The organism is Proteus faecis (assembly GCF_030286765.1).
Taxonomy (GTDB): Bacteria; Pseudomonadota; Gammaproteobacteria; order Enterobacterales; family Enterobacteriaceae; genus Proteus; species Proteus faecis.
Genome location: NZ_JASVWV010000002.1, coordinates 1 through 57,671, shown reverse-complemented (window position 1 = coordinate 57,671; position 57,671 = coordinate 1). Strand labels below are relative to the sequence as shown.

The window sequence follows — 57,671 nt, the reverse complement described above, 5'->3', positions numbered from 1 at the left end:
TGAAGGGCTTGAGCTTTTTGTTGATAATCAATCACATCGTTTAGTTCTTAACCGTCATTATCCTCAGCATAATATAAGTGGGGCTAGAAGTATTCCATTACCTGAAGGTTGTGAATTGAACTTACGTATTTTTATTGATCGTTCATCAATTGAAGTCTTTGTAAACAAAGGGGAATTCACCCTAAGCAGTCGATATTATGCTCAACAAGATACCCAAGCTTTACATCTTTTTGCCATGAATGGTGATGCAACATTGATTAATGGTGAATATTGGCAACTAAACAGTATTTACTGATATTGAGAAGATAAGTAAGACGTGAGTCTTTAAATAGACTCACGTTCAACTAATTGACAAGGTACGTGTACGGTATCCCTATGGTTTCTTTCTTGAATGATATGCAACGTCGCTTCTTTACCTAACTCATAATGAGGCAGTTGTACCGTTGTTAATGGAGGATAGAACAACTCTCCTGTACCAATCATATTGTCGTATCCCAAAACAGCCACTTGCTCCGGAATACGTAACCCCATAGAAAGTAAAACTTGGTAAGCTAAAAATGCGATACGGTCATTACCACAAATGAGAATATCAAAGTCAGCTTTTTGATGAACACAATGGTTTTTCAATATTTCAATCACATCACGGTAGTGTTCATCTCCAAATATCATCGTATATTGTTGTAGATGTGACAATGGCAACCCTGCCTCTTGCCAAGCATCTTCAACAGCTTTACGACGAATAGGACCTGCAACTGACTCTTCAGGTATATAAAAACACAAAGGACGACGATACCCTTTTTCGATGACTTTTTTCATCGCAAAATATTGCCCATGATAATCATCGGGAATATAAGTTGGAAAAGCATGTGTTTTATCTAAGCAGTTTGCTAGCACTAAATTCTTATCAAACAACTTTTCATGTACAGTGATCTCACGCAGCCCCATAGTGGTATAGATGATACCATCTGGACGTTGAGCCAAAAGTTGCCAAATTGCATTTTCATAACAATCTTGTGCAGTCAAATTGACAACAAATGAACTCCAACCAAATTCTCTTGCGGTTTGTTCTATCGATAGAATCATTTCCACCGAAAATGGTGTCGTTGCGGTATCAATGGCCAGAACACCAATTGATGATACTTTTGTTCCTTGACCACGAATTTTTCGTGCAGAATAATCTGGAACATAGTTAAGTTGATCAATCGCATTTTGAACTTGTTTCAGTGTTTCTGGTTTTAATAACTCAGGGTTATTAATCGCTCTTGAGACTGTCATCAAAGAAACGGATGCAAGTCGAGCTACATCTTTCAGTGACGCCATAGTATTGGCTCGATTGGTTTATTAAAAAGGTCAATAGAAATAAAGTGCTATTTTACAAGAAGTAAAGTCAAAAAGCCACAAAGGGAATTGTGTTGTAACTAAATGCGACTATTAATTAATTCATAAAAAGACACCTAAATATATTATTTTTTTACTTATTAAGTGAGTTTAATATAGTTAAAATCACTTACGAGAAAAAACTTAGTTACAATTAATAATAGTTATTCCTCTCGTCATTATAGAAATTAATTATTCTTATCTATAAAATACAAATATTGAAACAAAACAAAGTTCTGATATTTTATCTATAATATAATACAGAAGTATTAATCATTTTTAATTTGATATATTCTGAATATAGCTCCGTTACGTGAATGTTACCCTACACAAAAAACTTATAAATTAGTCAAATTTCGTTACTCATTCACTTTTAGTGTAAGAGCAAAGTAAAACCAGGAGCAACATATGGAATCAATAATCCACTTAATCACTTTTGAAGATGACAGTACAAAAGTTCAACTTAAAGCTGTTCTTTCTTCTTTAGCGGCTAATGTGAAAACCTATTCAAATGAACAGGCTTTCTTAAAATACTATTTTTCATCGACAAAAGGAGCTCATAAAGAGTGCATCATAATTAATACAAAAAGCAGTGCTGCCCCCTCAATTGCACTGATTAAAGAACTTAACAAATTGAAAAACATTATCCCTATTATTATTATTTCTGGGGATAGTTCCATTGAAAGTTGTCGTAACGCATTTAAATCAGGGGCTTTTGAATATTTAACTCGCCCTCTAAATGTGAATGAACTTCTTAATATTGTCTCGGAATCTTTCCTACATTATGAAAGTGAAGTTGAGCAATTCCGAACATATATATCTCTAAAAGATAAATTTGGTAAGTTATCTAATAGAGAAAAAGAGGTTATGGAGATGATCCTTGAAGGAAATACGAGTAAAGAAGCAGCAGAAAAACTTTCGCTATCGCCTCGAACAGTTGAAGTGCATCGTTCAAATATGTATACAAAATTGAAAATAAGATCACTACCACAATTAGTTCAAGAATATGATTTCTTTAAGAAATATGACTTAAGAGCAAACTAATCTACAATGTGATTTCTATTTATCAATAGGTTGTATTATCTAGCGATATAACGATATGACCTGTTTAACTTTCATTATCTTTTATTAATGAGAGAATGCTGTACTTCTAAAAATATTCTATTTTGGATGAATTACACCTAATATGGGAATAATTAATACGTTAGACACCATTCTACGATAGAAAGGGTGGCAACTTATTTCGATGCCCCCTTTCATTAGTGTTCGTTTAATTTCAATTTAAAAAAACACGTATATATTGTTTTCATAATCGCCATTATCAATAACTATTATGATTCTTTTTTATTAATAATAGAAATATAAGAAAAGATAAAGCTATTAATTTGATGTAAATCATTTTTCACTTATTATAAAGATGATTATTCTTATTTTTAATTTCTCATTTTCTTTATTCTTATTTCACGAAGAAAATTATTAATGATTAAAAAATAATACAAAAGAAATCCCCGTCTCTCTTTTTATGCCCATTTAAAGACTATTTATGCGGTTTGATTTTAGATCTAAACAAGAATTTCTTTATAAGAAAATTCTAACCAACGCATTTTAATTGCGATTATTTAAACTGTAAAATAAGAAATAATAATAAGTATTTCCTTTTATCCCCCCTTTTACTTAAGAAATTTATTCTCTTTATAGTTTAATTAATGTAATACATCATTTACTATTTCTACTTAGTAACAATCAAATAAAGAATATCATTAAACGATCAACTCATGTAAGTATAATGCACTAGCCATGAATAAGTATTAACACCTATAAAAACAAATGATTATTGATGATTGATTTATAGTCTTAATAAGAACATAACAATAAGATATTAATCCACACAAAAAAACATAAGACAAACTTATACGTTTATTCTTATTCTCACTTTGTGCAAATGCCTTTATGCTATACCCTCCTAACTCGCTTTTTAAAAAGAAAAATGAACGCTCAAGATAAAAACCGCCGCCCTATAAAAGCAAGACAAACAAGCTGGGCTACAAAGTGTAGTCGCTACTTACAACAAAAAGGGGCAACCCCAAACGGTATTTCCGTGTTTAGCATCATATTTGCATTACTTGCCGCCTTATCACTTTTTTGTGCTCTCTTTTACACATCTGGATTATTACGATCAATTTTACTGCTCCTTGGCGCTATCATGATCCAAGGTCGCCTCATTTGTAATTTATTAGATGGTATGGTTGCCGTCGAAGGTGGCATGAAAAGCCCTGTAGGTGCTGTTTATAATGAATTACCAGACAGAATTGCCGATACTTTAATTATTTTAGGTGTTGGTTATGGATTATCTCCTGACTTTTCTATGGCCATTACGTTGAGTTGGGTGGGTGCTTTTTTTGCAGTAATGACCGCTTATGTTCGCGTATTAGGTGGTGCTTGTGGATTAGAGCAACAATTTACAGGCCCAATGGCAAAACAGCACCGAATGGCATTATTAACCTCTGTTGCTGTTATTGCTGCATTTATTCCCAGTTTTTGGGGAATATGGCTCTTTTTTATTTCCTTATGGATTATTATATTAGGTTCAACGCTGACCACAATTTTCAGAACCCGTCGAATTTTACGGGATTTAGCACAAGGTGTCTGATTAATGAAAAATGGAAAACTTGCTTTCGATGCAAAAGTGGTATCATCCGTCTTAGTCTCTATTTGTCGATTTTTAACCGGTATTCGCGCCAAACAAACCTCACCTATTGCAAAAGATACACCTTGCATTTATTACGCTAACCACTCTAGTCATCTTGATGGTTTAGTTATTTGGTCTTGCCTTTCACCCAATATTCGCCCTTATGTTCATCCAGTTGCGGCTGAAGATTATTGGAATAAAAACCGCTTACGCCGTTATTTATCTCGTCGTATCTTTAGAGCTATTCTTATTCCTCGACATGCGACCAAAATGAATTCTCTACAAGAGGAAAATTCTTGCGAAGAAGTTGTAAAACACCCCACTAATGATTCGGCATCATCTACACAAAATAAAACCAATGCACTTGTTTTGATGCAAGAAATTTTAGACCAAGGGGATTCTTTAATTATTTTTCCAGAAGGTACTCGAGGTAATGGCGAATCTATTCAAGATTTTAAAGCGGGTCTTTGGCATCTCTCTCGTAAAAATCCGAATGTACAATTAGTCCCTATTTATCTCGAAAACTTGAACAGAGTTCTTCCTAAAGGCTCTCGCTTAGTTGTTCCGGTTATTTGTAGTGCAATTTTTGGAGCCCCTATTAGAGCCACTCATGAAAATGAAAGTAAACAAGAGTTTCTGGTAAGAGCAAAAAGCGCGTTAGAGGAGCTACACAATGGAACGTATTAATAACGAGGTCTTCTGGATCTTTATTGGACTCTTCTCTTTCTTAATTATCGCCAGCATTATTGGCGCTATTTTAGCAGCAGTAAAAGGCCCAACTTCCACTATCACAAATCTTAATTCAAGGATAAACGCGTGGTGGGTAATGTGTATTATTGCAGGCGTTGCAATAGGAATTGGGGCAATCGGATCTGTCATCCTATTTACTATTATCTCATGGCTTGCATTACGCGAACTTATTACCTTAACCCCCACACATCGTGGCGATCATGAAGCGCTCTTCTGGTGTTTCTTCGTTATACTGCCTCTCCAATACATTCTTGTTGGTGTGCAATGGTACAACTTAATGGCGGTATTTATTCCTGTTTACGCCTTCTTATTAATACCAACACGTATGGCACTTTCAGGCGACACTCGCCACTTCTTAGAACGTATGGCAAAAGTACAATGGAGTGTGATGATAGCCATTTATTGCCTAAGTTATGCTCCAGCACTTTTAATGTTACCAATTGAAGGTTTCGAAGGCCGTAATATCAATTTATTGCTCTTTTTAATGATAGTGGTGCAGGTTTCTGATGTGCTTCAATATGTGTTTGGTAAATTATTTGGTAAACATCCTATCGTGCCTAAATTAAGTCCAAATAAAACAGTGGAAGGTTTTTTTGGTGGCATTATCTCAGCTAGCTTGATTGGTATGATGTTGTGGTGGGCAACACCTTTCTCATGGTGGGCAGCATTTTTACTCTCTTTAGTGATTACATTGGCCGGTTTTGCCGGTGGTTTATGTATGTCTGCAATCAAAAGAGACAGTGGTGTAAAAGATTTTGGTACGATGATCGAAGGTCATGGTGGCATGATGGATAGAATGGATTCCCTCTGTTTTGCAGCACCTATTTTCTTCCATGTTATTCGCTATTTTTACGTTTAGTTTTACTTGGTTTAATCAAAAGTAAACTAACCTATATGGGCTAAAATGCCGGTATTAAAACTGAACTGCCCCCCCAAAGTTGGACACCAACTTTGGGGTGTTTTACTCATGCTAATTTAATATCACAAATTGACAATCATCATATAAATTAAACATTTATTTTAATTTTAGACTAAAAATCAATTTTGGGTATTTTATATATAATTCAAATAATTAAATAAAAACATTGTCAGTAAAGAGGTCTGCTTTCTCTACTTTTTTATTTATAATGATAGCCTAGAAGGCCGCTATCTTTTACCCTAGCGCTCCTTTTCATTTTATAACCTTTACAATTATGATCACTTGGCTACTTCTTGCTTTTTCTTTGTTATTTTTGGGTTTTAATCGCACTCTTGCATTTATTTCACTGATATTTACAGCAGTTAGCGCATTTATAACCGGTGTTATTACATGGCATACCTTGCCAGTTATTGTTAGTATTCTCTTACTCGCGTTCGCCTATTCTCGCTATAAAAAACAGCCTCTACTTAGAGCAATCATCATTCTCATGCTTGTCATTATTGCCAGTGGATTAACTTTTCACCTTATTCCTGGTTTTAACAATTTACGTTACCTTTCACACGCCATTATAGGAATGAAAAGCGCCCCTTTCTCTTTTTATTTCAACGCTGATAAAGCATTATTACCTTTTATTTTTCTAATCTTTATTCCAACGCTTTTTGTCTGCGAACCATTAAAAAAAGCAAATAAATTACAGTGGACAATGCTAATTATTGCCATTCCTGCATTGTTATTAATCGCTGTAAAACTGGGAGGATTAGCAATTGAATTACACTTACCATCGTGGTTACCTGCATTTATTCTCGCAAACCTCTTTTTTGTATCACTTGCTGAAGAAGCATTATTTAGAGGTGTTATTCAGCAAACATTATCTCACTATCTTCCCCCTTATATTGCACTATTAATAGCAGCCATTATCTTTGGTCTAGCACATTTTGCAGGCGGATTACTGCTGATTATATTTGCTTCACTGGCAGGTATTATTTATGGATTAGCCTGGATGTGGAGTGGGCGGCTTTGGGTTTCAACGCTATTTCACTTTGCACTTAATCTGACTCACCTGCTCTTTTTTACCTATCCTTTTAAAATAGCCTGATCTCTATTTTTCATATTATAACGATGACCTATTTTTTATCCTGATCTTCACTGCCTTTTACTGATATTTTAACTTTGTCAGTAAAAGGATGAGTGAAACGTGAAAGCAATCACACAAATAGAATACAGATACTGTTCTTAGCGCCCATCATCCGATGAAATTTTTGTTAGTATGCTTTATTGCTTATCTATAAATAATCAAAACTTCATACGGCAAATAACAATAAGCTAAAAATAATAACATCCATTAACACGATAAGAAGTTGTCTTACTTTGCGGTATAGACCTCAGAAAAAATAGGTAAGCTTTACTTTGTTCACTTTTTTAATTCAGCATTATCTGCTGATATTTTGCCTCTCTTATTACCAGGACAAAAGATATGTTAGACCAAGAAATGATCCGTACCTTTATACAGGTAGCCGATTGCCAAAGTTTTACCAAAGCTGCAGATGTACTTCATAAAACATCAGCGGCGATTAGTTATCGTATAAAAACATTAGAAGAAAATATTGGCACCCAACTTTTTAATCGCACTACAAGAACCGTTACACTTACGCCGGCAGGTGAATATCTATTAGAGAAATGTCGTCAATGGATTGTATGGTTAGAGTCAATGCCAGTGGAACTCCAGCAAATGAATGCCGGTGTCGAACATCAGGTCAATATTGTCATTAATAATCTTCTCTATGATCGTACTGCGGTTGCCAGTATGTTGGCTTGTCTTCATCAACGTTTTCCTTCTACCCAATTTCATATTACTCGCCAAGTCTATATGGGAGTTTGGGATGCGCTTATTAACGAAGATTATCATTTTGCTATTGGTGTTACAGGCAATGAATCCCTTAAGAATAATATTAACATTTGTGCGATGGGCGAAATTCAATGGCAATTTGTTGTCGCCCCTAATCATCCTTTAGCCAATATCAGTGGTGTACTAAGCGATGATCAAATGCGTATGTATTCTGCAGTAAACGTTGAAGATACTTCTCGCCATCTTTCTAAACGCACAGCATGGCGTTTATCGGGTCAACATGAAATACGCGTACCTGACTTACATACAAAATTAGCCTGTCATTTAAAAGGTGTGGGAATAGGATTTTTGCCATTAAGTTTATGTAAACCACTTATTGATAGCGGACAGTTAATTGCGAAAGAAGTGAAAAATCGTCGTCATAATTCCCCCCTTTCATTAGCATGGTGTGAAGATAAAAAAGGCGCAGTAGTCAGTTATTTAGTGGAGTTATTTAAGCAAAATCATCCAAGCGTGCAATCGTTTTACGATCCTTTAAATTAAAAAGGCAAACCGAAGTTTGCCCTTTTAGTGTGTATTCAATAACTATCAGAATCACGTACTAGGCTTTTGCTTCTTCATTATTGTTACTTTCTTTAATAAAGAGGCTTGCCACAATACCGATACAAATCAGAATAGCGGCAAAGTAGAAACCCGAGTCCATACTACCGGTTTGGTCTGATAGGAAACCAGTTAATGTTGGTGCAAAAACAGAGCCCAGCATACCGATACAGTTATAAACACCAAACGATGTACCTAGAGCATGTCGCGGTGAGTTATCAGCAACCACAGCAACAAGTACTGGGTTTGTACTGATTTTACCTACAATACCGTAAAGGATCAGTGCGCCAATTAGTACTGGCATTGATTCTGACATTGGTACAGCAAGGATCGCGATTAATGACAGTGGTAACATGATCAGTAATACAGGTTTACGACGACCAATTTTATCTGAAACCCAGCTAAAAATAAGTGAACCTGGAATAGCAAACCACGGCATTAATGATGCGATAGTTGAAATTTGTGTTCCTGTAATTCCACGCTCTGTTTCTAAGTAGTAAGGTAGCCAAGTGACTAATACAAAGAAACCATAGATCGAACAGAAGATAGTGACATATGCAAGGTTGATATTGCGATTACCAAATAAATCTTTAAATGTCAGCTTAACTTTCTGTTTTGGTGCGCCATTTTCTGTCGCTGGTTGTGCTTTTGGCTTATCTTTGATGATCCATAACATCACCAAACCAATAATAATAATTGGCACACCAATAATATAGAACGGAGCTCGCCAGCTCATTCCCATCTCACCAACAGAAATACTTGAGATGTAGTAACCAATAGACAAACCAAATGCCATACCACTATTGATAATCGCACTACCTAATGTAATACGATGTTTTGGTATCGCTTCTGAAGATAGACCATACTGAGGACCATAATAGAAACCTTGGAATATCCCCACCATGACCCATGCGAACATAAAGGTTACGTAAGTTGGCATCATACCCGCAATAATGGTAAATCCACCAAAAAGAACCACACCGGTTACTAATACTTTTTTCTTACCTAAATAGTCACCAATCATGCCTGATGGAATATTTAATGCAGTATATCCGATAAAGAAAATACTCATGATGGAGCCAAGTTGAGCTTTAGTCAGATCAAACTCAGCACCAATATTTACCATTAAAGGACCAACAATAGCACGGCTACCATACAGCGCAATCCAACCAAAGAAGAAGATAATGGTCAGTTTGACCCAATAAGGGACTTTGCCTTTCTCATTCACTTGTGCATCGTTCATAATGACGCTCCTGAAAGAATTTTTATTAAGACTTATAAATTAAAGTGCCAGACTGACCTTCAATAACTTGTTGAATATTTTGTAATGCACCAATATGAGCTTGTTGCCCTGTTGCATTAACAAAATCACTCACTGCCATAATTTTTGGTCCCATTGCACCATCAGCGACAGCCATTGGTGCAAGTTCTTCTGGTGTTGCTTCACGAATTGCAGCTTGTTCTGGTGTACCCCAATTTTTATAAATAGCATCTGCCTCTGTTAAAATAACAAAGTGCTCTGCATTTAATTCACGAGAAATTAAAGCCGCAGTTAAATCTTTATCAATAACAGCTTCACTACCAATAAATTCATTATTTAAATTGTTGACTGGAATACCGCCGCCACCACCACAAATAACAATATGACCTTTGTCTAATAAAAGCCTTACTGCTTCAATATCAATGATCTTTTTCGGTATTGGTGATGGCACAACACGACGATAATGTTTACCGTCTTGTTTAAATGTCCATTGATACTTCGTAATTAATTCTTCTTTATCAGCTTCATCATAAATAGGGCCGATAAATTTACTTGGATCACTAAATGCTTCATCATTAATATCGACTGAAACTCGAGTCATTACCGTTGTAATAGCTTGTTCAGGATGATTTTGATTAATTTTCTGCATCATCATATAACCAATCATACCTTGGCTTTCTGCTACTAAAATATCCAGCGGATAGGCTGGAACAGCTTGATATGCAAGGTTTTGTAGTGCAAGCAATCCAACTTGAGGCCCATTACCGTGTACTAATACAACACGATACTCTTTAGCTAATTTATTAATTGTCTCTGACATCAGTTCAATATTTTTATATTGATTTTCAGCAGACAAAATTTCTCCGCGTTGCAATAATGCATTTCCGCCTAAAGCAATAACAATTGTTTTCATAATTATCCGTATCCGAATGTTTATATAAATTCTTTTATTAAAAAAAATTAATAAATATGCTGCTGTTGTTTTTTAGCTTGGTAACCAATCCATAATCCCAGTAATGTATCCGCACCGGAATGATGACCAATAGAGAGTATTTCCAACATATCCTTAAAAATAATCTCTTTATTCTTTATTTTTTTACCTAGTTGAATGAGATAGGTAGAAAATATTCCCTGTGTGGCATATTCCAAATAATGCTTACTGACAATGGTGGTCAATTCAGATAAAGGCGGTGTGTTATAAAAAAAATTATTAAGTTTATTTTCTGGCTCTGCTAAGTAATGTGCAAATAACATTCCCACCAGCATATCATCGGAACTTGGTGTTAATCCGGGGCCTTTGCCTGTAAAAATAGCCCAGTTAACAGCATTGCCTAATAACTGATTATGAAATAGCTTAGTTAATAATTTAATTTCACTAAGTTGCGCGATTTGACGGTAATTTTTTAATGATCCGTATAACCCCGTTGCAATTGAGGGGGATAACAGAGAAAAAAAACTTTCTAACCAACGCAAATCTAAATCCGCTTTATCTTGTAAGCGCAAATTCTCACGTTGACCTGCGATCAAGGTAAGCTTATTTGTGAGTGTTGCTTGATGATTTTTAAGCTTCATCACTATCGAGGGATGGCACTGTTTTACAAAATAATCAAAATCTTCTGGTTTCAGTAACCATCCCATCGGGCTTAATCCTCTACCTTCACGATGAAAAGTGATTAAGCGTTGTTGAGGACAAATGAAATTCAAAGCATGGTCATAAATGCCCACACATTTAATTTCACCTTCAAAGTCAGTGATATGCTGGCTGGTTTGAAGTGCTTGAATTTGCATAATGCCCCCTTTATTGCTGTACTTTGTCGTTAAAAAACGAAATTAAGCGTCGATACCCAGCTCTTCAGCAAGTGCAACAATCGCTTTCTCAAAGCAACCTAAAGGTGCGCGTACAGTACCAGCGCCAATCTGACCAACCCCCGGCTCTTTATGTGCAATACCCGTGTTGATCAGTGGAGTGATCCCTGTTTCAACAACGCGACGAGCATCTAAACCTAAACATGCGCCTTGGAAATCCCAAGTTGGAATTTGCAACATCATGTTACGAGCAAGGTAGATTTCAGCCATTTCTTCCGTTACTTCACGCGCTGCATCCATACCACCAGAAGCACCGACAAAACGAGTTACACCAGGAGCTGCAACCATGGCTGCGCCACCAATACCAAAGGTTTCAGTGATTGCACTATCGCCAATGTCTGGGTTTGCATCTGCTTGACTAAAGCCAGAGAAGAACAGACCTTGTGGTGTATTGACTGGCGCGGTAAACCATTGATCGCCCATTCCACTGATTTTGATCCCAAAGTTACTACCATTGCGTGTCATCACCGTGACGATAGTACCTTGCTTGATTTGAGCCCCTGCATCCATCGCGGCTTTACAGTAAGCCATGGCTAAGTTCAGGAAGAACTGGTCTGTAATGCTCAGGAATTTAGTTACTTTGGTAATTTCAGCTTCTTCAAAATCTAAAGTCCCTAGTACTGGTGCAAGCTGGCGCAGTAACAATGCAGATGCGGCAATGTTACGTTGGTGGAATTCATCACCCATCGTAATTGCTTGACCCATAATTGCCGTCAGATCGATACCGTTTTCAAATGTTGCAATCGCTGCTTTTAATACTGGCGCTAAGCTATTTTTCATCCAATGTAAACGCTCTTGCACATCTGGACCGTAAGCGCCAAAGCGCATCACTTTACCGATACCTTCGTTCATGTTGCAGTAAGCGTAGTTACCATGAATGTGGTTTTTGATAACCAGCATTGGCATATGAGCAGAAGTAATCCCCCCCATTGGGCCTACTGCATTCACGTTATGGCAAGGAATAAACTCGATTTCCCCTGCTTCTAACATGGCTAATGCTTGTTCTTCAGTTTCTGCCCAGCCTTCAAATAAAGAAGCACCAATACATGCACCGCGAACAGGACCACTCATTTCACCCCAAGTCACTGGTGGACCTGCATGAAGTAGTTTTTTACCCGTTTCTAAAGTAGGAACAACTTCTTTTGCTAAGCTAACATCACACCAGTGAGGACGGGCTTCACGGATACGTTCGATAACTGCTTCATTCGCTTGTTCGATAGTTGAATACATATCTGCAATTCCTTATTTCAATTTCTTTAATATTTCAGCCAGTTTTTTATTACCACCTGCGACAGGTGCCCACTGATAATGAACAACAGGGGTGCCACTTGATTGCAGATCGTCAGCAAAGCTACGTAATCCTGCGTTGATCACAGAGATCCCGTTAAGCAGTGGTGACACGTCAGCATCTGCTTCAGCTGGATGTGGCTGGATTAATTCTTTTGCTAATAAAACCGCTTCCGGCAACGTATCCATCACAATAATGCCCGCTTCTTTTAGCTGTTTTTGCTGTTCGCTACGGTTTTGTGGATCGTCTTCAGTACCAGTAATGGTTGCGATGGTGATTAATGGATTGGCTTCGCCACGTTTTTCATTCAGTTTTTTGATTTCTTGAATTAACGCACCAGCAGGATCTTGAGTTGCACCATAACCAATAACAAAATCAACCAGTAATACGCCAACTTCTGTTTTATTACTTAGCTCACTGATAAATTTGTTACGTGTAGATGGGTCAATCATTGGGTGTGGTTTACCCTGTGTATAAAAATCATCACCCATATCGATGATTTTGTGACCATCAGCATCTAGCATTGTGCCTTGCTTATGCTCGTTATCGACGTCAACATTAAGTTTTTCAGATAACAACATGGCGCATTCAGCCGCTAGCGTACCACCGGCATAAAGACCAATGATTTTCTTACCTGTAACTTTTGGCAATTCCGCTGCGATATCTTCAACACGCGCTAATTCAGCCGCAATGCGTGCCGTTTCATCTAACGTGCGAGTGAAATAGATATTGTCGTCTTGGAATTTCTCAGGTGTTGTTCCTAAGAATTGCGCCACAATCGGTTTATTATGGCGTTTCATTTCAGCAATAATTTTTTGACGAACAGCCGGTGCTGGTGGCTTAGATACAAAGGCAATAACACGCGTATTAGGATCAGCCGCCAGCATATTGATAGCAGTAATTGCACTGATACCACCAATTTGCTCAGTTAAGTCACGACCACCTAAACCAATTGAGTGAGAAATACCTTGGCGCTGTAAAACAATTTGAGAGGTAATTTCTTGAATACCTGTACCTGATGCACCAACAATACCAATTGAGCCCTTCGGTGCAATGTTAGCGAAAGCTAGAGGTGCCCCTGCAATATTTGCCGTACCACAATCAGGTCCCATCACAATTAGACCTTTTGCGGCTGCTTTTTCTTTTAATGCTTTTTCATCTGCAATAGAAACGTTGTCAGAGAACAGCATAACGTTACAGCCATCTTCTAAACCGGTATCGGCTAACTCGGCAGCATATTCACCGGCGATAGAGATAAGTAACATATTGGCATTAGTATTTTTTTGTTTAGCAGTACGCCAGCTACGTACCGTCGTTAGTTTGTTACCACCTTTTTGGCCACTTGCAATTTCTGCAAGTGCTTCTTCTAAAGCCGTAGAAATCATGTCGATAATGGCAGGATCGTCTGATTCCGCTTTAATCGAAACACAAATGTCATTCGGTGTTGCTTCGTTAAACATGTCATGCCAAAAACCGGTGACATCAAGAAGAGATTTATTCGCTGGTGTTCCCATCATGACGGAAATTTCTTCCACCTCTGGGGCTTCACTTAATTTTCGGGAAATAATCATCAGGCTTACTGAATCCTGAAAGCTCCCTTTTTTAATAAAAGCATGGATCATTATGATATCCTTAACGCATTTAATATATGTAACAGCACATATCTATTTGCATTTCGTTTTTTTGATAATAAGAAGCCTATTTGCTTAGATTATTAAGCAATATAAATAAATGTCTGATTTATTAATTTCTAATCTCTGCATATAAACATACTGAAGAAATATTGAAATGTAGAGTGATAGAAGTCACACTTATTTATTGTAAAAAATTTTTATTTAATCGAAGGGTATTTATTAAATAAATTATGATGAGAAAAGTTTATTAATCCAGGAATAGAACCTAAAAACACGGAGGGAATTTTAACAAGAAACAAACAATTATTATGGCGTAAAACTCAAATAAAACAAATAGAAATGATATTTGGTTTACAATTTAATAACATACAACAGTAAGTAATTATTATCAATAAATAAAAAACTATTTTTCTATTTTAAATTACCCTTTGTTTTAATTACATTTAAAACCATAAGAAAAAACCTTTCATTTAATAAGAGCTTTAAAATATAAAAAATATTAAATCTATAAATTATAGTTACCGCTTAATAGTTTTAAATTACATTCTTAACCTCATATTATTAGTAATAATATTCGCAGAAAAACCGTATAAATCATTCTTTTAAAAACGTTAACCTAATTACATCTTAATTATTTTGACAACATAGTTTTGATAAATATTATATAGAACAATAAATCATAGAAATATTGATTTTTTTGTTATGGTAGCTCCCTCTTGTAAACTAAATATCCCACTCAAAATGGGACAAAGGTTTATAGCGTTTTTTGCCAAATCAGCCCCCCATCACTTTCAAAAAATAGTAGAGATCATTCATCGTTTATCACCTATAAGGTTATTTTTAATATTTAGCTGAATTGTTTCAGGTACCGATATTATGTCAAAAAAACAGTGATAAATATTACTGCCCATTATTCAGCTATTGCTAATAACATTATAATCACCCTATATTTCAATAACATTAAGTTACATAAAACCTTTTATTTTAAAATAAAGTTAATAAATAATTTTATTTTTATGACATCAGTCAATGAATATTTAATAATATGTTAATAAGATTATCTTTAATAAAAATACTTATTAACTTTACTTTTTACTTCCGATTATTTATTTAACCTGCAACTTAATGGAATAACCTGATGAATAAATTAACTCCATTACGCCCCATACCCACATTAATCGCCGTTTCTATTACCCTTATTATCTGGTTTCTTATCCCCGTACCACAAGGTGTTGACCCCAATGCTTGGCATTTATTAGCACTCTTTGTTGGCACTATCGCAGCAATTATTGGCAAAGCACTTCCTATCGGTGCAGTTTCTATTATTGCTATCGCATTAGTCGCTGTTACAGGTGTTACTAATCCTAATTCAACCAAAGCCGCTATCGGTGATGCATTAAGTGGATTTTCCAATGATCTTATCTGGTTAATTGGGATTTCCATAATGGTATCAATGAGCCTAAATAAAACCGGACTCGGCGCTAGAATTGGGTATTATTTTATTTCACTATTTGGTAAAAGAACGATTGGTATAGCTTATTCATTAGCGATCGCCGAAACGATACTCGCTCCTGTAACCCCCAGTAATACGGCTAGGGGAGGTGGGATTATTCACCCTATTATGCGATCAATTGCAGATAGCTTTAATTCAAAAGCAGAAGATGGCACCAGTAATAGAATTGGACGTTATCTCTCTTTAGTGAACTACAATATAAACCCGATTACTTCTGCCATGTTTATTACGGCAACTGCTCCTAACCCACTAATAGTCAGTTTAATTATTAGTGAAACAGATCCTACACATGAGCTTAGCTGGTCTATGTGGGCAATTGCGGCTTTTGTACCGGCTATCGTTTCATTAATTTTAATGCCTATTGTTATTTATCTACTTTATAAGCCTGAAATAACCAGCACGCCAAATGCACCTCATTTCGCTAAAGAGCGTTTAGCACAATTAGGGTCCATTTCATTACCTGAAAAAATAACGCTTGCCGTCTTCGCCTTGTTATTAATTATGTGGGCTGGTGTCCCTGCATTATTATTTGGTGATGGATTTAGCATTAATGCAACAACCGCGGCATTTATTGGTTTATCGATTTTATTATGTACAGGTGTTTTAAATTGGGATGATATTTTAAAAAATAAAGGCGCATGGGATACCGTAGTTTGGTTCTCTGCATTAGTTATGATGGCATCCTTCTTAGGAAAATTAGGATTAATTAAATGGTTATCACTCAGTGTTGGGGCAAGCATTGATAGCATGGGGATCAGTTGGGTCAGTGGCATGATATTACTGGTACTGATTTATGTTTATTCTCACTATTTCTTTGCCAGTACCACAGCTCATATTACGGCAATGTTTGCCGCCTTTTATGCGGCAGGCCTAGCCCTTGGTGCACCACCAATGTTATTAGGGCTAATTTTGGCATTCTCATCTTCATTAATGATGTCATTAACGCATTATGGTACAGGTACTGCGCCCATTATTTTTGGTTCAGGTTATGCCACATTAGGTGAATGGTGGAAGACAGGCTTTGTGATGAGTGTGGTTAATCTTATCATCTGGATCACGCTTGGTAGCGTATGGTGGAAGGTATTGGGGTATTGGTAAGAATAAACCCCTTCGAGAAGCGTAAATGCCTAAGTATTCGTGGTTACATCATTGATCTAAATGATGCTTGACATCTTAGGCATTATTTTAAACAAATCTCATTGTATAAAAATCACTTCGGCCATGTAGTGATTTTTTTGACTATCGATTTTATCTTTCTCAAGCTTATTATCTTCAACAAGCAAATCACTTAAAAAATATTCAGGTTCAACGTCAAAAAGATAAGATAAACAATAAAGCGTTTCAGCATGAATATTCGTATCTCCATTTTCATAACGTGATTGATGTTGTTGACTAATACCAAGTAATGCACCGAGTTCATCCCCTGTCATGCAATACTTTTCTCTCAAACTTCGGATCTTTTTTCCAACTAATCTTGATATTTTCTTGTTCATAGTAAACTTCCTCATAAACAAATAAAATACAATATATTATTCATATAAAATATTGACTGTTGCGACTGAATTTGCTGTACCTGCAGTTATCTTATTGCCAGTCTTAATATAACGAGCCTTCCAGTTAAAAATATAATCACCAGAAGATACATTATTTTGCATATTAAGCTTTGTATTTAATTTAATTGGGTTATTATTGCTATTAACTATTTGTATGCCAATACCTGTTGCACGATTAGATCCCGATAAATTTAATTTTCCTGTATTTACATCAATATATCCCGCACTACTTGTCACTGTTGCTTTAATATTTGTTCCAGCGGCACAACTTAACGTAAGTGGGATGTTAACATTTTGGCTCACATCACCAATATTTTTAAACTGTGTGTCATACCACGTTCCTAAATTGATATTATAACTACTTGCTTTTGTTGTACATTTTAATGAGTTTACTTTTATTGCACCAAATGGAATTCTTAATGTTGATAAAATCCATTGATGGTTATTAGGTAAAGTATTATTTTGTACCATTCGGGCTAAATTTCCTCCCGTTAATACACCCGATTGAGTTACCCTACCTGTTTTTATAATTTCAACAACCCAAGTGGGATTGTTAATTATATATTTATATTTATCATTATTTCTGGAAAATTTAGCATTTATATAGCCAATATCATTCATTTTTACTTTTATTCCAATACCTGGGATATTGGTTGTCGCTATCTTATTAGAATTATGAGTCCATCCATTAATAAAACGCCCAGTAATAACTGCATTTCCACATTGACCATTATTCCCCGTATAGGATGTTGTATAGGCAGGGAGATACGAAAGTGTAATTGTAGCAAGTGTTCTTGTCGTCAAATCGTCATATTGAATATTAAAAACACGATTTGGTACATCAACCATCACATTCTTGTAATTTGGATTTTGTACACATGCCGCAGTAGAATAAGTAGAGTAAATTAATATTCCACTTAATAGTAATGGCTTAGTTATTATATTTCCCATTTTTAGCCTCATTCTTTTTTAAAAGGATAGTTTTAATTTCATGATCATCTTTTTCATCTAAAATAAAAAAGTCTTTTATATGAATATCAAATATTTCTGCATATTGATTAAGTCTATCCAGATTAATTCTATTAACCCCTCTTTCATATCTTGATTGTTGTTGTTGACTAACCCCAATTAGTTCAGCTAATTCATTTAATGAAATCCCCTTCATTTTTCTATAATAAGTAATTTTTTTACCTATTGCTTTCGATACTGGATAGCGATTAATCACTTTCCACTCCTAGGTTAAGTAGTTTTTAATTATAAATTAACGTAAACTCAAGATGACTTTTAAATGTTCCCGTACTGACTCCATCACCAGTTTTAATTAATCTTGCTGCTAATGGATATTCTGCCATCTTTGTTTGACTATTAATTATTGCCTCTAATTTACTACCATTTTTTATTATGGTTTTATTTCTATTTTCAACTAAATTTAGTGCGATATTTTTTGCAGTTCCATTATTAATAAAATAATTTCCATTATTAGGATCTGCTGTTCCCGCTATCGTTAGCGTCGCTTTTTGTGTGCTTATTGGACAATTTTTTAGTTTTATTGAAAAATTGATCCAATCTGTATTCTGATTATTTTTTAAATCTCTAACATTTACTTTCTTAAAATCAATTAAATAGTTCTTATTCTCGATCTCACAAGGCGATACTGTTACAGTGCCATAAATATTAATATTTACAGTACTCGCCATGGTAAAAGCGGAATAAAACAAAAGTAAAAAAATCATCGCTTTCATAGTATTTCTCTTTTATAAATAGACAATATTTGCAGTCACTTTCGCTGATATTGTTCCAGGCATTCCCTTTCCTGATGGACTAAAAGCTCGCGTTCGTAGTCCCAAATTAATATCAGTCCGCCCATTTAATGTAATGATTAACGACTGTTGATTTCCTAGTTTTAACGTGCCTGTCCAATTTTCTAATTGCACTGCAATATTTTTAGCACTTCCTTGATTTCTATATAAACTACTCGGGTCAGCAGCATCTGAAACACCTGAAAAAGTAAGCTTTATTTGATTAATCGCCGTAGAACAATTTTTAAAATCTATATAAAAAATATTCCAACTAGAAGCTGAATTCGCCTTTTCAAAATTAGCAGCGGGTATATCTTTTAAATTAACATTAATATTATCACCACTCGAAATATTGCATGTAGCGACCCTAATATTGCCTGTAAAATTTAAATTAACACTGTCTGAAGCCCACGATGTTGGACTTATTATTAGAACATTTATTAAAAATAACTTATTGATTATATTTTTCATTTTCATTTCCTACACGTAGCAGATATCGACAGCTATATTTTAATTAGCTGTAATAATGCAATTTAATTAACAAAGTGTTTATATCATTTATTTATGGCAAACTACGGTAGTTTTATAAAGTCCTAAATAATGAGAGATGCCTAATAAATTATAATTTGCACTACATTGTTTATCATTATATTTAACAATAAATTGCCCTTTTTCACTTAACCCAGACAAATAAACTTCACCATCATTACCTACGATGTTATTTAATTGTGGTTTATCTTTAAAAATGACTTGTGATCCAAAAGGAATGAATTCACCATTTTCCAACGTTAATGCAATTAATGCACGATAACCAACATTTGCAGAAAAATTTGCTTTTACTAATGCGCCACGACTAGGAGAAACAGTCTGGCTCGTTAACGCCATTTCCGTATTTTCTGGTAATGCTGAAGTATCAATATCAATCGTATTTTTACGATATGGTGTAATATAAGGCACTAAAGCATAACCATAACTGTTCGTTTCCACCCCTGCCTGATTTAAAACAGCAACATCAGCAGCTTCAGGAATGTCCACAATCGCCGAGGTTTCACCAAGCTGTTGACCTAAGACAACACCGCCAGAATGCGCGACTAAACTACCATTAACACCATAATATAAATTATAATTATCTTTACTATATCCACTCCCTCCTGTCATTTCACCGTACTTACCCTTATACGATGCATTTAAATTTCCAGAAGATCCTTGATCTTGGTTTGTAAATGCTTGTTGTAGACTCCAATTTAATCGATTATTTAATTGAGATGCAGAAAGCCCCACACTTCCTGTACTTGGACTTTGACTACTGCTATTAGTGTTGAAGTTATAATAAAACGTATCATCAAAAACACTAAAAGGTACACTTACCGATAGCGCTAATTGGTGGTCATCATTACTTTTAGCGTAACTGCTCGATCGATAAGAATAGTTATTTGTATTTTTATTATAGGTATAATTTAAACCGTAACTAATACCCTGCCAGCTGTTGTTATATCCCACAGTGGCTGACTGCGTTTTTCTATCACTATTCCAGTAGTTTTCTCTGACATATCCGATAGAAAGAGAACCGTATTGCTCCCCTAAATTCTGGTTAATCGTAATTTCAGCTCGATTACGACGGCGTTCTATTTCGGGTGCACTGATACCATTTCGATATTCGTCAAAAACCTCCGCCAAACTATAATATCCGTCAGTTGAATAACGGTAGCCTGCTAGGGCAATATTCGTTCCAATCGTATTTAGATTTTTGTTATATCTGAAACGATAAGACTGCCCGCGCGATGTATCACCATTATTTAATTTTGAGTTTGCTTGAGTAACATCTATTGAAATTGCGCCTAATGCACCTAAGTTTTGTCCTATACCAATAGAATACGCTTGGTAATTGTTGCTAAGTTGGCTTCCACCATAAGCTGTTGCTCCATAAGGCAAACCATAAATTAATGTCAATTGACCAAATTTCTGTTTTTCAATTTCTTTATCATAAGCACGATATTCTCCCCCTGTAATACTATAAGAAACATAACCTTCACGTTGTAAAACGGGTAAAGAAGCAAAAGGTATTATTTGGTGTTGTTCACTTCCATTTGATTCTTTGATTGTGACATACAAATCACCACTACTTCCTGTTGGATAAAGATCATTAATTTCAAAAGGACCTGCTGCCACTTCTGTTTGATAAATGGTATAACCATTTTGTCTAATCGTAATCTGTGCATTACTACGCGCAATACCACGTACTACAGGTGCATATCCACGTACACTTTCAGGATACATGTCATCATCAGTACCAAGTTGTATGCCTCTAAAAGGTACGCTATCAAAAACAGAAGAAGGTGATACACCATCCCCTAAAATTAATTGGCTTTTCAGTTGATTAATACTACGCGATAAATACGTATAAACAGTATCCCACTTACTAGATTTATCATCACTATTAGACCAAGTTGTATAATTTCTCAAACGCCAAGGGCCTATATTTACTCCAGGTCTTAAATTAATATAGTTTGATGTTGTATTTGAGCCATTACTCTTACGATCATAATTTTTCGAACCGCTATAACTGTAGTTCAATAACAGTGCTGTAATACCATTATCTATATTATTTAAATCAACAAATCCTCTAGGATCCTTATTCATCGCTATTTGAGGAATACTTAAATACAAGCGTTGAGAATTAAATTGAAATTCACTTTTTGCATTAGGGATCGCTGACAAATTAACACAATTATTTCCTTTTGTTTCTAATTCTTTGTATTCACTTGTTTTAATACCAAATTTAGTGAGATCAGATATTGATAAGCAGGGTATTAACTTGCCATTATCTACCTTCTCAAACTTAATATTTTCAGTACCAATTAAATTAGTATTAACATAAATATCAACATAATATTTACCGGGTAACTGCTCATTATTTTCAAACTGAGATAAATCAATTGAGCTTTTATTGGGTAATTCTAAAAAATCAGGATCAAAATAAAGATTATCTAAATTGGATCCTTCCGCATACAGCAAGGCTGTATAGCCTAAATATAAAATTAGGCTAATACATATTTTATTCATTTTCATATTAAAACCTAAGTTTATAGGAGATTATATTTTGATCTCTGATAAATCAGTAACTGCACCATAATCATTAATAACTTCCCAATTAATAGTGCCATGTAGCTCCTCGCTATTAATATCAAATGATTTTATTGAGTAAGGGGCAACATAAGAAACATCATCAACAGCCTTATTATTAAATTTGATCATTTGAAAATTAAAAAAGTAAGGTGTTGGGTTTTTTACATTTATTTTATTTCCCACTTTTGACCACTCTAACTTTTTCTGTTCTTCTACAAAATTGACATTTTTTAACTCTTTGGGTCTAAAAATTAACTTCATCTGAGTTTTAAATGCGATTTGTAGAGAATTTTCTGTTCTCTCTGTCGCTGGAATTGTTTTAATATTTAACCAAAATAAAGATTCTCTATCACTGGGTAAATTATTTTCAGTTAAAAAGATTCTTAATGTATTTGTATTACTACCATTTAATCTGAATAATGGTGGCGTTATAGTAAAGTTTGATTGTTTTTTTTCATTAATATCATCAATCCAAGACTGAATTAAATAGGGAATATTATCCGGATTTTCGACACTAATACTGACGTCTTTTTTCCCTTCATCATAAATAACACGAGTACCACCAATAACAACTCCCGCATTTGCGGTATTTAAAAAAATAAACAAAGAAATAAAAGAATAAATAATAGCCTTCATATCCCCACCATTAATTGAGTAAAAAGGTTCAAGTCCTTTTAAACCTTTTTATTTTTTAATTAATTATAATTGATAGTAAATGTTGCATTACCATTTGCTAGACCTGCGGTTACTGTATCGGATTTAGCAATATAACGCGCACGGAAGTCCAAATTATTAACAACATTGGCCCCTGTTTTTAATGGATATTTTTTCGATTCAGTAAATAACGGAATAACTTTATTTGTATCATCTGTAATTTGAATACCAACACCTTTTGCTACATTGGCTTCGTTTTTCAAGGCAATTACAGTATTATCACCAGAATAATTATCTGCATCGAATTTTACGGCAGCACTACTTGCTGTTGCAGGGCAATTAATTAGCTTAATTGTGAATTGTGTTGCCGAAGCCGTACTACCTGTAGTTGGTAATGCAGTTTTAGATACTTTACCTAAATTCACTTTTAACGCATCAGAACCCGATGCGAGTTCACAAGCGTTATCTATAATTTCACCTGTAAAATCAATAGTGCCATCTTCAGCTAAAGCGTTATTAACTGCAAAAATAGAACCACTAGCAATGAATATTGCAAGTAAATTTTTCTTCATTTATTTTTCTCCAAAGAGTCATTATAAATATATTTATTAATATATTTATTAATATTATTTTAATATATTGATTAATTTTTTGATTGATGCATTTATCAAGTAAAAATCAGCAATTAACTCAATATATGAGTATTATTATATTATTTTTTAGAATAAACAAGTTTTGGTTATAGCGGTATAATATACAAGAATAAAAAATAAAACAGGATTTAAATCTAGACAAACACTTTATTAGTTAATAATTAAAGCTTATTTTTAATTAATTGCATTATTCATATTTAGACACAATGTTGTTAAATCAAAATAAAATTAAAATGCTATTTTTAATAGTAAATAGATTTTTTATCTCATTTTATAACTCATATCGTGTAAACCAAGTAAACAATCAATCTCTATTTTCACTCCTTTACATCAATTTATCACTTTAAAGAGTTAATATGTATTTTTTATGAATGTTCATTTAAATTACTAATTGAAAAACAAGCATAAAAAGGATAGGAAATATTGCATATAAAATATATTATTTTGTTTTTCATTTTTATATATAAAAAAGAACAAGGTTTCCCTTGCTATGATTTAGTATCGGCGTTTTTTAGATATCTTTATAGAAGATTAATATTTCTTAAGAATCATTTCTTATTAATCTTAATCTGCGACATTCGTATCTGGCCTATAAAAGCCAATATTATAAACTTCTAATTTCGGTGATTTTTCAGAATTAAGTTCAAAATTAAATATCGTTATTGTGCTTGGTGTTGCGGGTAATAAAAATTCAGGTGACAGATTTAAAAATACTTTGCAAGTTGCACGAATAACACCACTATGTACAACTGCTAATAAATCACTGTCTTCTTTATTTACCCACCCTTGTAATGTAGCACCAATGCGATCGCAAAAATCAAACCAATTTTCACCTTTAGGTTGTGTATATGTTCCTACTCGCCAATTTTTGTATTTATCTGCATGATGCCTAATGAGTTCTGGTTTTCGCTGTCCTGTCCATTCTCCCATATTTAACTCACGTAATAACGGCTCTTTAACGGCTTCAGAATGACCAACAATTTCTGCTATTTGTACTGTTCGACCTAAATCTGACGTAATAATCCTCACGGGTGATAACAATTTAATACTCTCTTTTATCGCCATTACTTGGTTAATACCTTTTGGTGATAAACAAGAATTTGCATGTCCTTATAAACGTTCAAGCTCAAATTTTAACGAAAAATATCAATAAATAAATTTATTGATCAAATTATTATCCCTATTATTTTAAGGATATCAGCGTATCAATATTATCATTAAATCGTTATCATACTCTCGTTTACTTCTTTCTATTCTCTATTGTTTAAAAGGATTTTATGCGTAGAACACTCTCATCTTATCACCCTATTCTTTATACCTTGAGAGTGGCACAACGTCGTTTATTTCGTTCCCTTAGTTGGCGATTTTCAGGTCGAAAATACAGCAGAGATGTTCAACCAGAACAACGACTTTCTTATCGTTACCTAAAACACACTTCTAAATTAATTAGTCGCCGTGGCGAAAGTGATATTCAATTACAATACAATAAGATAACGAATCTTAAATTAGTTGAAAAAGCGTTAGATGGTATCGTGATAAAACCTGGAGAGTATTTCTCTTTTTGTTATTTAGTTGGTAAACCTAGCTATAAACGAGGTTTTATTGATGGTATGCAACTCTCATATGGTGAAGCAAGAAAAGGTGTAGGCGGTGGAATTTGTCAGGCCAGTAATTTAATACATTGGTTAGCACTACACTCTGAATTAAAAGTAATTGAAAAGACAAACCATAGTTTTGATCCCTTTCCTGATGAAGGTAGAGTACTTCCTTTTGGCTCAGGAGCCGCTATTTTTTATAACTACGTAGATTTAGTCTTATATAATCCAACACCTTATAATTACCAAATTAGATTACATGTCGCTGAACATCAATTAGAAGGAGAACTTCTTTGCAGTGAAGCAAGAAAATATCGTTATCATATTTATGAAAAATCATCCTCTTTTATCAAAAAGGGAGAACATGTATATCGTTGTAATGAAATTTGGCGAGATATTTACACTAAGAACAATGTGGGCGCCTTCCCTCAATTAATTACATCAGAATTGCTTTATAAAAACAGTGTAGTTGTGAAATATGATATTTCAGATGAACAATTAAATTAATACATCTCATTAACATACTAAAATAGAGATAAAACCCGCCCCCTCTCTTTGTAATAAATAGGGTTTTGGTGTAAAACTAAAAAACAATATTTTGTCAATATGACTTAATTACCATTCATCTATTATTCGTCATTTAGGGATCACTATGAAATACCAAGATGTTACGAAATCACCCTGTGAAAATGCTTATTTTTTAGTTTTTAACCTCAACTACTCACCTGAAAACCGCGATATTCTAATCGATTTTTGTAATAATTTTTCTGGACTAATACGTAGTATGAGAACTCGTTTTCCTGAATTGGAAACAAGTTGTGTTATGGGATTCGGTGCAAATGCATGGACGACGTTATTTCCCAATCAACCAAAACCCAAAGAACTAAATACTTTTAAAGAAATTAAAGGCAACACATATACTGCGGTTTCTACTCCGGGCGATCTTTTTTTCCATATTCGAGCTCTCAAAGTTTCAGCCTGTTACGAATTAGCGTCTATTATCAGCCAAAAGCTAAAGAATATTGTTATGCCGGTTGATGAAGTTCATGGATTTAGATATTTTGACGGACGTTCTATTATTGGTTTTGTCGATGGAACTGAAAACCCAGAGTATGAAGATGAGCGTGCTTCTTATGCCGTTATCGGCGATGAAGATCCTGAATTTACAGGTGGTAGTTATGCCTTTGTACAAAAATATATTCACGATATGGAAGCATGGGAAAAACAGCCTGTTATCGAACAAGAGAAAGTCATTGGTAGACATAAATTTAATGATGTGGAGTTAACTGATGAAGAAAAAGAACCCGGCTCACATAATGTTGTAACCAATATCCAAGATGAGAACGGTGAAGATTTAAAAATAGTCAGAGCCAACATGCCTTTTTCCAATCCATCAAAAAATGAATATGGCACTTACTTTATTGGTTATGCACGTTATTTTTCAACAACTAACCGAATGTTAGAAAATATGTTTGCAGGTACACCTGAAGGTCATACAGATAAATTACTTAAATTCAGTACCCCTGTAACAGGTACATTATTCTTTGTTCCATCGCCTGAATTTCTAGATGATATAGCGTAATTTATTACAAGTAGATATATAGGCTTGCTACTTATATATCTACTATATTACTTTTTATAATGGCTTTTTATCGAGAACAATTATAAACCAAAAACATTAACGTAAAACTCTTTACCATCATCTGTGCTTTCAATGGTATAAGTAATCGGAATTGAATTTTTACCACCTTTACCTTCAAAAGAAAGTTCTGCAGCACATGAGTAAGTATCTCTTTTCTCATCATGTTCACGCGTACGTACGCTTTCTACTTTGATCTTAATTTGATCGATCACTGCTGCCATTTTTTGATCGCGCAATTCATCTTTTGTAATATCAATCACTAAATTTTTGGCTTCAGTGCTATTACAGTTAGGTGTTGCATCACTACATCCCACTAAAGGTAATGCTAATGCACCTAATAACGTTAATTTTAGAATTCGAGTTTTCATATTGGTTATTTCTTCCTTGCTCACAAGATAAAATAAATTTTTCAATATATTACCTAATAATTAACTAGCAACAATATAGTGAGTGAACAGTCAGAATAAGATAACAATAGAAATTAATATTTTGGTATTAAGGTCATCATTAAGTAAAACCTACAAACTTTAACTCCAATATTAATAGGCTTCGATTTCTTGTTTGTTAATTACACCAATGATGCATGGGTGTGTTAGCATTGAATATAACGCTATTTATTGATTTCCCAGCAAAACCTACGATTTAACCTACACTTAATTAATCCTTTGATTTATAGGTAGTTATTATTTTATTTGATGTTTTTAGCAGCGAAGGAAAATTTGCTGACGGTTCCGATGAAGAAGTGCTAGCTAACAAGCTAGGGCTTTCAAACGTTGATGATATCAATGATGCAGAGCTTGTCCTGTTAGAAAAACTGTATCAAGCCATTTTTGAAGAACAATTCCCAACAGAGCAAATCACTGTGTCTCTTATTCAGCGTTGGCACCGCCAATGGTTAGGGAATGTTTACGAGTGGGCAGGTCAGTTACGTACGGTGAATATTAGCAAGGGTGGCTTTATGTTTGCCCCTGCGGGTCGTGTTGCAAAGTTACTTGCTCAATTTGAAAAAGAGTATCTAGCGAAGTACACACCTTGCACCAATATGAGCCGAGAACAAACCATAGAAGCTATTGCCACAGTGCATGTTGAGTTAATTCTGATACATCCATTTAGGGAGGGGAATGGGCGCTTATCGCGCTTACTTGCTGATGTGATGGCAGTACAAGCTGGTTTCCAGCCGTTAGACTATGAAAGTTGGACTCAACAGCCCGAACAGTACATTGCAGCAATCCACGCAGGGTTAAATCTTAACTATGAACCCATCAAATATTGGGTTAATGAAGCCTTGAAAGCGAACTAAATCGCAAGTTTCAAATGTCCAAACTTCTCACGCTTCGCTTTCATTTCTTCTTCAAGGCGACGAGACTCCTGCCCTGTTTCAATAGCTGTAGAGGTTGCTACCGAGCGAATAAGTTGAGTACGAGTTGGTCTTGTTGCTTGAATTAATTCGTTCTTTTTCATAGTAGTCTCACTTCAAACTGACGATAGTGCATTTTATCATCGTTGTTTTATATGGCAACATAGATCACTTTCTAATCAAAATCTTACAGCACAACGTTATTTCGTTTCCGTCTGCTCTGAGCGAAGAGCAGACATTAATGCCACGCTCTCCGGAATTCAGGGAGCGAAGCGAGTTGAATTTCCGAGTGAGGTGTTTTATGTTACGCACAATTATCTACCAGAAGATAGAAAATTAAAAGTAAAGAGCCTCTTTGTCCCGGGGAAAGCTGTTCTATATGAGCATCTTGAAACATCAGAGTGTATCTGGGTTTCAGATACGCCAAGTCGTATAAAAAGTCATAAACTTCACTTGCTGAACGTCCTTTACGTAATATCGACTCGATACCGACGGCTCCACTCGAGGACTTTTCCAGCTTATCATGTAATTCGGATAGAAAATTAAGCAAAGACTTTTTATTGTTCAGGTCATACTTGTCTTTTAAATCTTTTAGCTCAGTGACAGGGCATCGGCCTAATTGACGTAACTGTTTCAACTCTTGTAACTTAACTCTCGCTTCACTTAATGAAGTTTGAGGAAAATTACCGATCTTTAGTATAAGATAATTAAAGGTTTTTAGTGAAAAATATAGGTTGTTAGTTTTATTATGCCCATTATCTCGTTTCAGCAATAGCAACCTACACTGACATAGGGGATTCTGTGATATTTTATAAGATATAATGCGATCTTATGAGACAATAAAAAAACATAGAATCAAGTTAATTCAATAAGTTAATATAGATAACCCAATGACTGACAACCAAAATTTCGAATCCCACACACCAATGATGCAACAGTACCTTAAACTTAAGGCAGAGCATCCTGAAATTTTACTGTTTTATCGTATGGGTGACTTTTATGAACTGTTTTTTGATGATGCTAAAAAAGCCTCTCGCTTATTAGATATTTCATTAACAAAACGAGGCCAGTCCGCAGGACAACCTATTCCCATGGCGGGGGTTCCACATCATGCTGTTGAAAACTATCTTGCTAAATTAGTTCAACTAGGGGAATCCGTCGCTATTTGTGAACAAATAGGCGACCCTGCAACCAGTAAAGGCCCTGTTGAGCGCAAAGTTATCCGTATTGTTACACCTGGTACTGTCACTGATGAGGCCTTACTTGAAGAGCGCCAAGACAACCTTTTAGCCGCTATTTGGCAAGATAAAAATGGTGCATTTGGCTATGCAACATTGGATATCACATCAGGACGTTTCCGTGTTACGGAAATGCCCGATAGTGAAAGCATGATAGCCGAATTACAACGTACCCATCCAGCTGAATTACTCTATCCAGAAACTTTTGAATCAATGGCACTGATTGAGCGCCAGCAAGGCTTGCGTCGCCGCCCTATTTGGGAATTTGAACTAGAGACAGCAAAGCAACAACTGAATCTGCAATTTGGTACTCGTGACTTAACGGGCTTTGGTGTTGAGAATGCACATTTAGCACTCTGCGCTGCTGGGTGCTTATTACAATATGTGAAAGATACACAACGCACAGCATTGCCTCATATTCGTAACATCACGATGGAACGCCCTCAAGATTCCATTATTTTAGATGCGGCAACTCGTCGTAATCTAGAATTAACACAAAATCTTGCTGGAGGTACTGATAACACACTGGCCTCCGTCCTCGACCTTTGTGTAACCCCAATGGGAAGCCGTATGCTAAAACGTTGGATACACACACCATTACGCCAGCGTGAACAACTCGTTAAACGACAAGATGCAATTAGTGCATTACAGCCTCTCTATTTTGAATTACAGCCTTTTTTACGCCAAGTTGGTGATTTAGAGCGTGTATTAGCTCGTTTAGCATTACGTTCAGCACGCCCGCGTGATCTTTCTCGTATGCGTCATGCTTTTCAGCAGTATCACGATATTCATCAAGTACTTGAACAAACTGATATGCCTTACATTAAAGAATTACAAAAGCGTATTAGTCAGTTTGATGAATTATGTGAATTACTTGAAAATGCCATTGTTGAAACACCACCAGTATTAGTCCGTGATGGTGGTGTTATTGCTTCAGGCTATAATGCTGAATTAGATGAATGGCGAGCATTAGCCGATGGCGCAAGTGATTACCTTGATAAACTTGAAATTCGTGAACGAGAAAAATGGGGTATTGATACACTTAAAGTTGGCTTTAATGGTGTACATGGCTATTACATTCAAGTCAGTCGTGGACAAAGTAATTTAGTGCCTATGCATTACGTTCGTCGTCAAACATTGAAAAATGCTGAACGTTACATCATTCCTGAATTAAAAGAGTATGAAGACAAGGTATTAACTTCTAAAGGTAAGGCATTAGCTATCGAAAAAATGCTCTACGAGGAGATTTTTGAAAAGCTATTACCTCACCTTACGGCATTACAAATTAGTGCTGAAGCTTTAGCAGAAACGGACGTTCTCGCGGATCTTGCTGAGCGTGCAGAATCATTAAATTACACTCGCCCAGAATTAAGTGAAAAAACAGGTATTCAAATTACAGGGGGACGCCACCCTGTTGTTGAACAAGTTCTTAGCGAACCCTTTATTTCTAATCCATTACAATTAGCACCTCAACGTCGCTTATTGATCATTACAGGCCCTAATATGGGAGGGAAAAGTACTTATATGCGCCAAGCCGCATTAATTACTTTACTTGCTTATATTGGTAGCTTTGTACCTGCTGAAAAAGCCTTAATTGGTCCAGTCGATCGTATTTTTACGCGTGTAGGGGCTTCTGATGATCTTGCTTCTGGTCGTTCTACTTTTATGGTTGAAATGACAGAAACGGCCAATATCCTACATAATGCGACGGAAAACAGCTTAGTCTTAATGGATGAAATTGGTCGAGGTACATCCACTTATGATGGATTATCGCTAGCTTGGGCTTGTGCTGAAAACTTAGCAAATCGTATTAAAGCAATGACACTCTTTGCAACCCACTATTTTGAATTAACCACACTGCCTGAAAAACTTGAAGGTACTGCAAACATTCATTTAGATGCTGTTGAACATGGCGATACTATTGCCTTTATGCACAGTGTTCAAGAAGGCGCAGCAAGTAAAAGCTATGGTTTAGCTGTAGCATCGTTAGCAGGTGTCCCAAAAGAGGTGATCCGCCGTGCTAAACAGAAGTTAAAAGAGCTTGAATTGCTATCCGGCCACACTGGCGCTGGCCATGTTGAAACATCACAACTGATGTTATTAACAGAAGCTGAGCCCTCTGCTATTGAATTAGCATTGGATAAAATCGATCCGGATGCTCTAACACCACGACAAGCATTAGAACAACTTTATCGTTTAAAAGAGATGGCAAAATAAGCCATCATGGTAAATATGAAAAATGGCGCAATGTTTATTTCCATAGCGCCATTTTTATAACGATTTAATCAAAGATAAAGATAACTCTACTTAATTGAAGCATGGCTATATTTAAGTCGTTCGCCCAATAACAATAAAGTATCTTCATCGCCGTAATTGTCAAATAAACGAATAAACGAAGATAAAGCTGGATTAAACATCATATCGTCATTAATTTTCTCATAAGAAGTATATTTTTTTGTTTTTAATGAAAAAACCAGCGTAACTTTATCATCGTTATGGCCTTTATTTAAAATCAAATCATCATTACTTATCATCAAATCATTTAGATATTTATAACCACTTTCATAGAAAGTTTCTAAATTTCCATCAGCTTGACGTTGAACAACAGAATAGAGATCACGAGATGCTTGTTGAGCAATTAAATAAATTTCACCTTTATCATTTTGAGCAACTTCTTTCACACGCAAAGGAAGCCAGCGTGTTTGTGTTACTTCTTTATTGACTAAATTGAGCGTAATTTCTAACGTGTTTGTTGTGTAATGATGATTATAAAAAATAATAAGGGAATCACCTGAAAGGGCATAATGAAATTGTGTAAATTCACCGAAATCTTCAGCGTAATACTGCTTTACCAGATCTTCTGTATTAACTGAATATTCCCAACTTTCACCTTCATCTAAACTTGTCAGTATCGTCTTATTATCAACTAAGACTAATTGTGATGTTGTTTGTGAAAAGAGTAATTTTCCACCAATTAATGTTAAAGGAAAACGATAATGACCATCGTGAGTTTCTTGCCAAGGAATTAAATCTGCTACTGTAAACTCTGCTAAATCTATATGTTGACGTCCCTGCTCTGTAAATAAAACACATTTATCAAAAGCACAATAAGCGTTGTAAAAGCTACCTTGCCCTTGTAATACAAATCGCGTGCCTTCTTTATCAGAATAGTACAGCGTATATTTTCGCTGATTATCTTGGCGGTACAGTCGACCATAAATATCTACGTCATATCGCCCACTATCAGATTCAGTTTTAATTAGGATACCATTTGATGAATTAAAGGTTTTACGTAAATCATAACGAGAATAGGGAAATGACGATAACGCCGAGGCATTTTCATTTTTCCATTGCCACTTAGTGGCAAAACCATGAAAAAGTACACCATAAAAAAGCACTAAGCTTAAAATAAATAAGCTAGTGATAATAATAAAAGGCTTACGGAAAAAAGGATTCATTGACTTAACTCCGTAACATAAACCGTTTTTTTATTTTCAACACATTGCTGTTGAAGCAAAAAATAGGTTTGATAACTGCTATTACCTTTTTCTGATAAGAAAATATAAAGATTCGAAAACAAGGCAATTAAAAAAGCAAATCCAGTGATAATTAAGCTAAAGATGATCCCCATTCCTAAAAAGGTATCACCAATAAAGAACCAATCCCATTTATCCCAATAATTACCATTATCGTAAACATCCGAAATAGATAAAATAGCAAAAATAGAAAAAATAAAGGCACTGATCAAGCCTGTAATTAACAATGCTAATCGCTTAGTACGTTGATGCCCAATATACATTTGTCCTGAAATTGAATAAGCGCCATTATCTGTATGATTATAAATCCCCAAGACAACAGGCCCTGAGCACTTATCTTCTGCTTGCCAAAAGAACAATTCAACAACATCATCATCAGCAAGAAACAAATTATGATCAGAATAAAATAATCGCTCTCTATAACTTAATACAAAAGGATGTTTATCAATTAGACAGGATATTTGAATTATTACACTCTCGCTATTACGAGAATGTACTTTAATTCTATCAACATGATGAAGTTTTATTTTTCCTCTAACGCGTTGTACTTTGCTGTCTTTTATAGGAATAGTTGGTTTTTTACGAGTAGTCATGCACTTTAGTAATGGTATTGTTTTTATATTAGGAATAATCAGTTGTTCACCATCAGATGCAATAATATCTTGTTTAGCGATGACTTTATCTAACGCCTTTATTCTCTTTCTATGTTTAGGTCTGGTGCGCTGAAAGTAACGATAAGCCTTTTCTCCAATATAACTAATACCCATCATCATCGCACCGAATGCAATAACCATGGAAACAACGATAAAAAAGTTCACGTCAAGATGAAGAATCGAAAAATAACTCCAATAACTGCCAACAAACGTCAGAATAAATGCAAGCAATAACCATTTTTGTTGTTTTTCTGTTAGCGTGAATTTTCTTTCAGGCTCAAGCCTTCCTTTTGTATCATGATAAATCCATTGCACCCAGAAACTGCCATCTTTCAATAACTCGGCACAGATTTTAAGCTCATCACCTTGTTTTAATCGTTTAAGAAAATCTTGAGAATTAGCAAAATCTTCTTCATTAAAATAGAAGTTTTTACCTGATGCTATTAATCTCACCATTCCCTTCGGAGAGATTTTACTTTGGTTAAAATCGCAACGCTCTAGTTTGACGCTTAAAAAATAATCTTTCATATCTTACTTTATCACTTTCATCAGGCTAACGAGGTGCAAGATTGCGCTCTTGTTTTAGCGTTTTGAATCACATAATACAAGATAAAGAAAAGCCGATTAGCAACCCTACTAATCGGCTTTGGTAATAACAATATGTCAATTAAAGCTATAAACGAAAATCAGTGGCTAACTATGCTTTGAAAAGTGCTTCAATACATAATCCCTGACTTTGTAGAATGTCTTTTAAGCGACGTAGTCCTTCAACTTGAATCTGACGAACCCTTTCTCTTGTCAGACCAATTTCTCTACCAACATCTTCTAAAGTTTCTGCTTCATAGCCTAATAATCCAAAACGACGAGCCAATACTTCACGTTGTTTTGGATTCAATTCAAATAACCACTTTATGATATTTTCCTTGAGGTTATTATTTTGAATTGTTGCTTCCGGCCCTTCTTCGTTTTCGTCAGAGATAATATCAAGTAATGCTTTATCTGAATCACCACCAATTGGGGTATCAACAGAAGTAATACGTTCGTTTAAACGTAGCATCTTACTCACATCTTCGACTGGTTTATCTAATGTTTGCGCAATTTCCTCAACACTAGGCTCATGATCGAGTTTATGAGCTAATTCCCTTGCCGTTCTTAAATAAACATTCAGCTCTTTAACGATATGAATGGGAAGGCGGATAGTACGAGTCTGGTTCATAATGGCACGTTCAATGGTTTGACGTATCCACCATGTCGCATAAGTTGAAAAACGGAAACCTTTTTCAGGATCGAATTTTTCAACTGCACGAATAAGTCCTAAATTCCCTTCTTCTATTAAATCAAGCAGGGCCAGACCTCGGTTTGTATAACGACGAGATATCTTAACAACTAAACGTAGGTTACTTTCTATCATTCGTTGTCTTGAAGGAATATCGCCTCGCAACGCTCTGCGGGCAAAGAAAACTTCTTCTTCAGCGGTCAGCAACGGAGAATAACCAATTTCTCCTAAATAAAGCTGAGTTGCATCGAGCGCACGCTGATTGACTCCTTCAATAAGTTCAATTTCATCTTGAGCATCAGACTCATTCTCAGTCTCTTTTGCAGCAACTTCATCGAACTCTTCCATGTTCTCTTCAATTTCATCTGTATATAACTCGTCTACTCTTAGCGTACTTTGGCTCATCAGCTGCTCCTACCCTTGATAATTTAGGTAAACGACCATAATTAAAGCCTGTTTACCAGTTTATCGCTGTGTCACGACACAACGGGTTTACTGATTTTCCCTTGTAACGAATTACAAAATAAAAGATAACATAATCTATTTTACTGTTAATTTTACTCTTTATTTATTCAATATATAACTTAACTATTGAGTGCAGGTTATTAACAGTTTTTTTATTATATTTCACGTATATTTATCTATACGTGAAAGTACTCTATTTGATGTACTATTTGTGACTATTTACATCTAAAAAAACAAATAAAAACCCATAATAATATCCAACAATTAATATTACATACTATTATTAAAAAGATAATCAAATAAAGAAAATTCCCACCTAAACAATGAGTTATTTTATAGTCCATCTTTTAATAACAGTGAATCTTTATTCATTTTTTATATAACAATTTTTAGCATACGCATTCATTGGTTGATAATCAACTGTCTAATTTAACGTTATCAATAATTTTATATTGATCTCTCATTTTTAATAACCTTCAAATAAGCAGTTTTACCTAGATGAAAATTATTTTTTTTCAATATATTAATTAATTACAGATAAAAAAAGCCCTCTTCTTTTTGTAAAGAAGAGGGCTTAACTTTAGGATTATTCGCTATACATATAAAAAATTACTTATCTATTTCTTAGGTAAATAACTCATTGGATTAAGTGATTTTTCTTTATAGCGTATCTCAAAGTGTAATCGGACAGAACTGGTTCCAGAGCTACCCATTGTGGCAATTTGCTGACCCGCATTCACATTCTGCTGTTCTCGCACCAAAATAGTGTCGTTATGTGCATATGCACTGAGGTATTCGTCATTATGTTTAATGATAATAAGGTTACCATAACCACGTAATGCACTCCCCGCATAAACCACTTTACCTGCAGCTGTTGCAACAATTGGTGAGCCTTTTGTACCACCGATATCGATACCTTTATTGCCACCAGGAGCACTTGAGTAACTTTCGATGATCTTACCTTGAGCAGGCCAAATCCACTTACCAGAAGCAGCCGTTGGTGCTGGCGTTGCCGAAGTTGTAGTATTTGTATTTGTTGTCGGCGGCGGAGTTGTGGTCTTTGGTTGTGTTGTTGCAGGTTTAGTAATCAATGGTCCCATAGCACCATTGTTTGTTGGCTTGGTATGTGCCGTTTGGACACCCGCACTACTTGATTGATTAATAACTGATGTATTGACATTGGTATTAGTTCCCGTATTAACCTGACGGTTACCGATATTCAACACCTGTCCCACGTTTAAGCTATAAGGTTCTGGGATGTTATTCATTGATGCTAGTTCTTTTACATCACTATCTGTTATCCAAGCGATATAGAACATAGTATCACCCCGTTTTACTGTGTACGTGTTACCGTTGTAGTTTCCTTTCGGAATACTGTCATAGTTACGGTTATACACAATGCGTCCAGAGCCATCAGTGTTTACATTTTGAGCTACAACTGACGTTTGAGAACGAGACTGACTTTGAGGTTGTTCCATGCCTCCATTAGACGAAGCAGAGTTCACCTTAATAGAAGGAGGAGGTGACGATTGTAAAGGGGTAGTTCTTTCAATCGGTGTCGCATTACTGTTAGTCATCACAGGTGCGGTTGATACCGTATTATTTGAAGAGCTATCATTTACAGAGGTAATTGGCGCAGGACGATAAGGTGTATCTGCACAGCCTGTTAATGCAAATCCAATTACCGAACACATGATTGCCCAGCGGACATGCTTAATTGGGCTTTCTGAATTCATACTTCCTTCTCCCTTTAAAAAGGCATTAGCATCTAGCAATTTGTCGAGTTAAACAAAAAGACTGCAATTTTTTGAAAATGTTTCATTTATTAGTGCAGATTACGACAAGCTATTAAAAAGCAGTAATAAAAAACGGTCAGATTTATCTGGAAGTTATGCTAACTCGCCTGCAATTAAAGGAACAAATCTAACGGTTTCTATAGATTGATAGTGAAAATCATTACCTAAACGTCGGATAAACTTCAGTATTTGTTGTTGTTCACCGACAGGTATTATCATCCTGCCACCATCGGCTAACTGCATCAATAACTGTTGCGGTACTTCTGTTGCACATGCGGTCACTATTATCGCATTAAACGGGGCTTTTGATGACCAGCCCTCCCATCCATCACCATGACGTGTCGAAATATTATGTAAATCAAGGTGTTTAAAACGTCGTTTAGCTTGCCATTGCAATATCTTTATACGCTCAACGGAACTAACATGATGGACTAAATTTGCTAATACTGCAGTTTGATATCCCGAACCCGTACCAATTTCTAATACAGAGTCCGTACTTTGTAATTCTAGTAGCGCTGTCATTTTGGCAACAATATAAGGCTGTGAAATAGTTTGCCCATTGCCAATAGGCAAAGCCGTATTTTCGTAAGCCTTATGAGAAAGCGCTTCATCAATAAAAAGCTCTCTTGGTACTTTACTCATTGCTTCCAACAGGCTCTCATCCTTGATGCCATGCTGTTTTAACATTGTCAGTAAGTCTTTCATTGACCGACTTAACATGTTTTTTTGACCTCTGCTTTATTTAACCAATTTTGTAGTAAATCGAGTGCATTATAGGCTGTTAAATCGACATGTAATGGGGTTATCGAAACATAACCTTCGTCAACAGCAGCAAAATCTGTATCGGGACCTACATCATTTTTTTCACCTGGAGGCCCAATCCAATAAAGATTATTTCCTCTAGGATCGGTATGTGTATAAACATGTTGTGAAGCATGACGGCTACCACAACGTGTAATACGAAAACCTTTTACTTCATCAAGAGGAATATCAGGTACGTTAATATTGAGAATATTTCCCGCTCTTAAAGGTACTTGTTGTAACATGGCTAAGACTTCACAAGTGACTTGAGCAGCTGTCTCAAAGTGCGTTTCACCATCAAGTGAAACAGCAATGGCTGGCAAACCTAAAAAACGCCCTTCTGTTGCTGCGGCAACAGTACCTGAATAAATAACATCATCACCCAAATTAGGACCATGATTAATACCAGAAACCACAATATCAGGACGAGGACGCACTAAATGATTTACACCAAGATAAACACAATCTGTTGGTGTCCCCTCAACAATGGCAATATCGCCATTATCAAGCTCTTGCTTACGTAAAGGTCTGTCAATGGTTAAAGAATTAGATGCAGCACTACGATTGCGATCAGGTGCAACAATTTGTACATCATAACGCTGACGCAATGCTTTAGCGAGGGTCTGTATCCCTTTCGCCATCACACCATCGTCATTACTCACCAATATTTTCAGCATCATCATTCCCTAATAAAATTAATTCACGTACAACGCTAGTTGCAAAGCTTCCTGCTGGTAAAAAGAATGACAGAGATACAGTTGTGTCGTCTAACCAACTCCATGACATATTTTCTGGTAATACATTGATAGCACGTCTTGTATTATCAACTCGTTCTTGTCGAGCCAGCGACCAAAATGCTTCATATTCTGCCAGATTTTCTGTTTCAAAATCCAATGCTTGTGATTGTGTACCTAAATCACCTTTACCCGGCAAAGGTGCGGTAATATGAACATCATGCTCTTCATAACGAATTTGTGTTTGAGCCAGTTCAGCTTCATCAACAACAAACCAACTCCCTCTTCCATGCAGTTGCATTGCATCACCAAGTATCACTTTTGAATATAAATCACATTCCAATCTTTTGCTGACAAGATGATTAAACATTGCACTACGAGCAGCGGAGAGATAAAAGCTACGTTTTCCTCGTTCTTTTACGCGGATTTCGTCTGTTGCCCAACGCATAACTTGCCGTAAATTATCACCATTACGACCAAATCGTTGAGCACCAAAGTAGTTAGGAATACCTTTCGCTTTTATTTGTGTCAATCGAGTATCAACAAAATCACGATCAGAAATTTCTCGTAACACCAATCTAAAGTGATTACCTTTTAAGGTTCCTATGCGTAATTTACGTTGTTGGCGAGTGGTTTCTAGAATTTCGCAACCCTCTAAAACCAGTTGACTAAAATCAGGCATCTCTTTACCCGGCATTCGCAGGCAAAACCATTGTTCAGTAACGGCATTTCTGTCTTTTAATCCAGCGTAACTAGCATCACGAGGATGGATCCCAACAAACTTTGCCAATTTTTCAGCAACAAAAGCCGTGTTACAACCTGTTTTTCTGATTTTCACCATGACATGTTCGCCTTCACCATCAAGGGTGAAACCAAGATCTTCACAGACAATGAAATCTTCAGGAATCGACTTTAATAAGCCTGTTGCTTGTGGTTTTCCATGTAACCAATGAAGTTCGGGGAGTAAATCGCTCATTCAGATAATGACTCTTTCATTAATAAAACAACAGCTTCACAGGCAATGCCTTCTTTTCTACCAACAAATCCAAGCTTTTCTGTCGTGGTAGCTTTCACATTGATATCATCAATATGACAATCAAGATCTTCAGCAATATTGACGCGCATTTGCGGTGTATGAGGTAGCATTTTTGGTGCTTGAGCAATAATCGTGACATCTAAATTGCCAATTCGATAACCTTTTGCTCTTACGCGAGAAAACGCTTCACGAAGGAGTACACGGCTATCTGCACCTTTATATGCCGGATCTGTATCAGGAAACAATGTGCCAATGTCACCCATCGCTACCGCGCCTAAAATAGCATCTGTTACCGCATGTAATACTACATCGCCGTCAGAGTGAGCTAACAACCCTTGTTCATAAGGAATTCTGACGCCGCCAATAACAATAGGACCTTCACCGCCAAATTTATGTACGTCGTAACCGTGTCCAATTCTCATCTTATTATGTGTTCCTTATACTGGTGATTTGGCGTGAGAGGAAAAACTCTGCGAGCGCTAAATCTTCTGGCTGAGTAACTTTGATATTATCTGCACGACCTTTAACTAATAAAGGTTCATATCCAGCAAACTCCATCGCTGAGGCTTCATCAGTGATCGTTGCTTTTTGTGAGAGTGCATCCTCTATATTTTGTTTTAATAACAATGCAGGAAAAAATTGTGGCGTTAAAGCATGCCATAGGGTTGTTCTTTCTACAGTTTGTTCAATATGATTATCTTGTTGATGACTACGTTTCATTGTATCGCGAACAGGCGTCGCAAGAATGCCACCGCAAAATTGTGGATCCATAACGTTTTCATCAATTAATTTTATAAGATGATCAAGATCGCCAAAATGCAGACAAGGTCTTGCCGCATCATGTACTAACGCCCAAGTATTTTCAGAAAAATGTTGAGTGACATACTCTAAACCTGACAATACAGAGTCAGCACGTTCCCCCCCACCATTAACCGTAATTATTCTTTCATCTTGCGCTAAAGGTAACGTGTGAAAATAGCTGTCATTTGGGCTGATAGCCACGATAATTCGCGTTATACGTGGGTGTTTTAATAGGGCATTAATGGTATGTTCAAGAATAGTCAATCCACCAATCTTCAAATATTGTTTTGGGCAGACTGACTGCATTCGGCTTCCAATACCGGCCGCAGGAATAACGGCAACAATAGGAAGAGTAGAGTTTGTTATATTCATTATGGTATTTGTATCAGGACACACTATTAATTCAATAAATTAACGACGTGGTTGAGATTTATCACTCACAATACGGAAAAATGTCTCATTAGGCTTTATCATTCCTAATTCACTACGAGCACGTTCTTCTAACGCTTCTTGCCCGCCATTGAGGTCATCAATCTCTGCAAATAGACGATCATTACGCTCTTTTAGTTGCGTATTTTGCGCCAATGCAGATTCAACTTCTTGAGTTACTTTGTTGTAATCATGGATACCATTTTTACCTAACCACAATGAATATTGTAGCCAACCAAGTAAAATCAGAAGTAAGACTGTTAATTTCCCCATTACCACCCCCAAGATTAATGGGCTAATCATCCCACAACTCAACCACAGACGCCACAAAAGTGCTGGAATATATTACATTATTATTCCTATTCTTCTCACTATAAACATGGATAACTTCTATAAAATTCAGACTAAGGTTTGATTTTTTCTTATTCAGATGAAGAGTTATGAGATTAATGTATAAATAATAAATGCGTAATTAAAGCGTGAGATGTGTTTTAAATGATATGCCTAATTAAAGCATTTTCGCTCTAATTGCATACATTATCTCTACACATTTCCCCTTTTTCTGGAAGGCTCGTGCAGAGATAACTTCATATCACCATAAAATTAACGGTAAATTTGGTTTTGTTGTAGATAGGTGAGGATTTGTTGGATGAGTTCACTTATAGAACGCGTGCCATCTAAATGTAATTCAGGATCAATAGGCGGTTCATAAGGAGAATCTATCCCTGAAAATTGCTTTATCTCACCACGTCTTGCTTTTTGATAAAGCCCTTTCGGATCACGGGCTTCACAAATAGAAAGTGGGGTATCAACAAAGATCTCAATAAATCTTCCTTGCTCAAAGCGCTCTCTAACATGTTGTCTGTCTTTTTGGTAAGGCGAGATAAAAGCCGTTAGGACAATAAGCCCCGCATCGACCATCAATTTAGCGACTTCCCCCACTCGGCGGATATTTTCGTGTCTATCTTCTGCGCTAAATCCAAGATCACAACATAATCCATGACGTAAATTATCCCCGTCTAATAAATAGCTATGAATGGGAGAATGCTTTTGTGAATACTGATAAAGCGCTTGTTCTAGCGCATCAGCAAGTGTAGATTTACCTGAGCCAGATAACCCCGTAAACCAAAGCACACATCCTTTGTGCGCTTGTTGTGATTCGCGTTCATTTAATCCAATTTTATGAGGATGCCAAACAATATCGTTACTTATCACCTCTATTTTCCTCCAAGAAGATCTCTCGCTCCCCAATGGGGAAAATGGCGACGAATAAGCTGATTTAACTCGACTTCAAAAGCATCGTATTGCGTCATAGTTTGGATCGAATTATCTCTCGTTTCCCGAATAAGCCCAGCGCCTACAGTGACATTACTTAGCCGATCAATAAAAATTAATCCTCCAGTATCTGCATTGGCTTGATAGTTATCCAGCACCAATGGCTCTTCAAATGAGACGTCAACGCTACCAATGGCATTTAAACTTAAGCTATCTGTCACTTGTTGGGTGAGTTTGTTTACATCCACTTGATAATGAATATTCTCTATTTTGGCACGGCTTTTTTTACCTGCAATTTTGATATCTAGAATATGGCCTTGTACTAAAGGCTGCTCTGACATCCACACTACGTCAATTAACGCATAAGTGCTAATATTGGCAGTTGTATCTTTATCATCAACAATGATATCTCCACGGCTAATATCAATTTCATCAGCCATAACCAGTGTGATTGCTTGTCCTGCCTTAGCGTGCGTTAAATCCCCCTCAAAAGTAACAATACGTTTAATCGTTGTATGTTTTTCTGATGGTAATACTTTGATTTTTTGCCCTTGGTAAAGCACTCCTGAAGACACCGTACCGCTGTATCCTCTAAAATCTAAATCTGGACGATTCACATATTGCACTGGGAAACGCAGTGCCTGAACATCTGAACCCAATTTAACAGGTGCATCCTCTAATAATGAAAGTAACGTTTTTCCTTGATACCAAGGCATATTCAATGAAGGGGAAACCACATTGTCACCATCAAGAGCGGAAATGGGCACAAATTCAATGGTGAGATCTGTTGGAAGCTGCTCAGCAAAATGCAAATAATCTCGTTGGATCGAATCAAATGTCGCTTGTTGATAATCCACCAGATCCATTTTATTAATTGCAACAATCAAGTGGCGGATCCCAAGGAGTGTGCTGATAAAACTGTGGCGTCGTGTTTGTTCTTGTACACCTTTTCGAGCATCGATCAACAGAATAGAAAGTGAACTTGTTGATGCTCCTGTCGCCATATTGCGAGTATATTGCGCATGTCCGGGCGTATCAGCAATAATAAACTTACGCTTTGAAGTTGAAAAATAACGGTAGGCAACATCAATAGTGATCCCTTGCTCTCTTTCTGCAGCTAATCCATCCACCAGCAAAGCCAGATCGAGCTTTTCACCCTGAGTGCCGATCTTCTTACTTTCATTTTGTAATGTAGAAAGCTGATCTTCATAGATCTGCCTTGTGTCATGAAGTAAACGTCCTATTAATGTACTTTTTCCATCATCGACGTTTCCACAGGTTAGAAATCGCAGTAATCCTTTATTTTGTTGAGTTTTAAGATAGCGCTCTACACCACCCTGTTGTGCAATTTCACCCGCGACAAGTTGATTCGTTTTTACAGCTAAAAGTCCCATATTTCCTCCAATTAAAAATAACCTTGGCGCTTTTTCAGTTCCATTGAGGCCGACTGATCACTGTCAATTAAGCGCCCTTGTCGTTCACTGCTGGTGGAAATCAGCATTTCTTCAATAATGGCGGGTAGCGTTTCTGCTTGTGAAGGAATAGCACCCGTTAATGGCCAGCACCCTAATGTTCTAAATCTCACTTTTTGCTGTGTAATCACTTCACCCGGTTTTAGATCAATTCTGTCATCATCTACCATAATTAAGGTGTCATCACGCTCAATCACCGGTCTATTTTTGGCAAAATAGAGAGGAACTATGTCGATATTCTCTAAATAGATATATTGCCAAATATCGAGTTCCGTCCAGTTAGATAGCGGAAATACACGAATACTTTCACCTTTATTAATCTGTCCGTTATAATTTTTCCATAATTCAGGTCGTTGGTTTTTCGGATCCCAACGATGCTTTCTATCTCTAAACGAATAAATACGCTCTTTAGCTCGTGATTTTTCTTCATCACGACGCGCACCTCCAAATGCTGCATCAAAACCATATTTGTCTAAGGCTTGTTTTAGCCCTTCGGTCTTCATGATATCCGTGTGTTTTGCACTACCATGAATAAATGGATTGATCCCCAGTTCTGCGCCTTGTGGATTTTGATAAACTTTAAGATCAAAACCATATTCTTTAGCCGTTTTATCTCGAAACTCATACATTTCTCGAAATTTCCAACCAGTATCAACATGCAACAAAGGAAAAGGTAATTTCGCGGGATAAAACGCCTTGCGAGCCAAATGCAACATCACCGAGGAATCTTTGCCTATTGAATAAAGCATGACGGGATTTTCAAATTCAGCGACAACTTCTCGCAGAATATAAATGCTTTCTGCTTCTAATTGCTGAAGATGCGTTAATTGTGTTTCATTCATAACAACCTCGTTTAGGCAAAATGAACTAAAGGTGAATGGAGTGACGACAAGGATTGATAAGCATGCCTGTCACCAAACCAGGCAAGTTGGTGATGTAGCGCCGCAACTTCTCCCACAATTAATAAGGCAGGGGTTGGCGCTTTTTCGGCTAACTGTGCTAATTGTGTTAGATTTCCTGTGAAAACTTGCTGATCACGACGAGTACCACAACTAATTACCGCGATAGGTGTTAATGGAGAACGCCCAAGTTGGATTAAACGCTGACTAATAAACTCGGCTTTTGCTGTCCCCATATAAATAGCGAGAGTGTGATTAGCTTGCGCTAATGATGCCCAATCCGGTTCAATTCCATCTGCTTTACAATGCCCAGTCATAAAAGTGACACTTTGAGCATATTGTCGATGCGTTAAAGGGATCCCCGCATAAGCACTTGCTCCACTTGCTGCAGTGATCCCCGGTACAACTTGAAAAGGGATACCATGTGCGATAGCAATTTCAATTTCTTCTCCACCACGCCCAAAAATAAACGGATCACCACCTTTTAATCGGACAACCCGTTTACCAAGTTGCACATATTTCACGATCAATGCATTGGTTTCCTCTTGAGAAACACTATGGTGCCCCGCTCTTTTACCTACACAAATGGTGTCAGCATCACGACGAACAAGCTCTAAAACCTCTGGACTCACTAAACTGTCATAGAGTACAACTTCGGCTTGTTGAATAACCTGTAAACCGCGCAGTGTTAATAATCCTGCATCACCAGGGCCTGCTCCAACTAATGCAAGCTCGCCTTGTTGGATCTCTTTTTGTTTCAATTGTTGCTCAAGCAACGCTTCAGCTTGTGCTAATTGATCACTTGCTACTAAAGAGGCGAATTGACCACTAAAGGCTTGCTCCCAAAAACGACAACGAGCCTGGAAAGTCTCTAAATGCTGTTTCACTTTTTTGCGCCATTTTCCAGCAATTGTTGCCATTAAACCTAATGAACTTGGTAATAAGGCTTCTAATTTCTCGCGGATCATACGCACTAAAACGGGTGCTTTTCCGGCAGATGAAATCGCAATCAAAATAGGGTTTCTATCGATAATGGCGGGGAAGATAAATGAGCATTGAGGTTGTGAATCCACCACATTGACAAAAATATTCCGTGCTTGTGCATCAAGATAAACTTGCTGATTAAGCACACTGTCATCAGTTGCTACAATCACCAGCATCATTCCAGATAGATGTTCAGGTTGATATTTAGCTGATACCCATTCAATTTTCCCTTGCTGATAAGCAAGGTGTAATTCGTCACACAACTGAGGTGCAATCACTCTTAAGTAAGCGCCAGCTCTTAATAACAGTAAAGCTTTACGCGCAGCAACATGACCACCACCAATCAATAACACTGGGCGTTCTTTTAATTCCACAAATAAGGGTAGGTAATCCATACGCGCATTTCACCTTCGTTGTTCACTTTATAACTAACGACTATAAAAGGTGCTCTAGGGGTTATGAAATGACAAAAAGCTATGTGATGGAACAGAAAGGAATAAGGAAAAATAAAATATTTTCAAATGGTTATAATTTTAAAAATGTCAAAGAGGGCAATAGACAAGCGCTATTCCCCCAATGATTTATGAGTAGATAATGACGTTATTCGTGTAATCCACACTCACGTTTTAAACCAAAAAATCGTGTTTCTTCTTCACTCATACCCTCTTCCCATTTTCGAGTTGTGTGAGTATCTCCCACAGAGAGATACCCCTGCTCCCATAAAGGGTGATAAGGTAAGTCGTTTTCTTTAAGATATTGATAAACTTTCTTATTATCCCAATCTACTATGGGTAAAAACTTAAAGATCCCTTTTGCGATTGAAAGCACAGGTAAATGTTCACGGCTTTTAGCTTGTTGTCGGCGAAGGCCTGCAAACCATGTTTGAGCCTGTAATGTTTTTAGTGCCCTTTCCATTGGCTCTACTTTGTTTATCTGGTTATAACGCTCTATACCATCAATACCTTCTAACCAAAGTTTGCCGTAACGCGCTTCTTGCCAAGATGAAGATATTTCAGCTCGATAGACCTTCAAATTAAGTTGTAACTGTTGAGTCAACCTATCAATAAATTGATAGGTTTCAGGAAATAAGTAACCTGTATCAGTCAAAATCACCGGGATATCAGGATATTGTTGAGTAATTAAGTGCAGACATACCGCTGCCTGAATACCAAAACTAGAACTTAATACATAGGCTTTAGGTAAATGTTCTAAAGCCCAAGTAACCCGTTCAATAGCACTTAATTGCTCTAACTGTTGATTAATATGGCTTAAAGCATGTGTCTGATCTTCAACAGGTAGCTGTTTTAATGAAGCAAGCTGAACTAGGCTCATATCGCCTCCTGCACTTCATAAAAATCAATTGCCGAATTCAGTACTGGTTTAACAACATCGGTACGAATAAGAAAATCACCGAAACCTTCATTGTTATGACGAGAAACCGCCCATTCACCAATCAGTGGATCTAATATCGCAATGATTTCTTGCGAGGTAATATTTTCACGATACATTCTAGGGATGCGTGTTCCAATGCGATCTCCCCCTAAATGCAAGTTGTAGCGATCAGGAGCTTTACCCACCAGCCCAACTTCTGCCAACATAGCTCGACCACAACCATTTGGACATCCAGTTACACGAACCACAATATGCTCTTCACTCATACCATGTTTTGTCATTAAGCTATCAAGAGTATCGGTGAATGAAGGTAAAAATCGCTCAGCTTCTGCCATCGCCAATGGGCACGTTGGAAAAGACACACATGCCATCGCATGTTCACGCAGTGGCGTAACTTGACTATTAATCAAACCATATCGACGAGCGATTGCTTCAATATTGGCTTTTTCATTCTCAGGCACTCCTGCCACAATCAAATTTTGATTGGCAGTCAGTCTAAAATCACCCTGATGAATTTTGGCAATTTCCGCAACTCCCGTTTTTAATGGAGCATCAGGCGTATCAATCAACCGCCCACTTTCAATAAATAAAGTAAGATGCCATTTATCATCAACGCCTTTTAACCAACCAATTTGATCACCTCGATGGGTAAATTCATAAGGTCGAATAGTATCAAAAGTCACTCCAGAACGGCGCTCAACCTCTTGTTTAAACGTCTCTACGCCAACACGTTCCAATGTGTATTTTGTTTTTGCATTTTTTCGTTCGGTTCGATTTCCCCAGTCACGTTGAGTTGTCACTATCGCTTCGGCAATAGCCAAGGTATTCTCAATAGGAATATAACCAAATTCACTGGCTAAACGAGGAAAGGTATTCTTATCGCCATGCGTCATTGCAAGACCGCCTCCCACAAGCACGTTAAAACCAACTAGGTGCCCGTTTTCAGCAATCGCAATAAAGTTCATATCATTAGCATGAAGATCAACATCATTATAAGGCGGGATCACTACCGAGGTTTTAAACTTCCGCGGTAAATAGGTTTCTCCCAAAATAGGCTCTTCATCTGTTGTTGTAACTTTCTCTTTATCTAACCAAATTTCCGCATAAGCACGGGTGCGCGGTAATAAGTGCTCTGATATTTTTTTTGCCCACTCATACGCTTCTTGGTGTAATGAAGACTGCACTGGATTTGAAGTACATAGCACATTACGGTTAACATCATTTGCTGTTGCTAGAGCATCAAGCCCTGTTGCAGCCAGCATCTGATGTGCGGGTTTTACATTGCCTTTTAAAATGCCATGAAATTGAAATGTTTGACGATTAGTAATACGAATGCTGCCATAAAGCGTATTTTCAGTTGCAAACTTATCAATACTAAGCCACTGTTTAGGCGAAATAATGCCACCAGGTAAACGGCAACGTAGCATCATCGCATGACGAGGTTCTAACATTTGCTCTGCTCGTTCAGCGCGAATATCTCTGTCATCTTGTTGATACATGCCATGAAAACGAATTAATAGAAAGTTATCGCCTTCAAAACCACCCGTTAAACCATTTTGTAAGTCTTCTGTAATAGTACCGCGTAAAAAGTGACTCTCTTTTTTCATGCGTTCACTATCAGCTAGTTTACCTTCAACCACTAAGGGCGCTTGAGTATGTGATTTCATTAATAGACATCCCTCTGATAACGCCGTTCTAGGCGTAGCTCACTTAAGTATTCATCTGCTTCTTCAATATTTTTATTGCCATACTCCATCACAATATCTAACAACGCCTGTTCAACATCTTTTGCCATTCGTGAAGCATCACCACAGACATAAAGATAAGCACCTTGCTGTAACCATTGCCAAATCTCATTACCACGCTCACGCAATTTATCCTGTACATAAATTTTATGTGCTTGATCTCGTGACCATGCTAAATCGATATGAGTTAACAGACCGTTTTTAACATAACGTTGCCATTCCACTTGATAGAGAAAATCTTCTACAAAATGAGGATTACCAAAAAATAACCAGTTTTTACCTGTTGCTGCGTCATTTTCACGTTGCTGCATAAAACTTCTAAAAGGAGCAATACCTGTACCTGGACCAATCATAATGACAGGTGCCGTGTTATCTTCAGGTAGACGAAAATGTGCATTTTTTTCGATAAAAACATTGACGCTATCGCCTTCTTTTAATCTATCCGCTAAAAAACCTGAGGCTCCGCCGGTATAAGTACGGGAATTAACGTCGTAACGTACAACCCCTAAAGTAAGGTGTACTTCGTCCTCGACTTCTTGTTGTGACGATGCAATAGAGTAAAGACGAGGAGTAAGTGGACGTAAAATATCAACAAAGTCTTGTGCAGTGGGTTGAGCACAATATTGGCGTACCATCTCATTAATGGGATATTTATCTGCATATTGCTGAAGCTTGGTTTTATCAGACACCAATGACAATAGATCTTCATGGCGCGTCAATTGGGCATAGGCTTTTACGATAGGTGCGCTATTTTGAGTGAGTTCACAATGGTACAGTAACGCTTCTTTTAAGGTAAATGTTTGAGATTTTAACGTAACAGGTTCATCCCCCTTCAGCCATAACAAGGTAATAAGTTCATCCACTTTTTCAGGGGAATTATTAAACCAAACGCCCAGCGCATCACCCGGTTGATATTGCAAATCAGAGCCTTCAAGACTGATTTCAATATGGCGAATATCTCTATCTGAATTTCTGCCTGTGATTTTTTGATTAGTCAGTAAGGTAGCAGTAAAAGGCGCATCTCGATGATAAAGCGAGACCTGGATCGTATCCGTCGTACCTGACTGTGTTTGTTGTAAGACTTGCGTACGTTGTGCGGGCACTCTTGCTTTTAAGAGCGCTGTAAGCTGCTCTATCCATTCATCCGCAACAGCTTGATATTCAACATCCGCATCAACTCTTGGTAATAAACGTGTTGCGCCCAGTTGTGCAATTCGCTCATCAAAATCTTTTCCAGCCTTACAAAAATGCTCATATGAAGAATCACCTAAGCTCAATATTGCATAAGCCGTTTCTTTCATTTCAGCAGCTTTTTTAGAGTTCAGATATTTATAAAAAGCTATCGCTTCTTCAGGAGGATCGCCCTCGCCTTGAGTCGATACAATGATGATCAAGGTTGTAGTTTTATGGAGCTGTTTAAACTTATATTCACCTGCGGAATATAGTTCCACATTCAATTTATGAGCAACCAAATTATCTCGTAACTGTTCTGCAAGATGACGTGCATTACCTGTTTGAGAAGCAGAGATCAATGTAATAGTTTCCTGCTCTGGCACTAGTGCTGAGGTAACCGTTGTCGATGTCGGTACGACCGAAGGGTTAAGCTGTCCCCACAAATAGCCAGATAACCACGCAATTTGCGCTGTTGAGAGATCTTTTGTTGCATCCTGTAATTTACTCAATTGCTCCGATGTTAATGGAAGCATTGATAATAATGGAGGTTGATTGCTCATTTATCCTGCCTTAAAAAGCAAAGCACTTATCTGTGCTTTATTGTTCTTTGATAATATTTCTAATATTGAGAGGGTATCCCACGACTAGATAGTGAATTAAAGACCTGTTGGCTCTATCTAATAACCTTAAATGCTAAATTTATTTATTGGTTTCCTTTATCAATATAATGAATAAGCAAAAAGGAACATAAGAAGCCATTAAGATTAAGGGAGATTAGGCGTGATACGCTAAATCGGCTACACTGGTAACCTTCGTTCTATTTGTGTCTTTTTTTTTACTAATTAAGTCAAGAGAGTTTTGATGACAACCACCATCTTTAAAGATTTTCAGTTTGAAGCTGCCCACCATTTACCACATGTTCCTAAAGGCCATAAATGTGGGCGTCTTCATGGGCACTCTTTTCTTGTTAGATTAGAGCTAACAGGTGAAGTTGATGCACATTCAGGTTGGCTTATTGATTTTGCTGATGTGAAAGCCGCATTTAAACCTACTCTTGAGCGCCTAGATCACTACTATCTTAATGAAATTGAAGGCCTAGAAAATCCGACCAGCGAAGTGCTGGCAAAATGGATTTGGCAACAAGTAAAACCGTCATTGCCATTATTATCTGCGGTGATGGTGAAAGAGACGTGTACAGCAGGATGTATTTATCGCGGTGAGTAAATCAGGTTTAACATTAAACCGCTATCACCTAAAAGAAAATCAGCCTGTTATTGGCTGATTTTTTATATTAAAAACATCATCACGCAATATTTAAATATTTATGCGTTTGCATCGAGAAACGCCAATTACGTTCAATACAGGTTTTAATACATAATGCCGTCGCACTCTCTTTACAACTAATGGGCTGTAAGGCAACAACAGGTGCAGGGTGTTCTGTGCGTAATACCAGTAAGGCATCTAACGCTTCAATATCTTTTTCACGCCCAACGGGATGTTTTATCTCATTAGCTCGATTGATTGCGCTAGGCAATACCGTAAATCCCCCTTTCATGCCTACTTTTGGGGAAAGTGTCACCCATGTTTTCTCACTGCATAAAATATCGTGAGTACCACTGGTTTCTATCTGACAGTCAAAACCTGCTTGCTCCAATCCTTCAGTTAAAGGACGTAAATCATATAAGCAAGGCTCTCCACCTGTAATAACTACATGCTTTGCACTATAACCTTGCTGTTGGAAAAGTGATAAAATCTGAGTAACATTGGCTTCTCCCCAAACATCACTTTCTTGCGTTTTAATAGGAATATCGCCAAGAGGAACTTTTTTTTCGTCTTCTTTTTCCCAAGTATGTTTGGTATCACACCAACTACAACCTACAGGGCACCCCTGTAATCGAACAAAAAGCGCAGGAACGCCAGTAAAAACACCTTCACCCTGTAAGGTTTGAAACACTTCATTAATAGGGTATTGCATAAGAAACTCTGATATCCAATGAATGCTGATGATTATTACAGATAACTATCTCACCGTAAGAGGCTTTATGATAAGGTACATGGTTTGTTTTGAATAGCTAACGTGCGAGAAGACACTGAAAAAGAGGATAGAGTTCCTCCGTTGGACAGAGATGGGAATACTTTAGATGCAAAAAGAGAATCAACTTTCACGAGGATTGTCAGGGCGGCACATTCGTTTTATGGCGCTAGGCTCTGCAATCGGTACGGGTTTATTTTATGGCTCTGCGGCCGCTATTGAGAAAGCGGGTCCTGCAGTATTGCTTGCTTACCTTATTGGTGGAGCAGCAGTATTTATGGTTATGCGTGCATTAGGTGAAATGGCAGTTCATCATCCAGTTGCAGGCTCTTTCTCACAATATGCAAGCCATTATATGGGGCCTTTAGCAGGCTTCTTAACGGGCTGGAACTACGTTTTTGAAATGCTGATTGTCTGTTTAGCCGACGTTACAGCATTTGGTTTCTATATGAAACTCTGGTTTCCCGATGTTGATCAATGGATATGGGTATTAGGGATAGTTTGCTTTATTGGCGCCTTAAACCTTTGCCACGTAAAAATATTTGGCGAAATGGAATTTTGGCTTTCTATCGTTAAAGTCACTGCAATTATTGCCATGATAATTGGTGGCGTTGTCATTATGATGTATGGCTTTGGCCAACAAACTGAGCATCCTATTGGTATCTCTAACTTATGGGAGTTTGGTGGGTTTATGCCAAATGGTATTGAAGGGGTTATCGCCTCACTTGCCATTGTGATGTTTGCGTTTGGTGGGATTGAAGTGATTGGTATTACTGCCAGTGAAGCTAAAGATCCCGAAAAAACCATTCCCAAAGCAATCAATGCCGTACCGTTTCGTATCTTATTATTCTATGTACTGACGATTTTCATTCTAATGTGCATTTTCCCTTGGCAACAAATCGGCCATAATGGTAGCCCATTTGTACAGATTTTCTCAAATCTAGGGATCAATTCAGCAGCCAATATCTTAAACCTTGTCGTTATCACCGCTGCAATTTCTGCGATCAACAGTGATATCTTTGGTGCAGGTCGTATGATGTATGGCATGGCGCAAGAAGGACAAGCACCAAAATCCTTTATGAAACTGACTCGTAATGGTGTGCCTTGGATGACAGTATTAGTGATGTCTGTCGTGCTATTACTTGGCGTGGTACTTAACTACCTTATTCCTGAGCAAATTTTCGTGTTAATCGCCTCTATTGCAACATTTGCAACAGTTTGGGTTTGGTTAATGATTTTACTTTCTCAAGTCGCTATGCGTCGTAAGATGAGTGCGGATGAGGTAAAAACACTGAAATTTCCAGTACCATTTTGGCCTGTTGCCCCCGCTCTGACAATTGTCTTTATGGCGTTTGTTATCGCAATATTAGGCTATTTTGAGTCAACCAGAATGGCATTGGTTGTCGGTATGGTATGGGTAGCGATTTTAACAGTTGGCTACTATGTCGGTATCAAACCGAGAATAAACCAGAAGTAAGTCACATTTCTGTATTAAACAATAAAGGCTGTAGATAATTTCACAGCCTTTTTCTTTATCACAATCACAATGTATTAACTCAACCACTTAAGCCAGTGCTTGTTCTAGATCAGCAATTAAATCATCCACATCTTCCAGACCAATTGATAATCGAATCAAACCATCACTAATACCATGTCGTTGCCGCTCTTCGGCACTATAAGTGGCATGGGTCATTGTGGCAGGATGTTGAGCTAAAGATTCGCAGTCTCCTAAACTCACTGCTCGACTAAAGAGATTTAAACGATTGAGAAACGCTCTACCGGCTTTTATGCCTCCTTTTAGCTCAATAGCTATCATGCCTCCGGCTAAACGCATTTGACGTTTGGCGAGTTCATGCTGAGGAAAAGAAGCTAATCCCGGATAATGGATAGTTTCAACCTTAGGATTATCTGCAAGATATTCTGCAATACGTTGTGCATTTTTGCAGATTTGCTCCATCCTTATGCCTAGCGTTTTTATTCCTCGTAATATTAATGAAGCATCATGAGGAGACAAACAAGCACCCGTCATATCCTTTAAACCTTCAACTCGTATTTTGTTTGCCAAGTCATGAGTGGTAATAATAGCACCAGCCGTGACATCTCCATGACCTGATAAATATTTGGTCATAGAGTGCACAACGATATCAGCACCTAAAGTTAATGGCTGTTGTAAATAAGGTGAGCAATAGGTGCTATCAACCATCACTAAAATATTATGTTGATGAGCAATTTCAGATATTTTTGCTATGTCGCTAACACGCATATTAGGATTAGCAGGGGTTTCAAAGAAAATTAATTTTGTTTTCTCAGTAATCGCTTCTTTTAGTTTTTCAAGGTTAGTTAAATCAACGTGCTTTATTTTAACACCAAATTTAACAAGCCCATGATTGAAAAACGTAAAAGTGCAGCCATAAAGCGTCATATCAGCAATAAGTTCATCACCCGGCTGAAGTAACGACCAACATGTTGAGGTAATAGCCCCCATTCCTGAAGAAAAAACAATAGCACCTTCACCATTTTCTAATTGCGCTAAACGATTTTCTAATAACGCTAAAGTAGGGTTTGAGATCCGAGAATAAAAATGCCCTTTTTCTTTACCCGCAAAACAATCTGCACCGTATTGTGCTGTTGGAAAAACAAAAGTGGATGTTTGAAAAACAGGAGGCACTAATGCGCCCTGAGAATCTAACGGAGAATAGCCATAATGTATTGCTTGAGTATTAAAGTGTTTATTACTTTGCGTCATTATATCTCCTGGTTATTAATTAACCCTCTATTCGTTGGTTATTTTCCCCGATAATTTGAACAGTTCTTAGAATAATTGAAATTCCTTTAAGGGTATCGGGATTTTTTAATAATGAAAAAGTTGAACCTAATGTATATTTTTTATCTTGATAAATAGATTCTTTCTTTGCCATATTATAAGCAGCACTCAACTCCCATACTGGAATTAATGTTTCTTCAAAAGCAACTGAAAGTTTTTCTATCGTTGCATTATCTATAATATCTATTGAGTCTGATATTAAAGATAATAAATCCACGATATTGTCAAAGCGTTTTAATGCTAATAATGGTCTAGCTTTTTCTAATAGATGCTGAAGATGTACTTTATCCTCGTCGGAAAACAGTAGTTTTTCTGCCGCGCTTATATTATTTTCGCTCATTATTATTCCCCTATAATAGTCCTCTAACGGTCGCCCAATATAATCCACGGTTATAACTATTACGTAATAATCCACCTAATTTAGTAGGAGGCGTAGGTATTACATCATGTTTATAGTCATACTGTAGTGGCATACCTGCTGATAACCCCATTTGAGCAACCGCTTGTACTCGACCATCATAAATCGCCGCAGGGTAGCCATAGCGAAGTTCACCACAGATGTTATTAGCAATCACACCAGCTTGGTTATGACAACTACCACCGGCTTTACTGATCGGTAAATCAACGGTATCTCCAATGACATACACTTGATTAAGCCCATAAACTTGTAATGTTTCAGGATCAGTAGGTAACCAACCTTCACCATTGTTATATTCACTTAACCCTGTATTACGAATCGCTTCAACCGCAGTAATAGGGGGTGTACTCATTAAGATATCAAAAGGTTCTGCTTCACCCTCTTTTGAGTAAGCAATCTTCTTATCAGGATCAACATGACTCAATGTAAAACCACGCTTAGCTTTTATATCGCGTTCTGAAAATACCGCAGGAAGGACTTCACATACCTCTTTTTGCATAAAGAGGCAATTTCTTAAAAGCTGAGAAACCGTAGGATAGGTATAAACAATTTCAATATTTTTTCTAACACGACGTTGACGTAAGAATTCATCCAACATCAATGTCGTTTCCATTGGTGCGATACCACACTGATGAGGTACATTGGGCGTTTCAGGGAAACTCACTGTAATAAAGACACGCCCTTTTTCAATTTTAGCGAGTTTATCAGCGAGGTTTCTGGCCGCTTCATATTGATAAAAGTGGCTTCCTGCTTCTTTTAAACCTTCAATACGATGAGGGCTTGGAACACAACCTGTTGCTAATACAAGAAAATCATAATTGTATTTTTTCTTTGATTCACAATAAATAATTTTATTATTAAAATCAAAGCGCTCAGCTTTATCAATAACAAATTCAATTTCAGGTCTTAATAAACTTCTTTCTGAACGCATTAGCTCTTCTTTTAAAAAAAGATTAAATGCAATATACATAAATGCAGGTTTGTAATAATGATTGGGATTATCTGAAATAAGAGTAATTTTAATTTTATTTGAAAAGATTTCGTCATTTAATTTTTTAGCTAGGATATTAGCAAGAATAGTTCCACCGGTACCACCACCAATAATAACTATATTTTTTGTCGGCATTTTATTTCCTATATCTAGAGATATTAGATAGACAAAAAAAGTATAGTAAAGGGCGTTAATATAACAAATAGATTAAATAGATAGATTAGTTAAGTGCAATATAGTTATACTAATAAATAATAAATATAGTTATATGACATTTAAATATTATATGTTTAATATTTATTAATGTTATCATAATCAATTAATAGAATGTTGCAATTAAAGGATTATGATCGGATGCATCAGTGATCAACACTTCAGCATTATTTAACGATAGTCCTCGATAAAAAATATAATCTAACGGTTTGCCAAAGGCTTTAGTACGCCAATCATTATCAAAAATAACTTCTTTAAGTCCTAGTCTTCTCGCAAAACGTTTTAATACATTGATTCTTGGACGACTCCACGCATTAAAATCCCCTGCTAAAATAACCGGTCCTTTATGATGCATGATATGAACAGATAAATTGCTCAATTGACGCTGATAAACATCAACTCCAAAACTAAAATTAATCGCATGTACATTAATGACCATTAAATGATCACCCGTAATTAATGGGTATACCGTAATTAATGCTGATTTGGACAGTCGTAAAAAGGGCTCTTTTTCTCTGAGAGGACAGCAATAGATAGGGTGAGAACTTGATAATGTCATTACGCCCGCGGGGTGTTGTTGAAAAGCTAAAGCAGGAACTTGATCTGCAATCAAATGATGAGCCCCAGCAAAACGTACAAGCTCAGGTGTGGTTTGAGCTTCTTGTAATAAAAGCAAATGCGTATCTGTTGAAAGTATTTCCAACATATTGCGCCAATTAGGGCGTTGCTGTTTATAGATATTCCAAACCGCAATTTTTAGAATGCCTTCGGTGTAAAGAGGCATTCCAATAGGTAGAGTATCCTTTCTTTCACTTAAAGGCGGGCTAGGCTCAATTCGCTCAACAGGTTGACCTGCCACAAAACGCACTGAATAAGTCGGTTTTTTCGCCATTAGCAACCTCAGGTAAACAGCAAGATCTCTTGCTATAACTGAAGTATACCAAAGGCAAGCTTCACTCTCATCCTTTAAAAGGACATCATTATCAACAAAAGTAATTATTTTTATACATAATAGTCATGTTTACTTAAAATCATCTGATTAATTGATGCTTAGCTCTAAATTTTAAGCAGCAAAAAAAAACCTAAGTCGTTAGACTTAGGTTTCTTAATGTTGGCGGAACGGACGGGACTCGAACCCGCGACCCCCTGCGTGACAGGCAGGTATTCTAACCAACTGAACTACCGCTCCGCGTATTCTTTTTGCGATTAATGTTATTTTTAACACTAACGCTTTAATTGATGCCTGGCAGTTCCCTACTCTCACATGGGGAGACCCCACACTACCATCGGCGCTACAACGTTTCACTTCTGAGTTCGGCATGGGATCAGGTGGGACCGCTGCGCTATGGCCGCCAAGCAAATTCGG

Annotated in this window: 53 protein-coding genes, 1 tRNA gene, 1 rRNA gene and 1 pseudogene (1 of these 56 running past the window's edge); 14 read left to right on the top strand and 42 right to left on the bottom strand. The window is 36.7% G+C overall.

All coding sequences use genetic code 11. From position 1 onward, the window contains the following. A protein-coding gene (locus QSH13_RS04435; RefSeq protein WP_109397810.1) for a glycoside hydrolase family 32 protein crosses the window boundary here: on the top strand, positions 1–295 show its 3' end. Its footprint begins 1,172 nt before the window's first position; 295 of the gene's 1,467 nt are visible here — the last part of the coding sequence; the start codon falls outside the window, past its left edge; the stop codon is at positions 293–295. Between the two features lie 29 nt (positions 296–324). Here QSH13_RS04435 and QSH13_RS04430 read toward each other — a convergent pair whose 3' ends face one another. After that, positions 325–1,320: a LacI family DNA-binding transcriptional regulator gene (locus QSH13_RS04430; RefSeq protein WP_286038866.1), complete on the bottom strand. Its 996-nt coding sequence runs from the start codon at positions 1,318–1,320 to the stop codon at positions 325–327. A 465-nt stretch (positions 1,321–1,785) separates the two neighbouring features. On the opposite strand from QSH13_RS04430, the gene QSH13_RS04425 reads away from it, so the two are divergent. From QSH13_RS04425 to allS, 6 genes are all read left to right on the top strand, one after another. Beyond that, positions 1,786–2,421, top strand: a complete 636-nt coding sequence (locus tag QSH13_RS04425) for a response regulator transcription factor (protein WP_109397812.1) — start codon at positions 1,786–1,788, stop codon at positions 2,419–2,421. Positions 2,422–3,364: 943 nt separating this feature from the next. Continuing rightward, complete coding sequence (locus QSH13_RS04420; RefSeq protein ID WP_109397813.1) at positions 3,365–4,027, top strand: CDP-alcohol phosphatidyltransferase family protein; 663 nt, start codon at positions 3,365–3,367, stop codon at positions 4,025–4,027. 3 nt (positions 4,028–4,030) lie between these two features. Further along, positions 4,031–4,753, top strand: a complete 723-nt coding sequence (locus QSH13_RS04415; protein WP_109397814.1) for a lysophospholipid acyltransferase family protein — start codon at positions 4,031–4,033, stop codon at positions 4,751–4,753. Then, positions 4,740–5,675: a phosphatidate cytidylyltransferase gene (locus tag QSH13_RS04410; protein WP_109397815.1), complete on the top strand. Its 936-nt coding sequence runs from the start codon at positions 4,740–4,742 to the stop codon at positions 5,673–5,675. Before QSH13_RS04415 ends, QSH13_RS04410 begins: the two co-directional genes overlap by 14 nt. 334 nt (positions 5,676–6,009) lie before the next feature. Continuing rightward, positions 6,010–6,831, top strand: a complete 822-nt coding sequence (locus QSH13_RS04405; RefSeq protein WP_109397816.1) for a CPBP family intramembrane glutamic endopeptidase — start codon at positions 6,010–6,012, stop codon at positions 6,829–6,831. A gap of 378 nt (positions 6,832–7,209) precedes the next feature. After that, the gene (gene allS / locus QSH13_RS04400) at positions 7,210–8,124 is read left to right on the top strand and encodes an HTH-type transcriptional activator AllS (RefSeq protein ID WP_036934748.1); all 915 of its coding nucleotides are present in this window, start codon (positions 7,210–7,212) and stop codon (positions 8,122–8,124) included. Between the two features lie 58 nt (positions 8,125–8,182). On the opposite strand, the gene QSH13_RS04395 is transcribed toward allS, so the two are convergent. Genes QSH13_RS04395 through QSH13_RS04375 form a run of 5 tightly spaced genes read right to left on the bottom strand, consistent with a single transcriptional unit; the run spans position 8,183 to position 14,218 of the window. Further along, positions 8,183–9,424 carry an MFS transporter gene (locus QSH13_RS04395; protein WP_109397817.1) on the bottom strand — a complete coding sequence of 414 codons (1,242 nt, stop codon included), beginning with the start codon at positions 9,422–9,424 and terminating at the stop codon, positions 8,183–8,185. Positions 9,425–9,449: 25 nt separating this feature from the next. Next, entirely contained in the window at positions 9,450–10,355 is a 906-nt protein-coding gene (locus QSH13_RS04390) for a carbamate kinase (protein WP_109397818.1), read from the bottom strand. A 47-nt stretch (positions 10,356–10,402) separates the two neighbouring features. Next, complete coding sequence (locus tag QSH13_RS04385) at positions 10,403–11,230, bottom strand: oxamate carbamoyltransferase subunit AllH family protein (RefSeq protein ID WP_286038865.1); 828 nt, start codon at positions 11,228–11,230, stop codon at positions 10,403–10,405. A 42-nt stretch (positions 11,231–11,272) separates the two neighbouring features. After that, positions 11,273–12,538 (bottom strand): YlbE family protein, encoded by a 1,266-nt coding sequence (locus QSH13_RS04380; RefSeq protein WP_075673293.1) that lies wholly within the window; start codon positions 12,536–12,538, stop codon positions 11,273–11,275. A 12-nt stretch (positions 12,539–12,550) separates the two neighbouring features. Next, positions 12,551–14,218, bottom strand: a complete 1,668-nt coding sequence (locus tag QSH13_RS04375) for an acyl-CoA synthetase FdrA (RefSeq protein WP_109397820.1) — start codon at positions 14,216–14,218, stop codon at positions 12,551–12,553. A 1,150-nt stretch (positions 14,219–15,368) separates the two neighbouring features. On the opposite strand from QSH13_RS04375, the gene QSH13_RS04370 reads away from it, so the two are divergent. Then, positions 15,369–16,841 carry an anion permease gene (locus QSH13_RS04370; RefSeq protein WP_196544506.1) on the top strand — a complete coding sequence of 491 codons (1,473 nt, stop codon included), beginning with the start codon at positions 15,369–15,371 and terminating at the stop codon, positions 16,839–16,841. A 98-nt stretch (positions 16,842–16,939) separates the two neighbouring features. Here QSH13_RS04370 and QSH13_RS04365 read toward each other — a convergent pair whose 3' ends face one another. The 9 genes and pseudogenes from QSH13_RS04365 to QSH13_RS04325 form a co-directional block, all read right to left on the bottom strand. Next, positions 16,940–17,236, bottom strand: a complete 297-nt coding sequence (locus tag QSH13_RS04365; protein WP_109406556.1) for a helix-turn-helix domain-containing protein — start codon at positions 17,234–17,236, stop codon at positions 16,940–16,942. A gap of 36 nt (positions 17,237–17,272) precedes the next feature. Then, on the bottom strand, positions 17,273–18,247 hold the full coding sequence (locus tag QSH13_RS04360; protein ID WP_109406555.1) for a fimbrial protein: 975 nt from the start codon (positions 18,245–18,247) through the stop codon (positions 17,273–17,275). Beyond that, entirely contained in the window at positions 18,228–18,521 is a 294-nt protein-coding gene (locus tag QSH13_RS04355; RefSeq protein WP_109406554.1) for a helix-turn-helix domain-containing protein, read from the bottom strand. Before QSH13_RS04355 ends, QSH13_RS04360 begins: the two co-directional genes overlap by 20 nt. Positions 18,522–18,546: 25 nt before the next feature. Beyond that, positions 18,547–19,038 (bottom strand): fimbrial protein, encoded by a 492-nt coding sequence (locus QSH13_RS04350; RefSeq protein WP_109406553.1) that lies wholly within the window; start codon positions 19,036–19,038, stop codon positions 18,547–18,549. 12 nt (positions 19,039–19,050) lie between these two features. Further along, entirely contained in the window at positions 19,051–19,566 is a 516-nt protein-coding gene (locus tag QSH13_RS04345; RefSeq protein WP_109397825.1) for a fimbrial protein, read from the bottom strand. Between the two features lie 87 nt (positions 19,567–19,653). Continuing rightward, the gene (locus QSH13_RS04340) at positions 19,654–22,164 is read right to left on the bottom strand and encodes a fimbria/pilus outer membrane usher protein (RefSeq protein ID WP_286038864.1); all 2,511 of its coding nucleotides are present in this window, start codon (positions 22,162–22,164) and stop codon (positions 19,654–19,656) included. Positions 22,165–22,188: 24 nt separating this feature from the next. Continuing rightward, a complete protein-coding gene (locus tag QSH13_RS04335) occupies positions 22,189–22,857 on the bottom strand; it encodes a fimbrial biogenesis chaperone (RefSeq protein ID WP_109397827.1) in 669 nt (222 codons plus the stop codon). Between the two features lie 59 nt (positions 22,858–22,916). After that, a complete protein-coding gene (locus QSH13_RS04330) occupies positions 22,917–23,447 on the bottom strand; it encodes a fimbrial protein (RefSeq protein WP_006534062.1) in 531 nt (176 codons plus the stop codon). A gap of 645 nt (positions 23,448–24,092) precedes the next feature. After that, a pseudogene (locus QSH13_RS04325) lies at positions 24,093–24,626 on the bottom strand (histidine phosphatase family protein); the annotation flags it as partial. A 179-nt stretch (positions 24,627–24,805) separates the two neighbouring features. On the opposite strand from QSH13_RS04325, the gene QSH13_RS04320 reads away from it, so the two are divergent. Together QSH13_RS04320 and QSH13_RS04315 are read left to right on the top strand one after the other, a co-directional pair. Next, positions 24,806–25,630 (top strand): VanW family protein, encoded by an 825-nt coding sequence (locus tag QSH13_RS04320; protein WP_286038863.1) that lies wholly within the window; start codon positions 24,806–24,808, stop codon positions 25,628–25,630. A 145-nt stretch (positions 25,631–25,775) separates the two neighbouring features. Then, positions 25,776–26,705 carry a Dyp-type peroxidase gene (locus tag QSH13_RS04315; RefSeq protein ID WP_109397829.1) on the top strand — a complete coding sequence of 310 codons (930 nt, stop codon included), beginning with the start codon at positions 25,776–25,778 and terminating at the stop codon, positions 26,703–26,705. A gap of 80 nt (positions 26,706–26,785) precedes the next feature. On the opposite strand, the gene QSH13_RS04310 is transcribed toward QSH13_RS04315, so the two are convergent. Then, positions 26,786–27,133 (bottom strand): hypothetical protein, encoded by a 348-nt coding sequence (locus QSH13_RS04310; RefSeq protein WP_109397830.1) that lies wholly within the window; start codon positions 27,131–27,133, stop codon positions 26,786–26,788. 314 nt (positions 27,134–27,447) lie between these two features. Between QSH13_RS04310 and QSH13_RS04305 the strand changes: the two genes are divergently transcribed. Further along, a complete protein-coding gene (locus QSH13_RS04305) occupies positions 27,448–28,065 on the top strand; it encodes a Fic/DOC family protein (RefSeq protein ID WP_286038913.1) in 618 nt (205 codons plus the stop codon). Here QSH13_RS04305 and QSH13_RS04300 read toward each other — a convergent pair. Both QSH13_RS04300 and QSH13_RS18530 read right to left on the bottom strand, forming a co-directional pair. Then, entirely contained in the window at positions 28,062–28,226 is a 165-nt protein-coding gene (locus QSH13_RS04300) for a hypothetical protein (RefSeq protein WP_006536548.1), read from the bottom strand. The two genes, QSH13_RS04305 and QSH13_RS04300, sit on opposite strands and share 4 nt — an antisense overlap. Before the next feature lie 200 nt (positions 28,227–28,426). Then, positions 28,427–28,894 carry a DUF4102 domain-containing protein gene (locus QSH13_RS18530; protein WP_109397832.1) on the bottom strand — a complete coding sequence of 156 codons (468 nt, stop codon included), beginning with the start codon at positions 28,892–28,894 and terminating at the stop codon, positions 28,427–28,429. A 118-nt stretch (positions 28,895–29,012) separates the two neighbouring features. Here QSH13_RS18530 and mutS point away from each other — a divergent pair, with 118 nt between their 5' ends. Beyond that, positions 29,013–31,577 carry a DNA mismatch repair protein MutS gene (gene mutS, locus QSH13_RS04290; protein ID WP_109397833.1) on the top strand — a complete coding sequence of 855 codons (2,565 nt, stop codon included), beginning with the start codon at positions 29,013–29,015 and terminating at the stop codon, positions 31,575–31,577. Positions 31,578–31,663: 86 nt separating this feature from the next. On the opposite strand, the gene QSH13_RS04285 is transcribed toward mutS, so the two are convergent. From QSH13_RS04285 to cysJ, 17 genes are all read right to left on the bottom strand, one after another. Next, on the bottom strand, positions 31,664–32,818 hold the full coding sequence (locus tag QSH13_RS04285) for a hypothetical protein (RefSeq protein ID WP_109397834.1): 1,155 nt from the start codon (positions 32,816–32,818) through the stop codon (positions 31,664–31,666). After that, the gene (locus tag QSH13_RS04280) at positions 32,815–34,077 is read right to left on the bottom strand and encodes a hypothetical protein (protein ID WP_286038862.1); all 1,263 of its coding nucleotides are present in this window, start codon (positions 34,075–34,077) and stop codon (positions 32,815–32,817) included. The genes QSH13_RS04285 and QSH13_RS04280 overlap by 4 nt, the downstream gene beginning before the upstream one ends. Before the next feature lie 169 nt (positions 34,078–34,246). After that, positions 34,247–35,230, bottom strand: a complete 984-nt coding sequence (gene rpoS, locus QSH13_RS04275) for an RNA polymerase sigma factor RpoS (protein ID WP_109397836.1) — start codon at positions 35,228–35,230, stop codon at positions 34,247–34,249. A 677-nt stretch (positions 35,231–35,907) separates the two neighbouring features. Then, positions 35,908–37,026 (bottom strand): murein hydrolase activator NlpD, encoded by a 1,119-nt coding sequence (nlpD, locus tag QSH13_RS04270; protein ID WP_286038861.1) that lies wholly within the window; start codon positions 37,024–37,026, stop codon positions 35,908–35,910. A 153-nt stretch (positions 37,027–37,179) separates the two neighbouring features. Beyond that, positions 37,180–37,806, bottom strand: a complete 627-nt coding sequence (locus QSH13_RS04265; protein WP_006534074.1) for a protein-L-isoaspartate(D-aspartate) O-methyltransferase — start codon at positions 37,804–37,806, stop codon at positions 37,180–37,182. Continuing rightward, positions 37,800–38,564, bottom strand: a complete 765-nt coding sequence (gene surE / locus QSH13_RS04260) for a 5'/3'-nucleotidase SurE (RefSeq protein ID WP_109397838.1) — start codon at positions 38,562–38,564, stop codon at positions 37,800–37,802. The genes QSH13_RS04265 and surE overlap by 7 nt, the downstream gene beginning before the upstream one ends. Then, positions 38,542–39,597: a tRNA pseudouridine(13) synthase TruD gene (truD, locus tag QSH13_RS04255; RefSeq protein ID WP_286038860.1), complete on the bottom strand. Its 1,056-nt coding sequence runs from the start codon at positions 39,595–39,597 to the stop codon at positions 38,542–38,544. Before truD ends, surE begins: the two co-directional genes overlap by 23 nt. Continuing rightward, on the bottom strand, positions 39,594–40,079 hold the full coding sequence (ispF, locus tag QSH13_RS04250; RefSeq protein ID WP_109397840.1) for a 2-C-methyl-D-erythritol 2,4-cyclodiphosphate synthase: 486 nt from the start codon (positions 40,077–40,079) through the stop codon (positions 39,594–39,596). The genes truD and ispF overlap by 4 nt, the downstream gene beginning before the upstream one ends. Before the next feature lie 4 nt (positions 40,080–40,083). Next, positions 40,084–40,830, bottom strand: coding sequence for a 2-C-methyl-D-erythritol 4-phosphate cytidylyltransferase (gene ispD, locus QSH13_RS04245; protein ID WP_109397841.1), 747 nt, complete (start codon positions 40,828–40,830; stop codon positions 40,084–40,086). Positions 40,831–40,869: 39 nt separating this feature from the next. Continuing rightward, the gene (ftsB, locus tag QSH13_RS04240; RefSeq protein WP_036913758.1) at positions 40,870–41,160 is read right to left on the bottom strand and encodes a cell division protein FtsB; all 291 of its coding nucleotides are present in this window, start codon (positions 41,158–41,160) and stop codon (positions 40,870–40,872) included. 330 nt (positions 41,161–41,490) lie between these two features. Beyond that, positions 41,491–42,108, bottom strand: coding sequence for an adenylyl-sulfate kinase (cysC, locus tag QSH13_RS04235; RefSeq protein WP_369961159.1), 618 nt, complete (start codon positions 42,106–42,108; stop codon positions 41,491–41,493). Continuing rightward, a complete protein-coding gene (gene cysN / locus QSH13_RS04230; protein WP_109397844.1) occupies positions 42,105–43,556 on the bottom strand; it encodes a sulfate adenylyltransferase subunit CysN in 1,452 nt (483 codons plus the stop codon). The genes cysC and cysN overlap by 4 nt, the downstream gene beginning before the upstream one ends. Positions 43,557–43,567: 11 nt before the next feature. Next, positions 43,568–44,476: a sulfate adenylyltransferase subunit CysD gene (gene cysD / locus QSH13_RS04225; protein ID WP_109397845.1), complete on the bottom strand. Its 909-nt coding sequence runs from the start codon at positions 44,474–44,476 to the stop codon at positions 43,568–43,570. Between the two features lie 11 nt (positions 44,477–44,487). Continuing rightward, on the bottom strand, positions 44,488–45,912 hold the full coding sequence (gene cysG / locus QSH13_RS04220) for a siroheme synthase CysG (protein WP_185901184.1): 1,425 nt from the start codon (positions 45,910–45,912) through the stop codon (positions 44,488–44,490). A 205-nt stretch (positions 45,913–46,117) separates the two neighbouring features. Next, on the bottom strand, positions 46,118–46,849 hold the full coding sequence (locus QSH13_RS04215) for a phosphoadenylyl-sulfate reductase (protein ID WP_185901185.1): 732 nt from the start codon (positions 46,847–46,849) through the stop codon (positions 46,118–46,120). Continuing rightward, positions 46,846–48,576, bottom strand: a complete 1,731-nt coding sequence (gene cysI, locus QSH13_RS04210; RefSeq protein WP_109406543.1) for an assimilatory sulfite reductase (NADPH) hemoprotein subunit — start codon at positions 48,574–48,576, stop codon at positions 46,846–46,848. Before cysI ends, QSH13_RS04215 begins: the two co-directional genes overlap by 4 nt. Then, positions 48,576–50,387, bottom strand: a complete 1,812-nt coding sequence (gene cysJ, locus QSH13_RS04205; protein WP_286038859.1) for an NADPH-dependent assimilatory sulfite reductase flavoprotein subunit — start codon at positions 50,385–50,387, stop codon at positions 48,576–48,578. The genes cysI and cysJ overlap by 1 nt, the downstream gene beginning before the upstream one ends. 298 nt (positions 50,388–50,685) lie before the next feature. Between cysJ and queD the strand changes: the two genes are divergently transcribed. Then, positions 50,686–51,051, top strand: coding sequence for a 6-carboxytetrahydropterin synthase QueD (gene queD, locus QSH13_RS04200; protein ID WP_164530180.1), 366 nt, complete (start codon positions 50,686–50,688; stop codon positions 51,049–51,051). A 79-nt stretch (positions 51,052–51,130) separates the two neighbouring features. On the opposite strand, the gene queE is transcribed toward queD, so the two are convergent. Beyond that, a complete protein-coding gene (gene queE, locus QSH13_RS04195) occupies positions 51,131–51,802 on the bottom strand; it encodes a 7-carboxy-7-deazaguanine synthase QueE (RefSeq protein ID WP_286038858.1) in 672 nt (223 codons plus the stop codon). A 166-nt stretch (positions 51,803–51,968) separates the two neighbouring features. On the opposite strand from queE, the gene QSH13_RS04190 reads away from it, so the two are divergent. Next, positions 51,969–53,336: an amino acid permease gene (locus tag QSH13_RS04190; protein WP_185901189.1), complete on the top strand. Its 1,368-nt coding sequence runs from the start codon at positions 51,969–51,971 to the stop codon at positions 53,334–53,336. A gap of 87 nt (positions 53,337–53,423) precedes the next feature. Here the strand turns inward: QSH13_RS04190 and QSH13_RS04185 are convergent, their stop codons facing one another. The 6 genes from QSH13_RS04185 to rrf form a co-directional block, all read right to left on the bottom strand. Continuing rightward, on the bottom strand, positions 53,424–54,605 hold the full coding sequence (locus QSH13_RS04185) for a methionine gamma-lyase (RefSeq protein WP_196544494.1): 1,182 nt from the start codon (positions 54,603–54,605) through the stop codon (positions 53,424–53,426). 19 nt (positions 54,606–54,624) lie between these two features. Further along, a complete protein-coding gene (locus QSH13_RS04180; protein WP_109406541.1) occupies positions 54,625–55,023 on the bottom strand; it encodes a hypothetical protein in 399 nt (132 codons plus the stop codon). Between the two features lie 10 nt (positions 55,024–55,033). After that, positions 55,034–56,227, bottom strand: a complete 1,194-nt coding sequence (locus QSH13_RS04175) for an NAD(P)/FAD-dependent oxidoreductase (protein ID WP_109397855.1) — start codon at positions 56,225–56,227, stop codon at positions 55,034–55,036. A 184-nt stretch (positions 56,228–56,411) separates the two neighbouring features. Then, the gene (locus tag QSH13_RS04170; RefSeq protein WP_109397856.1) at positions 56,412–57,197 is read right to left on the bottom strand and encodes an endonuclease/exonuclease/phosphatase family protein; all 786 of its coding nucleotides are present in this window, start codon (positions 57,195–57,197) and stop codon (positions 56,412–56,414) included. A gap of 220 nt (positions 57,198–57,417) precedes the next feature. Next, a tRNA-Asp gene (locus QSH13_RS04165) sits at positions 57,418–57,494 on the bottom strand. A gap of 52 nt (positions 57,495–57,546) precedes the next feature. Further along, a 5S ribosomal RNA gene (rrf, locus tag QSH13_RS04160) occupies positions 57,547–57,662 on the bottom strand. Positions 57,663–57,671: the final 9 nt, after the last annotated feature.

Coding starts and splice junctions, on each gene's coding strand:
- QSH13_RS04310 (WP_109397830.1), bottom strand. CDS start 27,133: ATGAAAACTCGAATTCTAAAATTAACGTTATTAGGTGCATTAGCATTA.
- QSH13_RS04380 (WP_075673293.1), bottom strand. CDS start 12,538: ATGTATTCAACTATCGAACAAGCGAATGAAGCAGTTATCGAACGTATC.
- QSH13_RS04415 (WP_109397814.1), top strand. CDS start 4,031: ATGAAAAATGGAAAACTTGCTTTCGATGCAAAAGTGGTATCATCCGTC.
- QSH13_RS04365 (WP_109406556.1), bottom strand. CDS start 17,236: ATGAACAAGAAAATATCAAGATTAGTTGGAAAAAAGATCCGAAGTTTG.
- QSH13_RS04345 (WP_109397825.1), bottom strand. CDS start 19,566: ATGAAAAATATAATCAATAAGTTATTTTTAATAAATGTTCTAATAATA.
- QSH13_RS04265 (WP_006534074.1), bottom strand. CDS start 37,806: ATGTTAAGTCGGTCAATGAAAGACTTACTGACAATGTTAAAACAGCAT.
- QSH13_RS04370 (WP_196544506.1), top strand. CDS start 15,369: ATGAATAAATTAACTCCATTACGCCCCATACCCACATTAATCGCCGTT.
- surE (WP_109397838.1), bottom strand. CDS start 38,564: ATGCTGAAAATATTGGTGAGTAATGACGATGGTGTGATGGCGAAAGGG.
- QSH13_RS04340 (WP_286038864.1), bottom strand. CDS start 22,164: ATGAAAATGAATAAAATATGTATTAGCCTAATTTTATATTTAGGCTAT.
- ispF (WP_109397840.1), bottom strand. CDS start 40,079: ATGAGAATTGGACACGGTTACGACGTACATAAATTTGGCGGTGAAGGT.
- QSH13_RS04335 (WP_109397827.1), bottom strand. CDS start 22,857: ATGAAGGCTATTATTTATTCTTTTATTTCTTTGTTTATTTTTTTAAAT.
- QSH13_RS04190 (WP_185901189.1), top strand. CDS start 51,969: ATGCAAAAAGAGAATCAACTTTCACGAGGATTGTCAGGGCGGCACATT.
- QSH13_RS04410 (WP_109397815.1), top strand. CDS start 4,740: ATGGAACGTATTAATAACGAGGTCTTCTGGATCTTTATTGGACTCTTC.
- QSH13_RS04280 (WP_286038862.1), bottom strand. CDS start 34,077: ATGAAAGATTATTTTTTAAGCGTCAAACTAGAGCGTTGCGATTTTAAC.
- QSH13_RS04430 (WP_286038866.1), bottom strand. CDS start 1,320: ATGGCGTCACTGAAAGATGTAGCTCGACTTGCATCCGTTTCTTTGATG.
- QSH13_RS04180 (WP_109406541.1), bottom strand. CDS start 55,023: ATGAGCGAAAATAATATAAGCGCGGCAGAAAAACTACTGTTTTCCGAC.
- nlpD (WP_286038861.1), bottom strand. CDS start 37,026: ATGAATTCAGAAAGCCCAATTAAGCATGTCCGCTGGGCAATCATGTGT.
- ftsB (WP_036913758.1), bottom strand. CDS start 41,160: ATGGGGAAATTAACAGTCTTACTTCTGATTTTACTTGGTTGGCTACAA.
- QSH13_RS04385 (WP_286038865.1), bottom strand. CDS start 11,230: ATGCAAATTCAAGCACTTCAAACCAGCCAGCATATCACTGACTTTGAA.
- cysN (WP_109397844.1), bottom strand. CDS start 43,556: ATGGGACTTTTAGCTGTAAAAACGAATCAACTTGTCGCGGGTGAAATT.
- QSH13_RS04350 (WP_109406553.1), bottom strand. CDS start 19,038: ATGAAAGCGATGATTTTTTTACTTTTGTTTTATTCCGCTTTTACCATG.
- queE (WP_286038858.1), bottom strand. CDS start 51,802: ATGCAATACCCTATTAATGAAGTGTTTCAAACCTTACAGGGTGAAGGT.
- cysJ (WP_286038859.1), bottom strand. CDS start 50,387: ATGAGCAATCAACCTCCATTATTATCAATGCTTCCATTAACATCGGAG.
- cysG (WP_185901184.1), bottom strand. CDS start 45,912: ATGGATTACCTACCCTTATTTGTGGAATTAAAAGAACGCCCAGTGTTA.
- QSH13_RS04360 (WP_109406555.1), bottom strand. CDS start 18,247: ATGGGAAATATAATAACTAAGCCATTACTATTAAGTGGAATATTAATT.
- QSH13_RS04425 (WP_109397812.1), top strand. CDS start 1,786: ATGGAATCAATAATCCACTTAATCACTTTTGAAGATGACAGTACAAAA.
- QSH13_RS04375 (WP_109397820.1), bottom strand. CDS start 14,218: ATGATCCATGCTTTTATTAAAAAAGGGAGCTTTCAGGATTCAGTAAGC.
- QSH13_RS04405 (WP_109397816.1), top strand. CDS start 6,010: ATGATCACTTGGCTACTTCTTGCTTTTTCTTTGTTATTTTTGGGTTTT.
- QSH13_RS04320 (WP_286038863.1), top strand. CDS start 24,806: ATGCGTAGAACACTCTCATCTTATCACCCTATTCTTTATACCTTGAGA.
- ispD (WP_109397841.1), bottom strand. CDS start 40,830: ATGAATATAACAAACTCTACTCTTCCTATTGTTGCCGTTATTCCTGCG.
- QSH13_RS04170 (WP_109397856.1), bottom strand. CDS start 57,197: ATGGCGAAAAAACCGACTTATTCAGTGCGTTTTGTGGCAGGTCAACCT.
- QSH13_RS04185 (WP_196544494.1), bottom strand. CDS start 54,605: ATGACGCAAAGTAATAAACACTTTAATACTCAAGCAATACATTATGGC.
- QSH13_RS04420 (WP_109397813.1), top strand. CDS start 3,365: ATGAACGCTCAAGATAAAAACCGCCGCCCTATAAAAGCAAGACAAACA.
- QSH13_RS04175 (WP_109397855.1), bottom strand. CDS start 56,227: ATGCCGACAAAAAATATAGTTATTATTGGTGGTGGTACCGGTGGAACT.
- rpoS (WP_109397836.1), bottom strand. CDS start 35,230: ATGAGCCAAAGTACGCTAAGAGTAGACGAGTTATATACAGATGAAATT.
- QSH13_RS04315 (WP_109397829.1), top strand. CDS start 25,776: ATGAAATACCAAGATGTTACGAAATCACCCTGTGAAAATGCTTATTTT.
- cysI (WP_109406543.1), bottom strand. CDS start 48,576: ATGAAATCACATACTCAAGCGCCCTTAGTGGTTGAAGGTAAACTAGCT.
- QSH13_RS04215 (WP_185901185.1), bottom strand. CDS start 46,849: ATGAGCCTAGTTCAGCTTGCTTCATTAAAACAGCTACCTGTTGAAGAT.
- QSH13_RS04390 (WP_109397818.1), bottom strand. CDS start 10,355: ATGAAAACAATTGTTATTGCTTTAGGCGGAAATGCATTATTGCAACGC.
- QSH13_RS04395 (WP_109397817.1), bottom strand. CDS start 9,424: ATGAACGATGCACAAGTGAATGAGAAAGGCAAAGTCCCTTATTGGGTC.
- mutS (WP_109397833.1), top strand. CDS start 29,013: ATGACTGACAACCAAAATTTCGAATCCCACACACCAATGATGCAACAG.
- QSH13_RS04300 (WP_006536548.1), bottom strand. CDS start 28,226: ATGAAAAAGAACGAATTAATTCAAGCAACAAGACCAACTCGTACTCAA.
- cysD (WP_109397845.1), bottom strand. CDS start 44,476: ATGAATGAAACACAATTAACGCATCTTCAGCAATTAGAAGCAGAAAGC.
- allS (WP_036934748.1), top strand. CDS start 7,210: ATGTTAGACCAAGAAATGATCCGTACCTTTATACAGGTAGCCGATTGC.
- truD (WP_286038860.1), bottom strand. CDS start 39,597: ATGAGCGATTTACTCCCCGAACTTCATTGGTTACATGGAAAACCACAA.
- QSH13_RS04285 (WP_109397834.1), bottom strand. CDS start 32,818: ATGAATCCTTTTTTCCGTAAGCCTTTTATTATTATCACTAGCTTATTT.
- QSH13_RS04330 (WP_006534062.1), bottom strand. CDS start 23,447: ATGAAGAAAAATTTACTTGCAATATTCATTGCTAGTGGTTCTATTTTT.